Here is a 57,671-nt window from a genome sequence, read left to right as displayed (position 1 = left end):
GCTCGCCACCTCGCTCGCCGCCGGTGTCCCCGCTGCCCACGCCACCAGGGTGCTGCCGCCAGCATGGAGCGCGCTCGAGCAGTCCGCGGCTCTGGCCGAGGGCACGGGTGCGGATCTCGCCCGGGTGCTCCGCTCCGCGGCGCGGGACGCCCGTCGCGGCCACGCCCGCGATGCCGAGGTGCTCGCCGCCCAGCTCGCGGTCCGCCTGGTGATGCCCACCGGTCTGACCCTGCTGCCCGCCTTCGTGGCACTCGGCATCATCCCCACGGTGATGTCCCTGCTCGGCGGCACCTTCTCCCTCACCGTCGGCGGAGCGTGAGGCCATGACCACCGGGACCCTCCCGGTGCACCGACTCCTCCCGGAGCCGGTGACGGGCAGCTGCGGCTGCCACCCCCGGGACGGCGAACGCCGTCCCCGACACGAAGGAGGACCTCATGTCCCTCACCAAGGAGCGGCTGCGCCGCACTCTCGACCGCGTGATGCGCGGCGAGGCGGGCGCCTCGACTGCGGAATACGCGATCACGGTGCTCGCCGCCTGCGGATTCGCCGCCGTCCTGGTCGCCCTGCTGGCGTCCGGGGAGGTGCGCGAACTGCTGATGGGGATCATCACCTCAGCCCTGTCCAAGGGGTCATGATGCCGCGGTCCGCCCGGTCGTCCCGTCTGCGGGACGACCGGGGGTCCGCCACCGCGGAGACCGCGATCGTCCTGCCCGTTGTGGTGGTGATGGTGCTCGTGGTGCTGCTGACCGGGGCTGGGCTCGGCACGCAGGTGCGGCTCGAGAGCGCGGCACGCGGTGCCGCCCGGGAGCTGGCCCGCGGGGAGGACTCGGCCGCCGCCACGGCCGTCGCACAGCGGATAGGCGGTGAGGGCACGACGGTCGAGATCGTCGCTGGCGGTGAGTGGGTGCGGGTGGAGGTCAGCCGCACCCTGCAAGCCCCCGCTGGAGCGCTGTCCGGGGCGAGCTGGGAGCTGAACGCCGATGCCGAGGCCCGGCTCGAACCCCATCTGCTCTCGGGGCGAGCACCATGAGCACCGGTGCCGCGTCGGTGCTGGCCTGGACCGGAGCCGCCACCGCGGTGGTCGGGGGCCTCTCACTGCTGGGCACCGGCGTGATCGCCCAGTCCCGCGCCGAGACGGCAGCCGATCTCGCGGCCCTTGCCGGCGCCGACGCCCTCGCCGCCGCCCACGGTCAGCCCTGTGAGGTGGCCGCCGAAGCCGCGGACCGGAATGGGGCGCTGCTGGTCTCCTGCGAGCAGCGTGAGTGGGACGTGCTGGTCACGGTGCAGGTCGAGGCGTCCCCGCTGCCGGTGGCAACCTCCCGCTCCCGAGCCGGGCCGGGCCCGGCAGACCTGCCGTGACGGTGTGATCGGGCTGCTCGTCGGGGCTGGTCGTCGAGGCTCAACGCTGGCCGCGGGCGTCTCCTGTAGGTGCCGGGACCGGCAGGGGTGGCGCGGCGCGCCGTGCAGCCCAGGCTGTCAGCCGTTCGAGCGGACCGCGGCCGAGGAGGGCCGCCCACGCCAGGCACACCAGGATCAGAGCGAGGCTCATCAGCACCCACACCAGGTTGCTGGAGATCCATCCGCCGGGCCCGACCAAGGCGAAGAGCGCGAACACATGGACCGAATAGGCGGTCAATGGCATCGCGCCCAGTGCCGACAGCGGCAGCAGCACCCATCGCAGCGGCCTCGCGAGCAGCAACAGCACTCCGATCACGCACATCGCGAGCCCTCCGGAGCGGAATATCTCCACGGTGGAGCCCGAATGGGGAGAGAGCGAGACCACCGAATCGAGGAGCATCGGCCCCGGCTCCATGTCGATCAGGCTCTGCGGATAGGACGCCCATCCCTCGCCTCCGGGGTCCTCGGACCACGAGGACTCCTCCTCCAGCCAGGTATCCGCGTAGTCGGGCGGTTCGCAGTAGACGGTCGGATCCCCGGGATAGGGCGGGTAGCAGACCAGGCCGGTCAGGTCGATCTCCTCCCCCGGGACCGTGGCCGCGTCACCCTCCCACGACCCCTCGTCCTCCACAGTCCACGAGGAGCCCTCGCCGGAGCTGCCGGAAGCCGTCCCCTCCTCCCAGGAGGAGCTGCCCGTCAGGGCTCCCGGGGCCAGCACGCCGAGCAGCACCGCGAACAGCAGCCCCACACCGGTGCCGAGCACGGCGAGCGCCGCTCCTACCCCCGCCACGACGGCCGCGACCCGGCGCCGCTCCAGAGGCAGCCGCCCCAGCGCCATGCCCACCAGCATCAGCGGAGCCCAGGCGGTGAACCGATAGATGCCGGTCAGCACCAGCAGTGCCCCGCTCCCGTATCCCCCGAGCGAGAGCACCTCGACGGCGGCGACCAGTAACGGTCCCAAAAGCGCGATCGGGAGCGCGAGCAGCAGCAGCCTGCTGGCGCGCAGCCGCAGCACCGGCAGCGCAGCGATGTACATGACCCCGTAGAAGGTGAGTATCACCGCGACCCCTGTGCCGAGCATCTCCAGCACCAGACCGATCACGAAGATCACCGCGCCGCGGCCGAGGAGTGCGAGGCGCAGCCGCGGGAGCTCCTCCACGTCGGGCAGCTGGGTCCGGCCCGTCATCAGCGCGATCGAGACTCCTGCCAGCACTGCGAACAGCAGCGCGGAGTTCCCATGCACCACAGAGAAGTAGCTCAGCGGATCGCCCGGGGAGAACTCCGGGATGTCCCCCACGTGCGCGCCGATCATCCCGAGGATCGCGAGCGCCCGCGCCACGTCCACAGCAGTGATCCGTGGCGGCGAGACCAGGGCTCGCAGCCGCTGCTGCGGGCTGGGACGCTCCTGCGTCACTCCCACGACCGGTCGATCCGCGATCGCACTGCTCATCCGAGGCTCCTCCACCTCTGGCGACGCACGGCCGCTCCCCTCCCCGGTGTCCGGAGAACATCCTGATTGTGGGGCTCCACCGAGAACTCGCAGCGCAGCGCCGCATCACGGTTCGGTCACGGCGTGGGCAGCACGTCGCCGCAGCGCAATCCCTCTTTCGTCACGGCAACCGTCAGACGGTCGTCACCGCACTGATCCGGCGTTCCCCTCCTGCTCTCGCAACAGCTCCAGCAGGCGTACGGCCTGCGGTTTCGACAGGGGTTCATTGCCATTGCCGCACTTCGGAGAGACCACACAGGCGGGGCAGCCCGCCTCGCAGCCGCACTCACCGATCATGTCCGCGGTGGCGCGCACCCAGGCGGCGGCTCCGTCGGCCCCGCGCTCGGCGAAGCCGGCCCCGCCGGGGGCGCCGTCGTAGACGAAGATCGTGGGTGCTTCGGTGTCCTCGTGGAGCGCCGTGGAGAGCCCGCCGATGTCCCAGCGGTCGCAGGTGGCCAGGAGCGGCAGCATCGAGATCGCGGCATGCTCCGCCGCGTGCAGGGCGCCCGGCAGCTCCTCCTCCGGGATCCCGGCGGCGTCGGTCCGCTCCCGGGGGATCACCCACCACACCGCCTTGGTGGTCAGGGTGCGCGGGGGCAGGTCCAGCGGGCGCTGTGCGAGCACGGCCTGAGTGAACACATCACGCACCTGATAGCCGGTGACCTGGTCTGTGACATCCACGGTGCCGAAGCACAGCCGCACCCCGCCCGCCCATTCGACCTCGCGATCGATCTGCCGGATCCGCAGGCTGGAGGCGGACTGCGGATGGGTGGTGTGCAGCGGGTCCTCGCGGTGCACGAAGGCAGCGGCCTGCTCCACGTCGAGACGGTCCACTACATAGCTGCGTCCCTGGTGGAGGTACACCGCGCCGTCGTGGACCTGGGTGTGGGCGCTCGCGGCATCCACGGTGCCCAGCAGCACGCCGCTGGCCTGCTCGACGATCCGCACCGGCTCCCCACCGCTGCCGCGCAGGTCGGTGAGCTGGTGCGCGGATTCGCTCAGCGTCCAGTACCAGCCGGTGGCCCGCGAGCGCAGCACCCCCCGGGCCGCGAGGGTCATCAGCAGGTCCCGCGCCGTCGGCCCGAAGATCTCCTCCTCGCCGTCACGGATCGCGAGCTCAGAAGCGGCGGCGCACAGATGCGGCGTCATCACATATGGGTTCGCGGGATCGAACACGGATGCCTCGACCTCGGCGCCGAAGATCGTCTCCGGGTGGTGGACCACATAGGTGTCCAGCGGGTCCTCCCGCGCGACGAACAGCGCGAGCGCGCCGCCGTCGGCGTCCTGTCGACGCCCTGCCCGGCCGAACTGCTGCCACAGCGAGGCCCGGGTCCCGGGCCAGCCGGCGACCACCACGGCGTCCAGGCCCGCGATGTCGATCCCCAGCTCGAGCGCGTTGGTCGACGCCAGCGCCTTCAGCTCCCCCGATCGCAGCGCGTCCTCGAGCTGGCGTCGCTCGCGCGCCAGATACCCGCCCCGGTAGGCGGCGATCCGGGAGGCACGGTCCGCAAGCCCAGGGGCGGCGGTGCGCTCGGCCTTCTGCGTGAGCAGGCGCTGCGCACCGCTGGAGACCAGTTCGGCGCCGCGCCGAGAGCGGGCGAAGACGAGGGTCTGCACGTCCCGTTCGACGAGGTCGGCGAGGATCGCGCCGGCCTCGCTGGTGGCCGAGCGGCGCAGCGGGTCCTCTCGCCGCTTCCCCGCGGTGCCCTCGCCGGATTCATCGTCGATTTCATCATCGGCGGAGTCGTCGACGTCCTCGGCGTCCTCGGCGTCCTCGGCGTCCTCGGCGTCCTGCCACCGTGCCGGGTCCCCGCGGCCGTCGACCCTGGTCCGGGTGCCCGGCTCCCACAGCCCGATCGTCAGCCCGGCCCGGGGAGAGCCGTCCTCGGTGACCGCCTCGACATCCCGACCGACCAGCCGCGAGGCGGAGAGCTCGGGATTCGCGGTGGTGGCGGAGGCGAGGATGAACGTGGGATCGGCACGGTAATGCGCGGCGATCCGGCGCAGCCTCCGGATCACCATCGCGACATGGCTGCCGAAGACTCCGCGGTAGCTGTGGCACTCGTCGATCACCACATAGCGCAGCGCCCGGAAGAAGTGCGCCCACTGCTCGTGCCCGGGCAGAATCCCGAAGTGCAGCATGTCGGGATTGGTGAGCACCACGGAGCCGTGGCGACGCACCCAGCGGCGCTGCTCGGAAGGGGTGTCGCCGTCGTAGACCGCGATCCGGGCGTCGCGGATCCCGGCACCGTCGGCCATCGCGGTGATGTTCGTGAGCTGATCCGCGGCCAGCGCCTTGGTGGGCGAGAGGTACAGGGCGGTGGCGCGGGGAGCCTCGTAGTCATGCTCGCGAGCCCCGATCGCGGTGAGCACGGGCAGCAGGTAGGCGAGCGACTTGCCCGAGGCCGTGGCCGTGGCGAGCACCACGTCCTGACCGTCGTGCGCGAGTTGCGCGGCCTGCTCCTGGTGCGTCCAGGGAGCGGTGATGCCGCGCACGGCGAGATGCTGCACGAGCCGCGGATCGGTCCACTCCGGGAAGCTGCCGCGGCGTCCCTCCCGCGCAGGTCGGCGCTCGATATGGGTGAGGCAGCTGCGGCGGATCAGCGGCGCGGTGAGATCGGTGAGGAGGTCCTCGGCTGCACCTGCCCGCATCCGCCTGTCCCTCCCCATCTCTCACTTCGCGACCGCGCACAGAATGTGCGGATCTCCCCCGCCTGGTGTCCGGTCGGACCCCAGGTGGCTGATGCACAATCGTAGCCATGCCCACCGACTCACCGACCCCGCCCCCGCGCGTGCTGACCGCGGAGATCGCGGCCCTGCGCACGGACCTCTCGGCCGGCCTGTACACGAGTGCCAGGATCGAGGAGCTGCTGGGGCCGGTCGCCTCCGCCGCGCTGCGGCGCGAGAACCCCGTCCCGGCTCGCCGGATGCTCGAACCGCTGACGGATCCTGCCGCCGTGCTGCTGCGCCTGTTCACCCTCGGCGCCGTGCTGTCCCGGGCGCAGGTGCAGGCCGCGCTGCCCACCCTCGGCGTCCACGGCGCGCTGCGCCTGGGCCTGCTCGGCCCGGCCGGTGATGACCCCGACTCCGCGCTGCAGGCGCTGGTGGACCTCGCCCCGTATTCGGCACGCGATGACGCCGGAGAGATCGACTGGTGGATCGCCTCGGACCATTCGGAGCTCGCCACCGGCGCCCCGCTGGGCCCGGAGCACGTGCTCGGGGTGGGCGGCGCCTCCCTGACCCTGGCGAGGATCACCCCGCGCGAACCCGCCCGCCGGGTGCTCGACCTCGGCTGCGGCGGCGGGATCCAGGCGCTGCACGCCTCCCGCCACGCCGAGCAGGTGGTCGCCACCGATCTGTCCGAGCGGGCGCTGGGCTTCGCCGCCTTCAACGCCGCGCTGAACAGCATCGAGCTCGACCTTCGCCAGGGCTCCCTGCTCGAGCCCGTGCGCGGCGAGACCTTCGACCTGATCCTGTCCAATCCCCCCTTCGTCATCACCCCGCGCGATGTCGTCGCCGAGGACACGACCTGGACCTACCGTGACGGCGGCCGCGCCGGGGACACACTGCTCGCCGAGCTGCTGCGGGAGCTGCCCACCCATCTCGCTGCGGGCGGCAGCGCCGTGATGCTCGGCAACTGGGAGATCCGCGACGGTGAGGACTGGGACACCCATCCCCGGGCGTGGATGCAGGCGGCCGTCGCCGACGGCGTGGACGCCTGGGTGCTGCAGCGCGAGCAGGAGGATCCCGCTCAGTACGCGGAGACCTGGGTCCGTGACGGCGGCATCACCACCCGCGATGAGCGCTGGCCGGCCCTGACCGGGGCATGGCTGGATGACTTCGCGGCCCGGGATGTGGAGGCGATCGGCTTCGGCTACCTGCTGCTGCGCCGCCCGGAGAGCGCCGCCGCGCGACCCGGAGTGCTGCGCACAGAGCTCGTCCCGGGCACCGGCAGCGGCTCCCTGGCCGCCCACCTCGCCGCCTCTCTGAGCGCCCTCGCCGCGCTCGAGGACCACGACGACGAGGCGCTGGCCGCCTCCCGCCCGGTGCGGGCGGAAGACGTGATCGAGCGCCGCCATCTGACCCCCGGGGACTGGGACCCGATGCTGATCGAGCTGGTCCAGGGCGCGGGCTTCGCGCGGGTGGTGCGGGCCGACCAGCTGCTCGCCGCGACCGTCGGCGCACTGGACGGCACCCTGACCCTCGGGCAGGTGCTCGGTGCCGTCTGCGCGCTCACCGACGTCGATGAGGACGAGGCCCGCGCCCGGGCGCTGCCTGCGGTGCGCGAGCTGCTGATCACCCAGATGGTGGCCCTGTGAGCGCCGCCAGCACCGCTGGCCGCCGGGATGCCGCCCGCTCCGGGAGCACCGCCCGCGTCGGCGGTCTCGCCCGCCCGCTGCTCTCGCTGCTGGCCGCCGCTGTATGCACCGCCACGATCGTGGGCCTCGCCCGCGGCGCGGTGGGCACCGCGAGCGGACAGCGCCTGGATCAGCTGATCCTCTCCGGCGCAAAGGCACATGAGGGCCCGCTGTCGCAGTACGCCGAGCTCGCGGTCCAGTCGGTCAGCGTGCCGGTGATCGCGGTGCTGCTCGCGCTGGCGACGGTGCTGGTGCTGGTGCGTCGACGGCTGAGGCTGTTGATCCCGCTGACCGTCCTGGCCATCGGCGCGAACCTCACCACCCAGCTCATCAAGCACGTCCTGGTCACCCGTCAGGCGCTGGGGCCGGGCATCGACATCACCCCCAACTCCTTCCCGTCGGGGCACACCACCCTCGCGGCCACCGCGATGATCGCGGTGGTGCTGGCCGCCGGGCGGGCGCGGGTGGTGCTCGCGCCCCTCGGCGCGCTGTGGACCCTCGCCGCCGGCCTCGGCACGCTGGTGGTCGGCTGGCACCGCCCCAGCGACGTGATCGGGGCGATCGCGGTCGCGGCCGCCTGGACGTTCCTGGTCCTCGCCGCCGACGGGCTCCACACCCGCCGCCTCCGCGCCCGGGCCGCCGCCCATCCCGGCCGTGGCCGCCGCCGCCGCGGCATCGAGGTCTCGAACTCCTCCCGCACCCCGCGTCATGGCGCGGGGACGGTGGTGATGGCGGCGGTGCTCGGTCTGGGAGGCCTCGCTGGCCTCGGGATGGGAGCAGTCGGTCTGCTGTCCCTCCCCCGCCCGCTCGAGCTCCACGACGTCCCCCAGCAGCTGGCCGCGTTCCGCGCGACCGCCGCGCTGATCGGTGGCGGCACCGGCGCCTGGATGGCCCTGGTGCTGGCGCTGCGCACGCCGATCTCACACCGGGGGCGCATCAGCGAGCGTGTACCGTGAGCAATCGCCGAGCGCAGTGGATGCGTCCGGTTCATCCCGGACCACGGCATTCAGCCACGGCGAACGGGCCGCGACGTGACGCGGCGAGGAAGGACATATCAACGTGACTGGCGGACGGCATCTGGTGATCGTGGAGTCCCCTGCGAAGGCTCGCACCATCGCGCGCTATCTCGGGGACGACTACATCGTCCAGGCTTCGGTGGGGCACATCCGCGACATCCCGGTGCCGCGTGACCTGCCCGCCGAGATGAAGAAGGGTCCCTACGGGAAGTTCGGCGTCGATGTGGAGAACGGCTTCGACCCCTATTACATCGTCAGCCCCGACAAGAAGAAGACCGTCGCGGAGCTGAAGAAGGCCCTCAAGGACGCCGACACGCTCTACCTCGCCACGGATGAGGACCGCGAGGGTGAGGCGATCGCCTGGCATCTGCTGGAGACCCTCAAGCCCAAGAAGTCCCTGCCGGTCAAGCGGATGGTGTTCCACGAGATCACCAAGGACGCGATCCGGGCGGCGCTGGACAACACTCGCGAGCTGGACACCGACCTGGTCGATGCGCAGGAGACCCGTCGCATCCTGGACCGGCTGGTGGGCTTCGAGCTCTCGCCGGTGCTGTGGCGGAAGATCAAGCCGTCGCTGTCCGCCGGCCGTGTGCAGTCCGTCGCCACCCGTCTGGTGGTCGAGCGCGAGCGCGAGCGGATGGCCTTCGTCGCCGCCGACTACTGGGATGTGACCGGCACCTTCGGCACCGACACCACCCAGTTCACGGCCAAGATCCAGACGGTCGACGGGGCCCGCATCGCCACCGGCGCCGATTTCGCCGACGACGGCACCCTGAAGCCGCGGGCGAAGAACGCCGCCGTCCTGACCGAGGAGTCCACGCGGACCCTCGTCGAGGTGCTGGCCGATGCTCCCGCCACCGTGGCGGCGCTCGAGTCGAAGCCGTACACGCGGCGTCCGGCCGCCCCGTTCACCACGTCATCGCTGCAGCAGGAGGCCTCGCGCAAGCTCCGCCTCGGTGCCCGTCAGGCGATGCGGGTCGCGCAGTCGCTGTACGAGAACGGCTACATCACCTATATGCGTACCGACTCGGTCACGCTCTCGGGTGAAGCGATCCGTGCGTCCCGGGCCCAGGCCGCCGAGCTCTACGGCTCCCAGTACGTGCCGGACAAGCCGCGCGTCTACCAGAACAAGTCCCAGGCCGCGCAGGAGGCTCACGAGGCGATCCGTCCCGCGGGTGACCACTTCCGCACCCCTGCCGAGGTGGCCGGGCAGCTCGCGGGCGATGAGTTCCGTCTCTACGAGCTGATCTGGAAGCGCACGATCGCCTCCCAGATGGCCGACGCCAAGGGCACCACCTCCACCGTCGAGCTGCAGCTCGAGCAGGGCGGGCGGACCGCGACCTTCCGCGCCGCCGGCACAGTGATCACCTTCCGCGGCTTCCTCGCCGCCTATGAGGAGGGCCGCGACGCCTCCCGCTACGGCAACGACGAGGCCGAGAACTCCGGGGACAAGCGTCTGCCGCAGATGGAGGAGGGGCAGCAGCTCGACACCCGCGACCTCACCCCCGACGGCCACTCCACGACCCCTCCCCCGCGCTACACCGAGGCGTCGCTGGTGCGTGCGCTCGAGGAGCGCGGCATCGGTCGTCCCTCGACGTACGCCTCGACGGTCGCGACCGTCCAGGACCGCGGCTATGTGCTGCGGCGCGGCACCGCTCTGGTGCCCAGCTGGACCGCCTTCGCCGTGGTGCGCCTGCTCGAGGAGCACTTCGGGCCGTTCATTGACTACGACTTCACCGCGCAGATGGAGCAGCAGCTGGACCGTATGGCCCAGGGCGAGCTCGGACGCTCGGAGTACCTGAAGAACTTCTACCTCTCCGACGGGTCGGCCGGACCGCTCGGGCTGAAGTCCATGGTCGACAACCTCGGCGAGATCGACGCCCGCGCGATCAACAGCATCGAGATCGGTGAGGGCATCACCCTGCGCGTGGGGCGCTACGGCGCCTACGTCGAGCAGGCCGCCCGGGACGAGGCCGGCGAGCTGATCGACGGTGCGGATCCGCGCCGTGCGAACGTCTCCGACGAGGTCGCCCCGGACGAGCTGACCGTCGAGGTCGCCAAGGAGATGCTCGAGCGCGCGAAGGACGACGGTCGCGTGCTCGGCACCGACCCCGCGACCGGGAACGAGATCGTCGCCAAGGACGGCCGCTACGGCCCCTATGTCACCGAGATCCTGCCCGATCCCGAGGAGACCGGCGGCAAGAAGGTCCCGAAGTCGAAGCAGCCCAAGCCCCGCACGGGCTCGCTGCTGAAGTCGATGGATCTCTCCACCGTGTCCCTCGAGGACGCGCTGAAGCTGCTGAGCCTGCCGCGCGTGGTCGGGACCACTGAGGACGGCATCGAGATCACCTCCCAGAACGGCCGCTACGGTCCGTACCTGAAGAAGGGGACCGACTCCCGTTCCCTGGAGACCGAGGAGCAGATCTTCTCGGTCACCATGGAGGAGGCGGAGAAGATCTACGCCCAGCCCAAGACTCGGGGCCGGGCCGCTGCGAAGCCCCCGATGAAGGAGCTCGGGGTCGATCCCACCAGCGAGAAGCCGATCGTGATCAAGGACGGGCGCTTCGGTCCGTACATCACCGACGGCACCACGAACGTCTCCCTCCGTGCGACCGAGAAGGTCGAGGAGATCACAGAGACGATCGCGATCGAGAAGCTCGCGGAGAAGCGTGCCAAGGGGCCGGCCAAGAAGCCGGCCGCCAAGCGCGCCCCCGCGAAGAAGAGCACGACCACCAAGAAGGCCACCACCGCGAAGAAGAGCACCACCGCGAAGAAGTGACCGCGCTCGGCCCCTGAGGGCCGCGCGAGCAGAGGGCACGGACCATGACGGTCCGTGCCCTCTGTTCTGTGCGAGCAGGGCTGGTTCCCCCTGTGCGCGCAGGACGGGACCGGGAAGCGCTTATCTCATCACGAGACGGCATCACCACCGCAGCGAACCGTCTCCGATGCTGGTCGCGAGCTCGATCACGCCTACAGTGTGACCATAAGCACCTTGTCGACTCACAAAGGAGTGATCATGGCTCGACGTCCCAGTCGGCGTGCGGTCATGTCCGGAGCCGCGGCCACCGCCGCCCTCGGGATGACCGGATGCCTCCAGAATCCCGACCCTGCCGGTGGCGGTGGCAGCGGTCCGGTCGAGCGGTACACCCCGGGAGACACCCCCGGCTCGGGCACGGTGAGCATCCTCGGCGCCTTCGGCGGCCAGGAGGAGGAGGCGTTCCTCGCCTCGCTCGAGAAGTTCCAGTCCGACTCCGGCATCACCATCGCCTACACCCCGGACACCGACTTCACCAACACCATCCAGCAGCGCGCGGGAGCGGGCGACGCCCCCGATATCGCCCTGTTCCCCCAGCCCGGCGGCATGTTCGATCTGGCCGCGAAGGGGATGATCACCCCGATCGACGTGTTCCTGGACTACGACCAGCTGAACTCGACCCTGATCCCGGGCTTCCTCGACTCTGCCCGGCTGCAGGGCCGCGTCTACGGCGCCCCGATGCGCATGGCGTGCAAGTCGCTGCTGTGGTTCCCGAAGAAGGCCTACGAGGAGGGCGGCTACGGCGACAAGCCCGCCACCATGCAGGAGCTCTACGAGATCACCGAGCAGATCAAGGCCGACGGCATCGCGCCGTGGTCCGACGGCTGGGGCGCCGACCAGGCGACGGGCTGGGTGGGCACGGACTGGATCGAGGAGTTCATGCTCCGCGTCCACGGCCCGGTGGTCTACGACGACTGGGTCAAGCACCGCCTCCCCTTCAACTCCGAGGAGGTCGTGCAGGTCTTCGATCTGGTCGGCGATCTGCTGAAGACCGAGGGCAATGTGCTCGGCGGCACCGACGCCATCATCAACACCCCCTTCTCCGAGGCGCCGCTGCCCCTGTTCGAGGATCCGCCGAAGGCGATGCTCGTGCGCCAGGGCAACTTCGTCACCGGCTTCTTCCCCGAGGACGTCATGGCGAACATGGACGAGGAGGTCGGCGTCTACGCGATGCCCACCTGGGAGGACGGCTTCGACGGCCAGCCGATCCTGGGCGGCGGCGATCTGGCCGCCCTGTTCACCCTTAACGACGACACCGTGAAGGTCATGGAGTTCATGGCCTCGGACGCCTTCGGGGCCGAGTGGGCACAGGCCGGCGGCTGGCTGAGCCCTCACCGCACCTTCGACCTCTCGCAGTACTCCGACGAGATCACCCGGCAGGTCGCCGAGATCGCCTCCGGAGCGGCGGTCTTCCGCTACGACGCCTCGGACCTGATGCCGACGGCCGTCGGCTCGGGCTCCTTCTGGAAGGGCATGGTCGAGTGGCTGCAGGGCGCGAAGACCTCCCAGGAGGTCTGCGACGAGATCGAGAACGGGTGGCCGGAATGACCACCGCGACCGCGACCCGCACGGGGTCGGAGGGACCGACGGAGGCCGAGGACCGGGGACGCGGCGGCGCACGCCCGGTGCGCGTGCTCGTGGGCATCATCGGGATGGCGGTGACCGCCTGGGTCGTCTGCAACGCCTTCCTCGCCTTCGCCTACTACCCGGACTGGTTCGCGAACTCCGGGATCCTCATCGGGCTGCTGGGGCTGATCGTCGGCATCGGCGGTTCGGTGGTGTTCTTCTACTTCCTGAACATCTGCATCGAGGGCTTCCCCACCCGGTTCGCGGCCGGGCTCATCCCCTACGCGTTCCTGCTCCCGGGGTTCAGCCTGATCGCCCTGTTCCTGCTGTACCCGACCGTGCAGACGATCGTGTACTCCTTCGCCAACGACGACTCGACGGCGTGGGTGGGGCTGGCCAACTACGAGGCGATCTTCTCCAGCGGGCACTTCTGGTCCACGCTGCTGAACAACTTCCTGTGGATCCTCATCGTCCCGGTGGTCACGGTCGCCTTCGGCCTGGCCGTCGCGGTGCTCGCGGACAAGCTCTCCCCGGCCGGGGAGAACGCCGCGAAGTCGATGATCTTCCTGCCGATGGCGATCAGCTTCGTGGGAGCGGCGACGATCTGGATCCTGGTCTACGCCTACAACTCGCCCGGCGACGCCCAGACCGGGCTCCTGAACGCCATCGTCACCACCCTCGGCGGGGATCCGCAGCCGTGGTACCAGATCGAGACAGGTCGGCTGAACTCGATCGCGCTGATGGTGATCCTGATCTGGATGCAGACGGGCTTCGCGATGGTGCTGATCAGCTCCGCGATCAAGGGCGTCCCCGAGGACACCGTCGAGGCGGGGCGGATGGACGGCGCCGGTGAGATGCGCATCTTCTGGCAGATCATCTTCCCGCAGGTGCGGCCCACCCTCCTCGCCGTGCTGATCACGGTGCTGATCCTGGTGCTGAAGGTGTTCGATCTGATCTACGTCACCACCAACGGTCTGTACGACTCCGACGTGATCGCGAACCTCTTCTTCCGCAAGCTGTTCACCGATCAGCAGGCCGGGCAGGCCTCGGCCATCGTGGTCGTGCTCCTGATCCTGGTGATCCCGATCCTGATCTACCAGGTCAAGAGCTTCAGGCAGCAGGAGGCGAACCGATGAACGGCACCATGAAGGACGGACGCAAGCGCTCCCCCCTGGCCATGATCGCGATGCCGCTGCTGGCGCTGCTGTGGACGATCCCCACGATCGGTCTGCTGGTGACGAGCCTGCGCACGCGCGAGGCCGCGGCCTCCACCGGCTGGTGGACCTCGCTGTGGGAGGGCGGGTGGACGCTGGACAACTACACGGCCGTGCTCTCGAACTCCTCGACGACCAGCTCGCTGGTCAACTCGGTCGTGGTGGCGGTGCCGGCGACGGTGCTGCCGATCATGTTCGCGGCCTTCGCCGCGTATGCGTTCACGTTCATCCAGTTCCCCGGCAAGGACGTGCTGTTCATCGTCATCGTCGCGCTGATGGTGGTCCCGATCCAGGTCGCCTTCCAGCCGATGCTGGACATGCTCGGCCCGCGAGGGCTCGGGATCAACGGACAGTTCGTGGCGGTGTGGATGCTGCACACCGGCTTCGGCATGCCGCTGGCGGTGTACATCCTGCGCAACTACATGGCCACCCTGCCGGGCTCGGTCGTGGAGAGCGCGAAGATCGACGGAGCCTCGCACTTCCAGACGTTCTGGCGCCTGGTCGCTCCGATGTCCTCCCCCGCGATCGCCGCCTTCGCCACCCTGCAGTTCCTGTGGGTGTGGAACGACCTGCTCATCGCCAAGCTGTTCCTGGGCGGCGGCGAGAACAAGACCATCATCGTGAACCTGCAGCAGATGCTGGGCACCCAGGGTCAGGGCGCCGAGCTCCTGACCGCCGGCGCCTTCGTCTCGATGGTGATCCCGATGCTGGTCTTCTTCGGCCTCCAGCGCTTCCTGGTGCGCGGCATGACAGCAGGCTCCGTGAAGGGGTAGCCCGCAGAACCACGGACGGGGCGGGGCGACCGATGTCGCCCCGCCCCGTCTGTCGTCGTCCGCTGCTCAGCGGATCACCACGGATCCCCGTGCCTCTCTGCGCCTCCCGGTCACTTGACCGATCCGGCGGCGAGACCGCCGATGATGCGGCGCTGGAAGATCAGCACCATGATGATCAGCGGCACCGTCACGATCACGCCGGCGGCCATCTTCGTGCCGTACGGGGTGTCGAATTGCGAGATGCCGGTGAACTTCGAGATCGCGACGTTCGCGGTCTGCATCAGCGGCGCGTTCACCATCGTCAGCGCGATGAGGAACTCGTTCCACGCCGCGATGAAGGTGATGATCGCCGTGGTGAACACCCCGGGCGCGGCCAGCGGCAGGATGACCCTGCGGAACGCCCCGAAGCGGGTGGTCCCATCGATCATCGCCGCCTGCTCGAGCTCGACCGGCAGCTGCCGGAAGAACGCGTTGAGGTTCCACACCGCCAGTGGCAGCGCGAACGAGATCGTCGGCAGGATCATCGCCTGGTAGGTGTTGATCCAGTTGAAAGGGAACCACACGAAACCGCCGCTGAACAGCTTCAACAGCGGGACCACGAGCGTGACGACCGGGAACATCGAGGTCGCCACGATGAGGAACATGACCAGCACCTTGCCGCGGAAATCGAGCCGGGCCAGCGCGTAGGCGCCGAACACGCCCAGCACGAGGACCAGCAGTGTGGTGCTGCCGGCGACGATCAGCGAGTTCAGCAGAGCGCGGGCGAAGTGGTTCGACGGGTCGAAGACCGCGATGAAGTTCTCGACGCTGATCGGGCTCGGGATCAGCTCCGTCGAGCGGCCCTCGCTGGGCCGGCGCAGCGCGGAGACGATCATCCAGTAGAACGGCGCGAGGCAGTACACCAGGATGAACGCGATGCCCAGCGCGATGACGACGGAGCCGAGGATCCGGCCCTTGTGTTTCTTGGGCTTCAGCACCTCGCCCGTGCGGGAGACGACCTCGGTGGTGGTGGCGGTGCTCATGGCATGCTCCCTTCGGAGGTCGTGCGCAGGCGGCGCGGGACTCGCCTCTTCTTCGGCGGACGGTTCTGATCACCGATGACGTCGGCCCCGAGCAGTTTGATGAACAGGAACGCCACCAGGCAGATGTACGCGAACAGCACCATCGAGTACGCGGAGGCGGCACCGAAGTTCGTCTTGGCGGCGGCGTCGGTGGCGAGCATGGAGAGGGTCTGGCCAGAGTCCAGGGTCCCCAGCAGCACGTACGGCAGGTCGAACATGCGCATCGCGTCGAGGAGCCGGAACAGCACCGCTACCACGAGCACCGGGCGCACCAGCGGGAGGGTGATCCTCCAGAAGGTCTGCCAGCGATTCGCGCCGTCGACGGTCGCCGCCTCGTAGACCTGCTTGTCGATGGTCTGCAGCCCGGCAAGGGTGAGCAGACCGATGTACGGGGCCGTCTTCCAGATGTCGGCGATGAGCACCGCGGCCTTGGCCTGCCAGCCCTCGGTGGTCCACAGCACCTGGTAGTCGAGCAGCCGGTTCGCGATGCCGTTCGCATCGAAGATCAGCTGCCACATCAGGGCCGAGACCACCGTGGGGATCGCCCACGGGATCAGGATCGAGGCGCGCACCAGCCCGGTCGCGCGCATCGCCTTGGCCATGATCAGCGCCATCGCGACGCCGAGCACGGTCTCGATGCTCACACCGACGACGGTGAACAGGGTGGTGTTCCAGAACGCGTTCCAGAACCCTGCCCCGGCGCCCGTGCCGGTGACCGCGTCGATGTAGTTGTCCAGTCCGACGAACGTGTCGCCCTTGATGATCAGTCCGGTGGCCGGGTCGATCCCCTGGCCCGACTGCATCAGGGACTGCCAGGCAGACAGCACCAGCGGGAAGCCGACGACGAGCGCGAGCAGGACCAGCGTGGGGAGCAGGAGGAGGTACGCCATCCTGCCGTGGTCGCCGCCGATTCTCTTCCCACGCCTGCCGCCGATCGTCGCGGAGCGAGCGGCGGTGGAAGTCATTGCGCCGTGAGCTCGGTCAGCTTGGTCTGCAGATCCTTCATCGCTGGCTCGGCATCCGTCTCACCGGAGAAGCAGGCGTAGGCCGCCTCCTGGATCGCCTGGGTCACCTCGCCGTACTGGACGACGGCGGGACGGCTGGCCCCGTTGTCGATCGCCTCCTTCAGCTGCGGCAGGAACGGGAACGCCTCGAGCATGTCCGCATCCTCGTAGACGCCGACGTTCGCCGGAGCCTGCGCGGTCGCGAGACCCCATTCCTTCTGCTGGACGGCATCGACCATGAAGGAGATGAAGTCGACGGCGGTGCCCTTGTTCTTCGCGAAGGCGCTCACCCCGAGGTTCAGCCCGCCGAGCGTCGAGCTGCCGGGCCCGTCGAACCCGGGCACCAGGCTGGCGACCATCTTCCCGTTGACCGACGAGGAGCCGTCCTCTGCCTGGCCCAGCGCCCAGACGTACGGCCAGTTCTGCAAGAAGGCGAGGCGGCCGTCCTGGTAGGCCGCGCGGGACTCCTCCTCCTTGTAGGTCAGCGCCTCCTGGGGGATGAAGCCCTTATCGAAACCGTCACGGACGGTCTGGATCCCGGTGAGCGCCTCCGCCGAATCGGCGTGGGGCTTGCCCTCGGCGTCGAAGAGCTCGCCACCCGCCGACGCCACGAGTCCGGCCGCCTGGACGGTCAGCCCCTCGTACTTGGAGTACTGGGAGCCGAAGCCGAGCAGTTCCGGATCCTCCTTCTGGAGCGTCTCGATCGCGGCGTACATCTCTTCGAAGGTCTCGGGAGGGCCGTCGAGCCCTGCCTGCTCGAGCAGGTCGGTGCGGGAGAACAGCAGCTCCGCGTTCGTGATGAAGGGGACCCCGTAGAGCTTGTCGAAGTAGGTGGCGGTCGTCACCGTGGCGGGGATCAGGTCATCGAGCGGGAACTTGTCCTGCGGCAGCTCGACAACCCACTGGTTCGCCGCGAACTCGGCGGTCCAGACCACGTCCAGCCCGAGCACGGTGTACGCATCGGATTTCGCCTGCGCGTTGTTGATCATCTGACGGCGCTGCTCGTCGGAGGACTCGGGCAGCTCGATGAGCGTCACCTCCTCATCCGGGTGCTCCGAGTTCCAGGTCTCCAGGAACTCGGCGAGCTTGCCCGTGGTGTCCTTGCCCTTGGCCAGGGTGATCGGGCCCCGCTCCTCGAAGTCCGCGGCGGGCGCATCGCCACCGCCGCCACCACCATCGGAGGACCCACCGGAACACGCGGCCAGCGCCGCGGCCGCCGTCGTCACGCCGCCGGCGGCGAGGACCGTGCGCCGCGAGGCGAGAGGACGAGAAGTGCTGTTGAGCATGCCGAAACTCCTTTGTTCTGACGCGAGCACCACGTGTGCTCGATGTCACCAGTGTAGGAGCATCCGGGAGGGGTTCAGGTACCGATCGAGCACCGACTGCGCTCCCTCCACAGACCCCATCACCTGTGGATTCGCCGAGAGCGGACCGGGTGCCAGCCCAACCGATAGATTGGACCCATGACCGAGACCGACGCATCCGAAGCGCCTGCGGCAGCACCCTCGCTGACGCTGCCGCCCACCACCGTCCTCGACCCGGCCGCCGCGCCGGGTCTGCGCTGGGGCGTGATCTCTCCGGGCCATATCGCTGACCAGTTCACGGCCACCGCGTACCGTGCCACCGCCTCCCGGGTGGTCTCCGTCGTCTCCCGCTCTTCGCAGCGCGCCGAGGAGTTCGCGCAGAAGCACGGCATCGAGCGAGCCTTCGACTCCGTCGAGGAGATGCTCGCCGCGGGCGGGCTGGATGCCGTCTACGTCGCCTCCCCCCATGCCCAGCACCATGCCCTGACCCGGCCGGTGCTCGAGGCGGGCATCCCCGTGCTCGTGGAGAAGGCCTTCACCCTCAACGTGGGCGAGGCCCGCGATCTGCTGGACCTCGCCCGTGAGCGCGGAGTGTTCGCGATGGAGGCGATGTGGGCTCGCTTCCTGCCGCAGTACGACGTGCTCCGTCAGGTGATCGCTTCCGGTCTGCTCGGCGAGATCATCGAGGTCACCGCGGACCACGGACAGACCTTCCCCGCGGATCCCACGCATCGCATGTTCGCTCCCGAGCTCGGCGGCGGTGCTCTGCTCGATCTCGGTGTCTACCCGGTCTCCTTCGCGCAGATGGTGCTCGGTGATCTCTCCGACCTCGCCGTGCGCGGCCACCTCACCGACACCGCAGTCGACGCCTACATCGCGGTCCTCGCCCAGGGCCAGCAGAGCGGCCGCGCGCGCCTGTCCGCGACGTTGCTGGCCCGCACCCCCACCGAGGCCTTCGTCAGCGGCACCGCGGGAACGGCCCGGCTGTCCGGTCCGTTCTTCGCTCCCGGCACCCTGACAGTGTCCCTCCATGACGGGCGCTCGGCCCAATTCGAACATCCCGGTGCGCGCGGAGACGGCATGGCCTACGAGATCGCCGAGGCGGCCCGTCGGATCACCGCCGGCGAGCTCGAATCCCCGCTGATGAGCTGGGCGGACACCCTCAGCGTGATGTCCACGATGGACGCGATGCGAACGGAGCTGGGAGTGGTCTATCCCGGCGAGGTGACCGCATGAGCCTCCTGGAACCGGTGCGTGGCCTGCGCATCCCTTCACCGCATCCGCCACGGCGCGGAGTGTTCATCTCCTTCGAGGGAGGTGACGGCGCCGGGAAGTCCACCCAGATGCAGATGCTGCGGGACCACCTGGTCACCGAGCGCTCCGTCGCTGAGGACCTCATCCTCACCACCCGGGAGCCGGGCGGCACTCCGCTCGGCGAGAGCATCCGTGAGCTGCTGCTGCACGGCGAGCATGTGGAGCCCCGTGCGGAGGCGCTGCTGTACGCCGCGGACCGTGCACACCACATCTCCACCGTGGTGCGTCCGCATCTGGCGCGCGGTGGGCTGGTGCTCAGCGATCGCTATCTCGACTCCTCGGTCGCGTACCAGGGTGCCGGGCGTGACCTGGATGCCGACGAGATCACCTCGCTGTCGCTCTGGGCGGTCGAGGGTCTGCTCCCCCACCGCACGATCCTGCTGGATGTGTCGACCCAGACCCTCGATGAGCGTCGTGACCCGGCCACCCTGGACCGGCTCGAGGAGGCTGGCCTGGCCTTCCACGAGTCGGTGCGCCAGGAGTTCCTCGACCTCGCCGCCGCGGATCCGACACGCTACGCGGTGATCGATGGGACGCTCCCGCGCGACGAGGTCCATGCACGTGTGCTCACGGCCGTCGCCGAGGTGCTGGGCCTGTTCGATCCCACCTTCGAACCGGCTCCGCCCACCCGGCACCGGGACGAGCAGTGACCGCGACCGGTTTCGGCACTCGCGGTGGGGTGTGGGCCGACGTCGTGGGGCAGGAAGCTGCCGTCGCCCAGTTCCGTCGTGCCGCCTCTCCCGAGGGTTCCCTCGCGCAGGCCTGGCTGGTGACCGGGCCCCCTGGCTCGGGCCGTTCGACCGCCGCCCGCGCCTTCGCAGCCACCCTGCAGTGCGAGCAGGGCAGCGGCTGCGGGCAGTGCCGCGCCTGCCGCACCACCCTCGCCGGTACCCACCCGGACGTCACTGTGGTCGCCACCGACAAGCTCTCGATCGCGAAGGAGGAGGTGCGCGCGCTGGTGATGACCGCCCAGCGATCTCCCGCCACCGGTCGCCATCGGGTGCTGATCGTGGAGGACGCCGACCGGATGACCGCCGGCACCTTCAACGTGCTGCTCAAATCCATCGAGGAGCCGCCGCCGTCGACCGTGTGGATGCTGTGCGCCCCCTCCGCCGAGGACCTCGCGCCCACCATCCGTTCCCGCTGCCGCCTGGTGTCGCTCTCGGTGCCGTCCTCGGCTGTGGTCGCCGAGCTCCTGCGACGCCGTGACGGTGTCGACGAGGCCCTTGCGGTGCGCGCTGCGCGCGCCGCCCAGGGGCACATCGGGCTGGCGCTGCGCTACGCCACCCAGCAGGGCGCGCTGGCGGCCCGCGAGGAGTCCGCGCGCACCCTGCTCTCCCTGCGCGGTGCCGGTCAGGCGGTGCTCGCTGCCCAGACGCTGGTGGACCGCGCCACCGCCGAGGCGAAGGAGCATGCGGACCTGGTCGCCGCGGAGGAGAAGGAGCGCTTCCTGCACTCGGCCGGGATCGAGGATGGCAAGGTGCCACCGTCCCTGCGCTCACAGATGCGTCAGCTCGAAGAAGATGCCAAGCGGCGGCAGACCCGTCTGGTCCGCGATGTGCTGGACCGCTACCTGCTGGATGCACACTCCGTGCTCCGCGATGTGCTGAGCCGTCAGCTGGGCACCGGCTCGGAGCTGGTCAATATCGACGTAACCTCCGAGATCGAGCAGGCTGCCGCGCGGGGCTCCGGGCGGATCACGCTGGGTCTGCTCGAGGCGGTGCAGGAAGCACGGGAGCGCATCAGCGGGAACGTGCCTCCGCTGCTCGCGATCGAGGCCCTCCTGGCCCGCGTCGCCGTCTCCCTGCACTGACGGCGACAGGCTCTAAGACGCCGCCCACACCGGCGCCAGCTCCGTGCTGCCGATCAGGCCCGGCCACCGCACAGGTTCAGACCACCCACAGGCCCGGCCACCACGCAGTCATGTGCGCTTCCGTTCCAGGACGTGGAACAGAAGCGCACATGACTGCAAGTACGGACCGCGAGTGCGGTTCAGTCCTCGGGCGAGTCCGCCTCGGGAGTCGCGGGCGCTTCGGGGGAATCCACCTCAGCGGCCTCGGTGGCCTCGGTGGCCTCGGCGACTTCAGCAGTCGCGGGTGCCGCGGCGTCGGCCGGTGCGTCCTGGCCGGCCGGTGCGTCGTGCTGGAATTCGACGTCGAGCTCGTCGACGATCACACCGCTGCTGCGGGGGATCTCCCGGTCCTCTTCCTGCTGACCGGTCTCGGAATGTGCACCGCATCCGAAGTTGAGGTGCACGACGCGACCGTCCGCCGGGGACCACTCGTTCGTGCAGACGCCGAACTCGCCGCGCAGCGAACCGGAGAGCTTGGAGAGGAAGCCGCAGCTGGTGCAGTTGGCCGCAACGGTCCCACGACGGCCACGACCGGAGGTCTCCCGCGGCCCGAAGTCGCCCTCGATCCACCGCTCAGCGGCCTCGCTGCGACCCTCTGAGGAGAGCACCCGGGGGCGACCCAGGCCCAGCTCCCACAGGGCGACGCGATCGGCGTCCTCGTCTCCGGTGGCCTCGTAGCCCTGTTCGAGCCGCTCGTCGTCATCGCGGTACGGAAGCAGGTCGTCCGCGCCGACATCCGAGGGCTTCAGCCGCTCGGACCAGGGCTCCCAGTCCGGAGCGAGGATCGCCTCCTCGCCGGGCAGCAGTGCGGTCTCGGCGACGGTCGCGGCCTTGGCGCGGGAGGCGCGGGTCAGCACCACCACCCAGGACCAGCCGCGATAGCCGGGCATGGTGCACTCGAAGACGTGTGTGACCAGCCGTTCCCCGCTCGCCTCGACCCGCAGGTGCTCGCCGACCTGGCCGGGCTCGGTGACCTCGAGCAGCGCCTCGCGCGCGAGCTCGATGGCAGCGGACGCGATCGCGTCCAGCTTCGGCCGAGCGGTGCGGGCGCGGCGGGGGGCGGTGGTCGGTGACGTCATATCTCAGGCCTCGAAGTTGTCGGCAACGGCACGGAGGACGGTGGCGATCTTCTGGGAATGCCCGCGATCGGGGTAACGACCCTGACGCAGCCCGTTGGAGGCGTCGTCGAGCAGGCGGATCAGGTCCTCCACCATCCCCGCCATCTCCTCGGGCTTCTGGCGCCGTGCGCGGCTGACGGACGGGGCCGGCTCGAGCAGCTGCATCGAGAGCACCTGCGGGCCACGGCGGCCATCGACCATGTCGAAGTCGACCCGGGCGCCGGGCCGGAGGGCGCTGACCCCTTCGGGCAGATTCGAGGCGTGCACGTAGACACTCTGACCATCCTCGTCGTCGAGGATGAAGCCGAACCCCTTCTCGGCGTCGTAGAACTTCACCTTGCCGCGTGGCACGTGGATCCCATTCCTTGTCTGCTGCTCATCGGTCTGCTGGTACTGGTGTCCGGGGCCCGCGGAGCGTCCGTGCCGGCCGCTCCTGCTGCACCCCGAGGTGCTGCCGGAGACCGTCCGGCAACACTCGAGTCTATCGTGCCCTGACCCGCGGTTGGCGAGCGGATTCTCGCGAGGTGACGACAGCCACCGCCGTCGGGGTCAGCGGCGCCGTTCGGGCGGGATCTCGCGGGTCGGGGCGGTGTCGGAGACCGGGTCCAGCCCGAGCCCGGTGAGCACCTTCTCCAGGATCATCGCGGTGAAGCCCCAGACGAACGCATCGCCGGGGAGATCGAAGGCCGGCCCCACCCGCTGGCCGCCCAGCAGTCCGCGGAGCCGGTGCGCCGGATCGGTCAGAGAGCCCGGGCCGGTCAGCGGCGCCCAGACCAGCCGTTCGACCTCGAGCGGGTCCTGCACGCCCAGCTGCGGCACCGACCGCGACCAGCTCAGCACCGGGGTGACGCGCTGGATGCGCCAGGGCATCGGGATCGGGGCGAAGGCGCCGAGCACGTGCGCGTCGGCCGGATCCAGTCCGGTCTCCTCCTGCGCCTCCCGCAGTGCGGTGTGGACGTCGTCACGGTCCCCGGGGTCACGGCCCCCGCCGGGCAGTGAGAACTGCCCGGGCTGCGAGCGCAGCGCATGCCCGCGCTCCTCGAGCACCACTCGGGCATCGTCGAGCCCCGTGCCGGCGATGTGTATCAGCACGGCGCTGCGGCGCACCGCTCGCCCGCGGGGGTCCGGGCCCCGCGGGTCCGGGTCGCGGCTGACCAGCACTTCGCCCGCCGAGGCGCGCGCCGCGAGAGGGGCGAGGAACTGCGCATCTCCCGGGAGATGGAGAGCAGAACGGGGTGCGCCGCTCATGCGACCCCCACCTGGGGGCAGAGCTCGAGCAGGGTGCAGTCCCCGCAGCGGGGCGCCCGTGCGATGCAGACCCGGCGGCCGTGGAGGATCAGGCGCAGTCCGAGGACGGTCAGGTCCTCGGCCTCGGCGCCGGTGCCGTCTGCCTCGAGGTGAGCCACCAGATCCTCCTCGACCTTGCGCGGATTGTCGGCCGTGGACCATCCCAGGCGCCGGGCGAGCCGACCCACATGCGTGTCGACGGCCAGCAGCGAGTGGCCGAACCACGCACCGCGCACCACGTGGGCGGTCTTGCGGCCCACACCGGGCAGCTCCTCGAGCGCGGTCTGGTCGTCAGGGACCTCGCCGTCATGCCGCTCGACCAGTCCCCGGCCCAGCCCGATCAGGCGACGCGCCCGTGTCGCACCCATTCCGAGCGGGCGCACCACCTCGGTGAGCGCCGCCTCGTCCGCTTCGGCGAGTGCCGTCGCATCGGGCCAGCGCGAGAACAGCTCCGGGGTGATCTGATTGACGCGGACGTCGGTGGTCTGTGCCGAAAGCACCGTCGCGACCAGCAGTTCCAGTGCGTCTCGGTGGTCGAGCTCAGTGCGGGCCCCCGGGTAGAGATCCTGCAGAGCGGCCGCGACGAGCGCCCCGTCAGCCCGGGCAGCAGCGGCCACGGCGTCGCCTCCGTCGTCCGCATGAAGAACCGACCTCGACATCTGAACAGCACCTCCTCAGGCCGGTGGCGGGCCTCTGCGCCGCGAGCACGATAGTGTTTGACCATCATGTGACAGTCGCCACCGGTCTTCGTGGCGTCCGTTACAGGCGTCTCACAGCACGGCCCCGGCAGTCGGGGCCCCACACTCAGGAGGTTCCGTGGACGAGAACATCGTACGGTCATCACCGTTGTTCGCTGCGCTCGACGAGGACGGCAAGCAGGCCGTGCTGGCGTCGATGAAGCAGGAGGACTACCACCGCAGCGCCATCATCTTCCGTGAGGGGGATCCGGGCGACCGTCTGTTCATCATCGGTTCGGGCAAGGTGAAGGTGGGCCACGCCTCGGGCGATGGCCGCGAGAACCTGCTCGCGGTGCTCGGCCCGGGCGAGACGCTCGGCGAGCTGTCCCTCTTCGACCCGGCGCCGCGCAACGCGACCGCCACCGTGGTCGCCGAGTCGACCCTCTTCTCGCTCTCGCAGCAGGACCTCTACCGGGTCCTCGCCCAGCGTCCGGAGGTCGCCCGCCATCTGCTCGCCTCACTGGCCCGCCGCCTGCGCAAGACCAACGAGTCGCTCGCCGACCTGGTCTTCGCGGACGTCCCCGGCCGCGTCGCCAAGAACGTCCTCGACCTCGCCCAGCGCTTCGGTCGCCAGACGGACGACGGCGTGATGGTCGCCCACGGCCTCACCCAGGAGGAGCTCGCCCAGCTGGTCGGCGCCTCCCGTGAGACGGTCAACAAGGCGCTCGCGGACTTCGCCTCTCGCGGCTGGATCCGCCTCGAGGCCCGCGCGGTCCTGATCTCAGACGTCGAGCGTCTGCGCCGCCGCGCCCGCTGAGTCGTCCCCGCTTGGTCGGGCCTGCGCTAGGTCGGGCCCGCGCCCGTTCGGGCCTGCGCTAGGTCGGCCGGCGCCCGCCGTGGCGAAACACGCGCATCGAGACCACTGATCCCTTCCGAATATGGAAGGGATCAGTGGTCTCGGCGTTGCAGGCCCGCGTGTCGGGTCAGGCCAGGCCCACGTGTCGGGTCGGGTCAGGCCGGGTCAGGCCCACGTGTCGGGTCGGGTCAGGCCGGGTCAAGCTCGCGTGTCGGGGCGTGCAGTCCTCGCTTGGGGGCAGCACGGACTCCCCGCAGCGCGGCCGAACACCCCGGCTCAATGCCCTTCGGCGAGGTGGTCGAGCGCGGCGCGGAGGTTCCAGCGGGCTGCATTCTGCAGCTGCGCGGGAAGCTCTGCACCGTAGATCACCCGCAGCAGCCGGTCCATGGTCAGCACTCCCGCTGTCCGTGCCCGGCGCACCTGCTCGATGCGTTCGCGGCGGTGGGCGATCGCCTCTTCGAGCGCCTCGAGCACGTCGAGCGGCGAGTCGTAGGCGGGCCCGTGGCCGGGATGGATCGAGCCGATCCGCCCGTCCACCGTCATCGCGCGCAGGATCGCGAGCGACTGGAGGTAGTCGGTGAGCGAGCCTCCGTCGTCCGGGATGATCACGGTCGAGGAGCCGCCCAGCAGGGTGTCGCCGCTGAGCAGCCGACCGCCGTCGATCAGCACCCCGACGGAGTCGGAGGTGTGCCCGGGCAGGTGGATCACGTGCCCCACGGTCCCCTGGTCGCTCTCGAGGGTGGAGGGCAGCGGACGTGAGCCGGGTACCCCGGACTGGTCCGCGGCCCACAACGGCACCTCGTGCCCGCTGCGGGCGGCCAGCTGTCTCGCCAGGGTGGCGGCACCGGCGGTGTGATCCTGATGCCGGTGAGTCACCAGCACCCCCCGGGGGCGCGCACCGTCGCCGCAGCTCAGCAGGAGCTCGGCGAGATGCTCGGGATCCTTCGGCCCGGGATCGACGATCCAGACCTCGTCCCCGTCGCGCACCAGATAGCTGTTGGTGCCGGCGAGGGTCATCGGCCCCGGGTTGTCGGCGCGGACCGTGATCAGCTCGACGGCAGGGGCCGACGGGTCCCGCTGCGGGACGTGCTCGCTCACGGCGTGCCGCTCAGGCGTTCGGGAGCTCGGCGTCGTCGAGCTCCACCAGCAGGTCGAGCTCGACCGGTGCATCCATCGGGAGCACCGCGACGCCGACGGCGGCACGAGCGTGCTGGCCAGCCTCGCCGAAGATCTCGCCGAGCAGGGTGCTCGCCCCGTTGATCACGGCGGGCTGGGCGGTGAAGGACGGGTCCGAGGCGACATAACCGGTCAGCTTGACCACGCGCACCACCCGATCCAGGTCCCCCACGAGCGCCTCGATGGCCGCCAGCGCGTTGAGGCAGCAGGTGGCGGCGAGCTCGGAGGCCTGCTCCGCGGTGACCTCTGCGCCGACCTTGCCGGTCAGCGGCAGCGTCCCGTCGACGAAGGGCAGCTGTCCGGAGGTGTGCACATGGCGACCGCTCGCGACGGCCGGCACATAGGCCGCGACCGGCGCGGCAACGGCCGGCAGAGACAGCCCGAGCTCATCGAGCCGGGCACGGATGCGAGCGCTGCGGCCCGAGGCGACCGTCATCGGCTCAGCCCTCGCCCAACGGACGCTTGAGGTACGCGACCAGGTTCTCCGGGTTCGGGCCGGGCACGACCTGGACCAGCTCCCACCCCTCCTCGCCGTAGTTGTCGAGGATCTGCTTGGTCGCGTGGATCAGCAGCGGGACGGTCAGGTACTCCCAGCGGGTGTAAGTGCTCATGGCGCGAGCCTACCGGTGGCAGCGCGGCCGTGAGATGCCCCCTCGTCCCGAGGGGTCGGCGACGGCGGAGCAGTCCGGCCGCGCCGATAGCGCCGGTCTGCCCCTCTCAGCTGCCCACGGCCTGGTCAGCTGCCCACGGCCTGGCGCTGGGCCCGGCGCAGCGCCTCCGACCAGTCGCGCACATCGGGATGGCGGCGCAGCATGCGTCGCCGCTCCCGTTCCGTCATGCCGCCCCACACCCCGAAGTCGACTCGATTGTCCAGAGCGTCGGCCAGGCACTCGGTGCGCACCGGGCACGCACCGCAGGCGAGCTTGACCGCATGCTGCTCGGCGCCCTGCACGAAGAACCCATCGGGATCCATGCTCACGCAGGCACCTCGTGTCGCCCAACTTGAGTCTTCGGTGATCGGCGTTGCCGCAATAGTCATCCTCGTCCCCTTCCCAGGTCCCGAATCGACGTTGATTCGTACATGTGCCCAACTGTATGGAGACCGTCGCCACATGGCAAAACCGGAGAAGTTCCGAGCCTTGCGAGCCAGACTGTGATACGGCGTTCGGGATCCGCCAGGCCCACCGCAGCTGCTCCGCCGGGTCGCGCAGGTCTCGAGGACGCATCGGGTTGGTGAAGATCCCGCATGCGTGGCATGCCTCATGGCCCCCGCGCCGGACCGCCCCGTACTGTGTGACCATGCCCCGCACCACGCCTGCGTCCGCGTCCGGACGCTCACTCCCCGTTGCACTGCTGCAGACCGTCTACCTGCTGCTGGGGATGCTCGCCGTCTCAGCCCTCGCCGGTGTGCTGCTGGCCGCCTTCTTCCTGCCGATGGTCTCTGCAGGTTCGGCCGTCGCCAAGGACGGGGTGGATCTGTTCGAGTCGTACCCGACCGAGCTCGAGGTCGAGCCGCTGAATGAGGCCAGTCGCATCGAAGCGGCCGACGGGTCGCTGCTGGCCACGTTCTACACCGAGAACCGCATCATGGTGCCGCTCGAGGAGATCTCGCCGCACATCCAGCATGCCGTGGTCGCGGTCGAGGACCGCCGCTTCTTCGAGCACGGAGGCGTGGATCCCAAGGGCATGTTCCGTGCCTTCGCCTCGAACGCGGCCGGCGGGGCCACCCAGGGCGGATCGACCCTCACCCAGCAGTACGTGAAGAACGCGCTGCTGATGGACGCGGTCCAGCGGGGCGACCAGGAGGACATCAGCACCGCCACGGAGCAGACCTACGGCCGCAAGCTGCGCGAGGCGAAGCTCGCACTGTCGCTCGAGAAACAGTGGTCCAAGGAGCAGATCCTCAACGCCTACCTGAACGTGGCGCAGTTCGGGCCCTCCCAGTACGGGGTCGAGACCGGCGCCCGGCATTACTTCTCGAAGAGCGCAGTAGACCTCAACCCGGGTGAGGCCGCGCTGCTGGCCGGCATCACCAACGGCCCCAACCAGTACGACCCCGTCGCCCACCCCGAAGCCGGCCAGAAGCGTCGCAACGAGGTGCTCGGCGATATGCGTCGCGAGGGGTACATCTCCGATGAGGAGTACGAGCAGTACACCGCCCAGCCTGTCGCTGAGATGCTGAAGATCCAGAACGTCCGGGCAGGGTGCGCCGATGCGGGCACCAGCGGCTTCTTCTGCGACTACGTGACCCGTTCGCTGCTGAACGATCCGACCTTCGCCCCCTCCTACGAGGAGCGGCGCAAGCTGCTCTACGGCGGCGGCCTCACGATCCGCACCACCCTGGATCCCAGCACTCAGGCAGCGGCCTCCGAGATCCTGCAGCGCAAGGTTCCCGCCGACGCCCAGCACGGCTTCGGCCACTCGATCGTGACCGTCGAACCGGGCACCGGGAACATCCTCACGATGGCGGAGAACCGCTCCTTCAACCCCTACCAGGAGGTGGGGCCGGGCGAGACCGCGATCAACTACAACGTCCCTCACACCCTCGGGGGCGGCAACGGGTTCCCCGTCGGCTCGACCTTCAAGCCCTTCGTGCTCCAGCAGTGGCTCGAGAGCGACCGCTCCATCTATGACCGGGTCAGCACCAAGCGCGAGCCGATCACCTACGCCCCGGCGAAGTGCCTCGGGGGCGGGGCCTGGCGCGAAAGCAAGGGCTGGAACCCGGACAACGCGGTCTCCGTGCGGATCGCCCCCATGGAGACGGTCCTGAACTCGACCAAGTTCTCGATCAACACCAGCTACACGGACATGGCCAGCCAGCTGGACCTGTGCGAGATCGCCAATACGGCGCGCAACATCGGCGTGGTCCCGGCGCGGTTCGACCCGTACGACGCCTCCACCTGGGAGATGCCGATCGAGGACATGTACGGCACCACCCTGGCACCCGCAGCGCTGGTTCTCGGCGAGCTGAACATCTCCGCCCTCGACATGGCCGGCGCCTATGCGACCTACGCCTCGGGCGGCACCTACTGCAAGCCGCAGGCGATCACCGAGGTCAAGGACCGCAACGGCGATCCGATGGAGATCTCCGGCGCCGAGTGCCACCAGGCGGTCGAGAAAGATGTCGCCGACGCGATGGCGTGGACCCTCCAGCAGGACCTCGAGGATCCGAAGGCCACCGGCAAGGGCAAGATCATCGACGGCCATCCCGCCGGCGGCAAGACGGGAACCTCGGGCGAGCAGTTCCACACCTGGTACGTCGGCTTCACCCGCCAGATGTCCACGGCGGTCTGGTTCGGTCACCCGCAGGCGAACATCCGCCCAGGCGGCTTCGACGTCGACGGTCAGATGCTCCGCAGCGGCAGCGTCTGGGGCAACACGGTCTCCCTGCCCACCTGGCAGGAGTACATGAACCGCGTTCACCAGGGGCTGCCCAGCGAGCCGTTCCCGGCCGCACCGAAGCCCCCGTCGAAGCCCACCTCGGACATCGTCCAGAAGGGCGTCGTGCCCGACGTCTCGGGCATGGTGCTCAGCCAGGCGCAGGCCACGGTGGAGTCAGCCGGCTACAAAGTCGAGGTGCGCAACCAGTCGAGCTCGGACGTCGGCAAGTGGTACGTGATCGGCACCGACCCCGCCCCCGGCACCAAGCTGCCGGAGAACGAGACCGTGGTCATCCGCCAGTCCTCCGGTGAGGGCTGAGATGCGGCTGGAATCCGCTGCCGGTTGGACCATCGGAGCCCTGGGGGCCCTGGGCCTCGGGGCCGGAGCGGCGGCGCACATCTGGGCCCGCCACGTCGAGATCCACCGGTACACGCTGCGCGAGCTGGAGCTGCGGATCCTGCCGCCCGGCAGCCGCACCATCAGGGTGCTGCACATCAGCGACATCCATCTGCTGCCTGACCAGAAGCGCAAGCTGGATTTCCTCGAGCACCTGGGGATGCTCCGGCCGCACCTCGTCATCGACACCGGGGACAACATCGCCTCCGCAGCAGCGGTGCCGGTGCTGGCCGAGGCGCTCGAGCCGCTGCTACGGCGTCCCGGCGCCTTCGTGATGGGCTCCAACGACATGTTCGAGCCCGGCCCGAAGAACCCCGCGCGGTACCTGCTGCCGGACCCGCGCCCCGAGGGCATGACCGCCCCCAAGGAGCTCACGCTGCCCACCGCGGAGCTCGCGCAGAGGCTCTCCGCCCACGGGTGGAAGGACCTCACCAACAGCCGCGCGAGCATCGAGCTCGGCGGGCTCGAGATCCGCTTGGTGGGTGTCGATGACCCGCATCTCGAGCGCGATGAGATCCCGGCTCCGGCCGCCGTGCCCCCGGCTCTGCCCGAGCACGGCAATGTGCTGCGCCTGGGGGTCGCGCACGCCCCGTACCGGAGGGTGCTGGACTCCTTCGTGGCCGACGGTGCCGACCTGATCCTGGCCGGGCACACCCACGGCGGGCAGCTGCGACTGCCGGGGATCGGCGCCCTGGTGACCAACTGCGATCTTCCGCGTCAGCAGGCGCGCGGCCTGTCCGCGTGGCAGGGCGTCCCGTTGCATGTGAGCGCCGGCATGGGCGCGAGCCCCTATTCGGACTACCGGTTCCTGACCCCTCCGGAGGCGACCTTGCTCACGTTGCGCGCACCGAAGCCCGCTCCGAGGAAGTGAGCACGCTCGAGGCCTGCTAAAGTTTCTCCTCGGTGCTCCACTTCGGTGCGGCACCTCCGGGGTGTGGCGCAGCTTGGTAGCGCGCCTCGTTCGGGACGAGGAGGTCGCAGGTTCAAATCCTGTCACCCCGACCGGAGAGAAGGGCCGTGAGATCGCGAGATCTCACGGCCCTTCTCGTCGTCGAGATCCGGAGGTGTTCCGCGCATTCCCGCGACGATTGTTCCGCCCGACATATTCGTCGAGAAATGGACAATGCAGACATACTGATCGGGCCCTGACCAGCCATCCGGCACCCCGAGTGCCGCCGGAAGCGCGGGACATGAAGGCACCCCGCCGAATAACAGTCGTGTAACTACCACAGTGGAATCTTCATTCCCGGCGGGAACACGGGGCAATTTCATGGTTTTTAGCAAAATCTTGGCAAAAGCCTTGAAGCTGGCAGGCAAACTCCCCTGTGGGCCCGGCATGACCTGCACATACAGTGGCGGACGGTACCGCCCTGGTCGGGTGGTGCTCACCGGGCTGCCGCCTTCCCGTCACCGGCCCGGTCGCTTCCTCCACTTCCCTGGGTGACGGGTGCAGGCCTCGCGCGCGCGCCGTCCACGCCGCCGCTCGGGATCTCTGCGTGGCGACGGAGAAAGTGATTGCCCCACGATGTTCCGCACAGTTCCACGAGGCACGCACCGGGCCGCCGGCCGTGCCGTGATCGACTACCGAGGCCTCGCCGCCCCGGTGGGCCGGGGTGTCGGAGGTGCCGCCGTGATCGGCGCCGTCTCCGCGACCGCCGCACTCGCCGGTGGAGCCTCGGCCACTGCCCAGGCACCCGCCGCTCCCGTCTTCGGGACCGTGCGCGCCACCGCCCCGAGCGTCGCCCCGGCGTCCCAGTCCCAGTACACCTCCGTCAAGCTGCGCCTCGGCGCTCGCGGCGCGGCCGTGAGCTACCTCCAGCAGCAGCTGAACTCCCACGGCGCCTCGATCGGGGTCGACGGCGTCTTCGGATCCGCGACCCTGCGGGCCGTGAAGAGCCAGCAGTCCGGCGCCGGGATCGGAGTGGACGGCGTGGTCGGGCCGAAGACCTGGAGCTCCCTGACGGGTGCCGCTGCTGCGCCGGCGAAGCCGTCCACAGGCAGCTCGCAGCCCAAGCTCCGCTCCGGTGATCGCGGCTCGTCCGTGACCACCCTGCAGAACCAGCTCCGCTCCGCCGGCGCATCAGTCAAGGCCGACGGGGTCTTCGGATCTGCCACCTACTCGGCAGTGCGCTCGCTGCAGTCCGCCGCCGGGATCGGCGTGGACGGCGTGGTCGGGCCCAAGACCTGGAGCGCGCTGGGCAGCAACGTCCGCATCTCCGACAACGCGGGCAGCCGTGACGAGGACCGCGGCTCCAGCAGCGGCACCTCGATCAACGGCCAGGCCGTGATCAGCGCGGCTCGGGCCCAGATCGGGACCCGGTACAAGTGGGGCGGCTCCTCGCCGGCCAGCGGCTTCGACTGCTCAGGGCTGGTGTACCACGCCTACAACCAGGCCGGGGTGAACCTGCCGCGCAAGACGGCGAAGGGCTACACCTTCGGCGGCCGGATCATCTCCCAGTCGGAGGCGAAGCCCGGCGACCTCGTCGCCTTCACCGGCAACAACTACGGCCACATAGGCGTCTATGTGGGCAACGGGAAGATCATCGACGCCTCCGGCTCACGCCAGCAGGTCGTCGAGCGCTCCCTCTGGAACGCACCGCACGTGTTCGTCACCTACCGCTGAGCATCCGCACAGTCGGCAGCAGACGGATATAAGGCCACGACGGCCTGCTCGACGCGAAAGCGTCCTCGGGAAGGAGCAGGGCGACGTGAAGGGGCCCGGTCGGCATCGCCGACCGGGCCCCTGTGCATCCATGGGATGGCGCCGTGAGCCAGGTCTCCGTGGCAAACTGGTGCAGACCACGATCGCCGTCGTCGTTCCAGGAGAGTCCATGTCCGACCCCATCGCCCTCGTCCCCCTGCCCCAGTCCGTCGTGTGGTCGGAAGGCGTGTGGACGACGAACGATCCCTGGGAGGGGCTGTCCGTCGGTCTGAACGACTCCCTGGCACCGACGGAGTATGCGCTGTCGATCTCCCCGGCCGGCGCGGCGCTCAGCGCCGGCAGCGAGGCAGCGCTGGCCGACGGCCGCAACACCTTCGCCCAGATCGTGACCGGCGCGGGCGGAGAGATTCCCTGCGTGACCATCTCGGATCATCCGAAGTACGCCTGGCGCGGTCTCCACCTCGACGTGGCCCGTCATTTCCTCCCGGTGGAGGAGATCGAGACCTTCATCGATGCGATGGCCCTGCACCGGCTGAACGTGCTGCACCTCCATCTCACCGATGACCAGGGATGGCGCGTCGAGATCAAGGGCTACCCGCGTCTCACCGAGGTCGGTGGCTGGCGGGAGCAGACCCTGGTCGGCTCGATGCAGAGCCCGGAGGAGACCTGGACGTTCGATGGGACCCGCCACGGCGGCCACTACACTCAGGACGAGCTGAAGGGACTGGTCGACTACGCGCGACGGCGCGGCATCATGATCGTTCCCGAGGTGGACCTGCCCGGACACATGCAGGCCGCGATCGCCGCGTACCCCGAGCTCGGGAACTTCCCCGAGAAGCAGGTCGGGGTGCGTGAGGTGTGGGGCATTTCCGATCACGTCCTGGGAGTCTCCGACACCGTCTTCGACTTCCTGCGGGATGTGCTGAGCCAGGTCGCTGCGATCTTCCCCGCCCCCTATGTGCACATCGGCGGCGACGAGTGCCCGCGGGTGGAGTGGGAGCGTTCCTCGGCCGCCCGCGTCCGGCTCAACGAATGGGGGCTGACCCGGGTCTCCGAGATCCAGGGCCACTTCACCCAGTTCGCCTCGGACGTGCTGCGCGAGCAGGGCAAGCGGGTGATCGCCTGGGACGAGGTGCTCGAGACCCACCTGCCCGACGACACCATCATCATGAACTGGCGCGATTCCGCCGGGGTGAAGACGTCGGTGGACCGTGGGTTCCAGACCATCATCTCCACCCACGATCAGACCTACCTGAACTACTACCAGGCTGATCCGAAGGACGAGCCGGTGGCGCTGGGCCGCCCGAACACGCTCAAGAACGTCTACACCGCTCGGCTCGAGCCCGCCAGGCTCACGGAGGAGAAGCGCGCGCTGCTGCTCGGCATCCAGGCCCAGCTCTGGTCCGAATACCTGCCCGATGCCGCGAGCTTCCAGTACATGGCCTTCCCCCGCCTGTGCGCCCTCGCCGAGCGCGCCTGGGGCTCCCCGGAGCAGAGCTGGGAGGAGTTCGAGGAGCGGCTGCGTGCCCATCTCCCCCGCCTGGACGCCTTCGGCATCCGCTACCGCCCTTTGGACTGAGATGAGCTCCTCCCACCGCGATGCCCACCCCTACGGGCGTTCCGCCGATGACGTCCGCCGCCGCGACCAGCGCCTCCGCCGCACCCGGAGGATGCGCGCGACCCAGCTGACGATCTTCTCGATCCTCGCAGTGGTGCTGATCGGGATCGGAGTCTATGCCGTCGGCGAGCTGCGGGAACCTGCTGCCGAGCCGGGCCAGATCGCCCCGAAGTCCTTCGGACCGGATCCCGTCGCCCTCGTCTGCCCTGAGCCCGGTGCGGTCCCCCTGCCGCCTGGCGAGGTCACCGTGACGGTGCTGAACGGGACCACCCGGGGCGGACTGGCCGGGGAGGTCTCAGATGACCTCGCCGCACGCGGCTTCACGCTCGAGAGCGCGGGCAACACCCGCAAGGCCAACGGTCCCGCCACGATCGTCCACGGCCCCGCCGGGTACCTCGCCGCGCAGTCGGTCCGGATCCAGGTCCAGGGATCCCAGCTGCTTCTGGACGAGGCCCGTGAAGGCACCTCCGTGGCTCTGCTGATCGGTGACGGCTTCACCGGTCTCGAGGACGAGTCGGCGGCCGCAGCAGCTCGTGAGCAGCCGGTGGAAACGCCCGAAGGCTGCTGAGCGGATCGCCGCTCGGGCTCAGCCCAGGCGGTTGCTCTCCCGGTCCCGACGCTCGGTCGGCCCGGGAATTCAGTCCTCCCAGGCGCGGCGGTCGGCCTCCATGCGCATGCCGATCCACAGGCTGACCCCTCCGCCGAAGATCAGCAGCATCACCACGGTGCCGAACACTGCCGCGGTGCTCGGAGAGGACGGCATCAGACCGATCAGCAGGCTGTTGATGCCGCTGACCTCCGACCCCGCCTCCGCTGCCGCAGTGAGATCCGGATCCACGTCGATCACCAGATTCGCCTGCACCGGGATCCCCTCGCTGTCGACCACGTGGTAGGTGATCACAGTGGTGCGGCCGGTGAACCCCTCCTCGGGAACGAAGGTCACCGCGCCGTTGCCCGCGACGGTGTACTCGCCCTCCCCGGGGATCAGCAGCCGCGTGCCGCGACTTTCCTCGAGCTGGGAGAGATTCGTGGCCGCCAGCGAGCTGATCTGGACCGACTCCGGCACCAGGGGCTGGGAGCTGCTGCCGGCGGTGTCGTTGCCCAGCACATCCACGGTGACCGGAGACTGCGGGGCGGTGCGCGACTCGTCATCTCGCAGGGTCGCGATGACCGGGGAGAAGACTGCCTCGAGGGTGGCGTCGACCGGGTTGTCGGCGTAGACACCTCGAGCGGTGACGTCCACCGGGATCGCCGCCCCGGCGAATCCTTCCTCGGGAGTCATCACCACGATGCCGGAGGCCACGTCGATCTGCCAGATCCCCTGACCGGGGATCGTGAGCGTGGTGCCGTCGGCCGAGACCCGGGCCTGCTCGGGAATCAGCCCCGGATCGAACTGCAGGGAGTCGGAGCGGACGTCCCGGATCCCGCTGCCGAGGTCGAAGCTGATCGGCTCCCCCGGCAGGCCGGCCTGGGCTCGCGACAGCAGGATCGGATAGGCGGTGCTGAGCAGTGCGGTCGCGGCCGTCGCGCCTTCGCCGTCACCGCCGGTGATCCCCATCGGCGCGGTCTTGCGCACCTCCGCACTCTCCGGCGAGAAGCGCACCGTGGCCGCGGCCCGGTCCAGCACCCAGGTGCCCTCTCCCGGCACCAGCACCCGCGCGCCATCCGCAGAGGTCTCATAGGATGCCGGGTCTCCCAGCGGCTGCAGGCGCAGGGTCGACGGGTCCACGAACTGCTGTCCCTCGCCCACCACGAACAGGATGTCCTCGCCATAGGGCGCGGACCAGCTGAGGTCGGAGATGATCGGCACGGTGAGCATCACCTGTCCCGCCCGTACCGCTGCCCCCTCCCCGTCCTCGACGACGAAGCGGATCGGATCGAGCTGACGGCCGAGCCCGACCCCGGACGGAGTGTGCGTCAGCGCGTCGCCGTCGGCCGAGAGCTGCCAGACGCCCTGATCGGGAACGGTGGCCCGGCTGCCGTCGGACAGCACCGTGGAACCGGCCGGGAGCCCGGCCAGCTCGAGCCGCACGGACCCGTCGGCCGGGACGGATCCCTCGACGTCGATCCGGATCGGCACCCCCGCCGAGCCGTGCGCCCCGACCTCCTCGAGCTCGAGAGCCTCCGGGGTGAGGACCACCGGGAGCGAGCGGCTGTCGTGGAAGCCGCCGATGGTCAGCGCGATCGGGGTGCTCGGCGCGTCGACCCCGATCTGGGGCTGGAACACCAGGTCATCGCCGAGCAGGGTCCAGGTGCCCTCCCCCGCGATCACGATGCTCCGGGAGTCCTCCCCCAGCGCCATCTGGGCGCGCAGCCCCTCATCGGCGTCCTGGGGCACGGCCAGGCGCGCCGATCCGAGAGAGACCTGGGGTTCGAGATCGTCCTCGATCAGCGCGATCAGCGGGATCCGGGTGACCGCGCCAGGGACCATGTCCAGCGTGCGGGTCTCGGCCGGGAAGGCGAACGGACCGTCCTCGCCCAGGGCGGCGGCGGGCAGCGCCGTCGAGAGCGCGAGCATCCCGGCGGCGCACAGCGCGGAGACGCGCGCGACCAGGATCCCCGGATGCGCGCGCGAGGGGCGACGCGACCACAGCTCAGGCATCGGGCCAGGGTAGCAACGCCTGCCGGGAACCCGGTGATCCCGCGCGGTCTCGGGCTCGCGACCGTAGAGTGAGCGCATGGATGAGACGCACACCACCTCCTCTCCTGCTCCGGATGCCGAGGCGGTACCTGACGGCTCAGGAGCCGCCGCGCAGGACGTCGGCTCTGCCCTGCTCGACGGCTCTCCCCCGCTCGACGTCTCCCCGTTGCTGGACGTCTCTGCGCTGCCGCCGCTGGGCGAGGTGCTCGAGCAGCTCACCGAGCAGCTGGCGGCCTGGATGCTGGCCCAGCGCTGGTACGCGCACAAGGGTGCCGGGGCCCCCCGGGTCTCGATCCGCGGGTGGGCGCCGCTGCGGGTGGCTCCGGATCACGTGGTGGCGCTGGTCGCGGTCGCAGTCTCCCTCCCCCGTGACGCCGAAGCCCTCTATCAGGTCCCGTTGGTGCTGCGACGGCCCGGAGCGCCCTCCGGGGCGCGGGACGAGGGATCCGAGGTGGGGGTGCTCGCGGTGCCCGGCGGGCCGCTGCGGGTGGATGACGCCGCCCGAGATGCCGATGGCCGCGCGGCGATCATCGCGACCCTGGTCTCCGGGGAGGGCGCGCTCGGGCCTTCGCTGAGCCTCGCCTCCCACCGCACCGCCCCCGATGCCCCGCTCCCGCTGGGCCGCGCGATGCGCAGCCGCCTGCTCTCCGGGGAGCAGTCCAACACCTCGCTGATCGTCGAGACGGAGGGTGCCTCGCCGCTGATCCTCAAGCTGTTCAGGGTGCTCCAGGACGGTCAGAACCCCGACGTGGTGCTGCAGGGTGCGCTGACCGCCGCTGGCAGCCGACGGGTGCCGGCGATGGTGGGATCCGCGACGGTGGCGGTGGCGGGGCTCCGCACCCACTCCCTGTTCGCCCAGGAGTTCCTGCCCGGGGTCGAGGACGCCTGGCGGGTGGCGCTGCGCCTGGCAGCCGCCGGAGAGGACTTCCGGGAGGCCGCCCGCCAGCTGGGCGCCGCCGTGGCGGAGGTCCACCGAGATCTCGCCGATTCGCTCGGCACCACTCCCGCAGATGACTCCCTGGTGCGGGAGACCATCGAGCAGATGCGGAGGCGGCTCTCCGAGATCTCCGCCGAGGTCCCCCAGGTGGCCGTCCATCATGAGCGGATCGCGAGTCTGCTGGCGGCCGCCGCCGAGGTGCCGTGGCCCGCGCTGCAGCGCATCCACGGTGACCTGCACCTGGGCCAGGTGCTGCTGGTGCCCGACCGGGGCTGGGTGCTGGTGGACTTCGAGGGCGAGCCGCTGCGCCCGCTGGCCCAGCGCAGCCTTCCCGACTCGCCGCTGCGGGACGTGGCGGGGATGCTGCGCAGCCTCGACTACGTGGTGGGAGCGGTGCACGCCGAGCACGGGACAGATGCCACCGCCTGGGCAGCAGACGCCCGCGCCGCCTTCCTCGAGGGCTATGCGCAGGCCGCGGGAGAGGATGGCGAGGACTCCGCAGCACCGGTGCTGCTGGCCGCATTCGAGGCGGACAAAGCCGTCTACGAGGCGCTGTACGAGGCGCGGAACCGCCCCGACTGGCTGCCGATCCCGCTGGCGGCGCTCGAGCGGATCAGCGCACCAGGCGCGGAGGCGGGGTCAGCGGGCTGAGCGCCGAGGTCGGACTGGTGGTGGCCCTCGGGGACAGGGAGCCTGGCAGGAACGGCGCGCTGATCGCGCGCACGGCCACCCGCACCCCGACGATCACCTCGAGCAGATCCCCGGTCGCATCGATCCAGGTGCGCCCGATGATCCCGCATCCCTGCTGCTCGGAGCGGCGACGCATGCCGCGGGACCGGGCGATGGTGTCGGCGGCGTCCAGCAGCTCCGTGGCGGCGGCTGCGGAGTCCTCCGGCAGGCCCGAGCTGGTCAGCAGAGCACTGACGTGGCAGAGAGTCTGGAGGCCATGCCAGGAGCTCCCGGAGGAGCGGTCGCGCTGGGGACGGTGATCCCCGAAGGTGATCAGCCCCGGCTGCTGCTCGAGCACTGCGGTGGTGACCGCGCTGAGCAGCTCGTGGATCCGTCCGTGGGTCTCGTCCTGGCCCGGGATCGAGTCCGAAGAGTGCACCGGTAGCGCTGACATCATCGCCCACCCTCCCCTGTCGTGCCGCCTCGGCGACGACGTGCCACTGCACCGCCGGACTGGAACGGTTGGCGATCAGGGTACCGATCCCGGGCGCCGCTGCCGATGGGGAGAACTCCCCATGCACTCAGACGCTACTGAATGGTAACGAGGGTTGATCCGCCCCGTCGTCTGGTCAGCACCCCGGTCGACGCGAGCAGCCCAGATCGACCCCGCCCCGTCCCTCACTCCGCGACGGGCACGAAATCCACCGGAGCCACGGAGGAGTAGCGGTCCTGCCGGATCGACACCACGCCCACACCGCCGATGAACGGGGCCAAAGCCTGCGGGTTCTTGCCCGGGTTCGCGAGGATCACCTGGAAGCCGAAGTGACGGAAGGACTCCATCGCCGCGGTGATGAACTTGCCGGCGCCCTTGGAGAAGGCCTCGTCGATGATGATCGGGGCGTAGCGCGGCGCCTCCTGTCCGGTCCCTGCCAGCTGGTAGCGCAGAGCCGCGGCCAGGCAGAAGGTGGCCAGCCGCTCGTTCTGGCCACCCGAGAGCGGGCCGCCGGATTCGTGGGCGTGGACCACCGTGCCCTCGGCGTCGACCTCCTCGGCGTGGAAGTGCACGTGGCGGCGCACATCGAGGATCACCCGGGAGACCTGATCGTCGCGAGTGCGGGCCGAGCCGATCATGTCCATCAGGTGCCGCAGCGAGAGGAAGCGCTCCTCGGCCAGCTCGCGATCACGGGAGATGTCGTGCAGCGCGGAGCCGGCCACCGCCTCCTCGAGCGCACGCTTGAACTCGTCCAGCGCCGCCAGGTGCACGGGGCGCATCGACAGCTGCAGGTAGCGGCCGGAGTGGAACTCGACCTGCGCGAGCAGGGCGTTGATCCGCTGCAGGCGTTTGCGGATCTCCGCCGGTTCCCTGGCGATCGCCGTGGCCAGGGCCTGCACGTCACCGAGCGTGTTGCCGGTGAAGAACTCGAAGAAGCGGTCCTCGACCTCGGGCAGCTTCTCCTCCTCGATCCGCTGCAGGATCTCGAGGTAGTCGTCGGCCCCCTCGAGCGTGGGCGCCGTGTCGCCGGCCCGGGCGGGCCAGCGGCGGGAGAACTCGCGCATGGCGGTGCGTATGTCCTCCTCGGCCCGGGAGGTGCGACGGGTGAGGTCCATCAGCTCCGCATCCAGGGTCGCGGAGGCGTCCTTGGTGACCTGGTCGATCGTGGACAGCACCAGGGTGGGGGCGATCGCGGCGAAGCGCTCGGCCAGCTCCTGCTCGACCTCGGGGTCGAGCGCGGACCCGGCGACCCGCTCGCGCGCCTCGGCAAGGCGCTCATCGGCCCGTTCCGCCTGCTCGGCGAGCTTGCCGGCGCTGCGCACGACCTCCAGCAGCTCCTCATCGCTGTCCGCGATGGACCGCTCGACCTCGTCGATCTGCTGGGCCAGCTCAGTGAGCGCGGAGGAGCCGTCCTCCGCGGCACGCACCATGTCACGCAGGTTCGCCACCCGGCGGGCCACCGACGCCGCATCGATGTCGTCCCAGGTGACGGCGCTGATCAGCTGGAGCGCGTAGAGGCGCTCCTGGCGCCGCTCCCGCTCACCCTCGACATCCTTGCGCCGGGCCTGGGCCTCGAAGAGCGCCTGCTCGGCCCGGGTGCGCTCGGACTCGAACACCGCCCGCTTGGCCCGGTTGTCGAAGCCGAGCACCCACTGGGAGCGGTCGTTGATCTGCCGGTCGGCGTTCTTCTCGTGCCGGGTGGAGGAATGCTTGATCTGTCCCGAGCGCAGCACCGCCCGGTTCAGGCGGGTGAACTCCTCGAGGGTCTCCGCGCAGGTGTAGTCCATGCGGGAGGCGATCTCATGGGAGAGCCACACATGGAACTCGCCGTCCTTGACGTCGAGCTTCGCGGCGAGGGAGCGCTCGTCGATGTTCTTCGCCGGGCGGCGCAGGTCGGTGTTGACCCGGTTGTAGGAGATCCGACGGCGCAGCTTCGTGCGGTCGATGACCGCAGCGACCTCTCGGTACACCCGATCCGGGACCAGGATGGAGCGGGCCAGGCCCCGCAGCGCCTGCTCGGCGGCGGCGGTCCACTCCTCCTCGCCGGTGCGCACCTGCAGCAGCTCGGCGGCGAAGGGCAGCTCGGCGGGCGAGATTCCCACCTCAGCCGCGATGTGGTCGCGCAGGGCGACGTCCTCGGAATGGAGGTTCGAAGCCCGGGAGGTGAGGGAGGCGAGCTCCTCGCGGGTGCGGGCGAGGGTCTGCGCCAGCTCGCGGACGGCCGCTTCAGCTTCCCAGCGGGCTGCGTCGGCACCCTTCTCCTCGGTCTCGAGGGACTCCCGCAGCGCCATCACCTCACGCTGCAGGGCCAGGAACATGTCCTCCCCCGCCGGGGTGCGCAGCTCGACGGTCGCCAGCTGGGCGGCGAACTCGGTGCCCCGCTCGCGGCGCCGCTCGCGCTCGACCTCGAGGCCCGCGATCTGCTGCTTCCAGTCGTCGATCTCGCCGCCGCCGGCGCGCTTGCGCTGCTCCTTGAGCTGGGCGAGGTCGGAGCGGGCTTCGGTGACGTCCTGGCTGAGACGGCGCTGCTGCGCTGCGAGCCGGTCGCGTTCGAGCTGGAGCCGGTCGGTCTCGTCTCCCAGCAGCCGCACCAGATGCTGGGCGGCGAAGACGTCGATATCGGCCCGGCGGTCCACCAGCTCTCCGCCCCGCGAGCGCATCGCCGTCCAGTTCTCGTGGTTGCCGCGCAGGCCGCGCAGCAGGTCCCGCTGCTCACGCGCGGTCACCAGTGCCTCGTACACCTCGGAGAGGTTGTGGAAGTTCGCGAGCGCCTGATCGGCCAGCTCGAAGGTGCGCGGCGCATCGAGCATGTAATCGCGCAGCAGCCCGTTGACGTCGCCGAGCTCCTTGGCGGACTGGATCTTGTGCAGCAGGCCCAACGCCTTCTCGTCCGGGATCCCCAGCAGCTGGCTGAACGCGGCGCGGTACTCGCGGAACTGGCGGAAGGTCTGGGTGCCCGGATGGGCGGCTTCGAGCGCCTTGCCCTCGATCTGCGTGGAGACGAACTGGCGCAGATCGGTGACATCCAGCGGAGTCCGCGCGATGACATAGAGGCTCTTGACATCGGAGTCCGCAGAATGACCGGCATGCAGCAGGAGCAGGCGGGAGAGCTGGACGGTGCCGCCCTTGCCATCGCTGTAGCGCAGGGTCAGCACCGACAGGGTGGTCTTCTCCCGCAGCACCTCCTGGCTGAACTCCCCGGTGGCCTGGTCGTAGTGCATCGCCCAGGCGCCTCGCACGTAGCTGGCGACGGTGCGGCGGTACTTCGAGCGCTGCGGCCCGGCGTCCGAGGCCGCGGCGTTGAACTGCAGGGTGCGGGGCGGGGTCAGCAGTGCGCTGATCGCATCCAGCAGGGTCGACTTCCCGGTGCCGGGGCCGCCGGTGAGGAAGTAGCCCTTGGGGGAGATCTTCAGATCGTGCGTGCCGTGGAAGGTCCCCCAGTTGGAGACCTGCACGGCGACCAGCCGCCACTGTCCCGGATGGGGGTGGTCGGGGTCGGTGACCGTCCCCGCGGGCGCGGGCTCGGTCGGGACCCCGGGCAGATCCAGTCCATCCTGCTGCTGCTGCGGGGTCACGGTCTCAGTCGTCGAAGGCACCCGGTCAGGGTACCGAGTCCGGCGCCTTCCAGGCACCCGCTGGTCGCCGTCGGATCAGGCCGGCTCCGCCGGAGCTGTCTCCCACGGGGCAGGATCTGGAAAATACGTCTCGAGGAAGCGTCGCAGTCCGGCGCGGCGGGACGGGTCCAGCGCCCTCTCCTCGGTGTTCAGGCAGAAGGTGTCGTATCGGCGCAACGATCCCAGTGCATCGAGCGCTTGCGGCGCATGCGGTGCTGCAAGGTCGAGGTACAGATAGTTCGGGGTGGACGGCACGGAGCGTCCCAGCGCATGCGCGTACCAGTGGTGGAGCGAGGACGCCACGGAGATGTCCTGCGGAGAGCGGAACGGCGCCGCCCGGGTGCGGGCGATCTCCTCGGAATTCTCCTCCTCGATCTGCGCCGCGACGCTGCGCAGCTGGGGATGGACGGTGTGCCGGATCCTCGTGCGCACGTCGATCCCGAAGCGGCCCGCCAGAAGCTCCCGACCATTCTTGGCTGCGGCCATGAGAGGTGGATCGAAAGACGTTGCGGGTCCAGGGTCGATCGGCAGATCCGAGGGGAAGAAGCGGGCGACCCCTTCTGCCGCGAAGTAGTCTCCCGGATGCGCGATCCGGCCGAAGAACACGTCATCGTTGAGGTAGAGGTAGTGCTCGGCAAGTCCGGGGATGCGATGCAGTGCCGATTCGATCGCATGAGAGTTGAATCGGCTGCCCCCGAGCAGCTCTCGGTGGTCCACCAGCTGGATGCGCGGATCCCCGTTCAACCAGGTGGGAAGCTGGCCGTCCGTGACCAGATAGATGCGACGCACCCAATTCGCATAGCGATGCAGGGAACGCAGGGAGTAGCGCAGCTCCTCGGAGTCCGCGAACCGCGCCTCCGCGGTCGCTGAGGGATGCCGGGCGACCGGGCCGCCCACGGCCGACGTCCTCTCGAGCGCCGCGTCGCGTCGAGCTCTCCACGCCTGGTCCCGGTCGTCGACCCAGGTGTACACCACGTCGATCGGCATCGACGGCGCGGGTGGGCCCGGCCGACGGTGGGAGCCGATGAGACTCTGCCGAGCCGTCTCTTCCCAGGCCGTGGCCTCGATCCGCCTGAAGGCGCCCAGAGCTGCACCGCGATGTGCCTCCCCTGTCCAATGCATCAGGTCAACCCTCAGCTCCAGATCGCCGGTGCGTTCGAGCTCGCGGCCGGCGACGGCGAATCGAGGTCGTAGATCGATCCATCGGCCGTCGCGCGCCGGGCGGACCTCCCAGTGCGGAGGAAGTGCACGCAGGGCATCCAGCACGGCGCCCGCGTCCTGCTGGCGGACCATGAGCCGCCAGGGAAGACGGGGCTCAGGTGGTGCGAGGACAGGGACAATCGGGGAGATCGCCGCCAGCACGGCCTCCAGCAGCTCGCTGCGCAGCCGATGCAGGTCAGGGGCGAAGACCGAGTGCGCCTGATGGGGATGCAACGACAGCCCGGTCCAGACGTTCCCGGGGGCTGGCGGCGGCAGCAGCCGTGCTCCCTCGCGGCGTGCGCGACGGAGCGCGTCACCGCGCCATACGCTCGCGACTCGCCGCCGGATCCCGTTCACATCGCCGGAGTTTACGGGAGGCTCGCCGACAGCAGACATCTTTCGTTCACCCGCCATTCACGTTGCTATAGTCCGGCAGATCGGACCGCTGGGGTGGCAGTCGGCACACCCATCCCGTAAGACAGCGCATCTCACGGCCTCGAGCAGCTGCCTCAGACGAGCACGTGCCATGCGAAGGAGCCTATCGACCGATGCCGATGCGTAGAACTTGGCGCCGACTCCACCGCGTGCAGAACGTGGCGACGGAGACCGTCCGTCGTGCCCGCCGGGTTCGTCGTCTTCGGGCACAGGACGTCACCGCCACCACTGCCCAGCGGCTCACGGCCCTGGCAGACATGCACCTCCTCGTCCCGGCCGCTTTCGAGATTCCGGAGAGGGCGTGAGCACCGTCCGCGGGTCACATCCGAGAGCCCTTACTCCGAGCCCCCGTGGTCCGCAGGGCGAGGCCTCGAGCATGCCGAGCGACCCGCCGCCAGCACGCGAAGCCGGCGGGGCGAGCCACCATGCGCGATCCGCGGCACGTCCCTCCCTGGTCCTGGGCACCTGGAATGCCTCCGCCTCCACTCCCGAGACCGCTCTGTGGGATCAGGCGCTGCCGGCCTCGACCTGGCGGTCCGTGCTGGGCGATGCGGTGGTGACCCTCGAGTTCAAGGGCGGGCCGGCAACCCTGTGGGCGGCCCGCTCCGGACGGCGCTGGCCGCTCGCCGTCGACATCCTCGGCAGCCACCAGCTGCGGCTCTCCGCCCAGGGGCCGCAATGGCTCTGGGTCGAGGGGCCGGTCAGCACCGTCACCTGGAGCACGGAACGTGCGGTCGATCTGCCGCCCGTCACGGTGGTGATGCCCACCCGGGGCCGTGAGCAGGATGCGATCACCCAGGCGGAGCGCTTCGCCCGGATGGGCTGCGTGCACGAGGTGCTCGTCGTCGATCAGGGCCGCACCCTCGCGCAGCTGCCCGCCATCACCCGGCTGCTCGCCGAGCGGCCGGAGATCCGGCTGATCACCCAGCGGAACCTCGGCGGTTCCGGCGGCTATGCCCGCGGGATGCTCGAGGCCGCCGCCTCCCCCGGGCATGCGGTGCTGTTCTCCGATGATGATGCGGTGCTGTCCGAGGAGTCCCTGCGTCGCATGGTCACCTTCCAGGCGCTGTGCGCCACCCCCACCATCCTGGGCACACCGCTGTTCTCCTCCGAGCATCCGGATCGTCTGATCGCCGTGTCCGAGGCAGTGCGGGGCGGGGACTTCCAGTGGCACGCCACGGACGGCGTCCGCAAGCCGGTCGAGCTGTCCGGCACCACCCCCGAGCAGTGGAGCTTCCTGCGCGCCCATGGCGAGGCCAATTACACCGGCTGGTGGGCGACCCTGTTCCCGCCCGGCACCGCAGCGGAGCTGGGCCTGCCCGCCCCCTACTTCCTGAAGTGGGACGACGCCGAATACGGGCTGCGGGCCACCGAGCGCGGGTATCGGCACGTGGTGCTGCCCGGGACCAGCGTCCACCACCCGCCATGGACCATGTATCGCACCCAGATGACCTGGACCGCGCGGGTGCTGCACCGCAACCGGCTGGCGACCGCCGCCGCTCATGGCTCCGGCCGGGGCGTGATCTCCTCCTCGCTGCTGCATCAGGGCAAGCACATCCTCTCCGGGCTCCACCTGACCACGGCGCTCTGGGACCACGGCATCGAGTCCTTCCTCGCCGGACCCGACTCCTGGCTCGGTCGGGACCTCGCACGTGCGCGAGCCGACGGCGGGAAGGTCATCGCCGACTGGACGGTGCAGGCGGGTGCGGACCGTGCCGCCGCGCCGCTGGCGATCACCCGTCACCGCCCGCTGCCGCTGCCGCAGGCCCTCACCCGCGCGGCACTGCGCCTGCTGCGTCCGGACCGGCCTCCGCGCCTGGTGATGGGGGTGCGGGAGGACCGCCTGACCTGGCGCACCGCCCTCGGCGCCGACGCGATCGTGATCACCGACGCCACCGGCCGGGCCCTGATGACCTACCCGGTGCGCGGCTCGACAGGTCGCCGCCTCCTGCTCGGCACCGCGTGGCGCCACCTGCGGATGGCCCTGCGCTGGGCCTCCCTGCGCGGCAGCTATCGCCGCGCCCTGCCCCTGACCACCACCACCCAGGCCTGGTCGCAGCTGTTCGACCGGACCGACCCGATCACCGCGCCCCGTGAAGGGAGCAGGCCTTGCAGCCTCGAGAGAACACCCTGAACCGCCGACTGCGCAGCGTGGGCGGGCGCCTCCTGCGCCGCTACCATCTGCTGCCCGGCGGGATGCCCGACGGACTCGGTGACGACGAGGACCTCCAGGACCAGTCCCTGTACGGCGACGTCATCGTCTACTTCGCCGACACCATGGAGAGCATGTACCAGATGCGCGGCTGGTACGGCCCGCTCAGAGCGCTCCATGCGGAGCTGGGCGTGACCGTGGTGTGCATGGATTCCCGGGTCGCAGAGGTGCTGCGGGATGAGATGGACATGCCGGTGGTGACGGTCGCCCTGGACGCGACCCTCGACGGGCTGATCGCCCGCAGCGGCACCAAGCTGGTCCTGTACGTGAACTACAACCCGATGAACACGGCGCCGCTGCGCTCCCGCTCGGTCATCCACGTCTCCCTGCTGCACGGGGACTCGGACAAGGGCGTCTCGGTCTCCAACCAGGTCAAGGCCTACGACTACTCCTTCGTGGCCGGGCAGGCGGCGATCGACCGCTATGCGCGGTACACCTCCCTGTTCGATGCCGCCACCCGCTGCCTCCCCGTCGGCCGCCCCTCCCTGGACACCGACCGGGAGGGGATCACCGTCCCGGAGCGCCGTGATGACCGTCCGGTGGTGCTCTATGCACCCACCTGGGAGGGTGGCCAGGCCTCCGTCGCCTACAGCTCGCTGCGCACCCACGCCGAGGCGCTGCTGCGCTCCGTGCAGAAGGCGGGGGCCCGGATCATCTATCGCCCCCATCCGCTGACCGGGGTGCGGGTGCCCGAATTCGGCGAGGCGGACCGGGCGGCGCGGGAGCTGCTCGCCGAGGGCGGGCACACCATCTCCGACGACCGCCCGCTCTCGCTCGACGTCGCCGAGGCGGATCTGCTGATCTGCGACATCTCCGCCGTCGCGAACGACTGGCTCGCCACCGGCAAGCCGCTGATCATCACCACCCCCGCCGAAGGAACTGCTCAGGAGGCCGGTACCCGGATGCTCGATGTGCTCCCCCGTCTCTCCGTCCAGGAGGCCCCCGCCGCCGGACGGCTCGCCCTGGAGGCGATCACGCACGATCCTGGCCGTGAGGAGCGGCTACGGCTGAGCGAGTACTACCTCGGTGACACCACCCCGGGGGCGTCCCTCGCCCGCTTCCTCACCACCTGCCGTGAGCTCGCGGCGCAGCGTGATGAGCAGTGGGCGCGGATCAGCGGGCCCGACCCGAGCCGGCCCGACCCGCCCACCTCTGTCGCACGGACGGGCGAGGCGTCGTCCGCTCCCAGCAGCCGGGCTACGACCCCGTGAGCCGGCCCATCCCCTACACCGCCGGGACCCGCACCTCGACCGTGCAGACCCTCCGGGAGCTGGTGCGCACCCGGAAGATCCTCGCGGTGCTGATCCGTCGGGATCTGAAGCTGCGCTACGCCGATTCGATGCTCGGCTATGTCTGGACCGTGCTCGAACCGCTGATGATGGGCTCGATCTACTGGTTCGTGTTCACGGTGATCTTCCATCGCACCGTGGGCTCGGAGCCGTACATCATCTTCCTGCTCTCCGGGCTGCTGCCGTTCATGTGGTTCACCAACGGGATCAACGAGGGCATCCAGTCGCTGGCCTCCCAGCGGCGGCTGATCGCCTCGACCTCCCTGCCGCGCCAGATCTGGGTGCTGCGCAGCACCGGCGCGAAGGGCGTGGAGTTCCTGCTGTCGATCCCGGTGCTCGCCGTCTTCGCCGTGTTCTACCGGCCGCAGTTCGACCTGCAGCTGGTGCTCTTCCCCGTCGGCATCCTGATCCAGCTGATGCTGCTGCTGGGACTCGCCCTGCTGTTCTCCCCGATCACCATGCTGGTGCGGGATGTGGAGCCGCTCATCCGGGTGGCCACGCGCGCGCTGTTCTACGCCTCCCCGATCATCTACAGCCTGAACGACGTCGTGGTCACGTCCCTGCCGCCGGTCGTCGTCGGGCTCTACAAGTTCAATCCGCTCACCGGGATCCTGGAGTGCTATCGCGCCGGCTTCTTCCCCGGTCCGGTGTACTGGGACGCGATCCTCGCCGCCGCCGCCATCTCTGCCGTCACCCTGGTGATCGGCTGGACGGTGTTCGGCCGCATGGAGCGTCAGGTGCTGAAGGAGGTCTGATGAACGACACGAACATTCTGCCCGCCGCCGACTCCACCGCTGGGGACCCTGCCGTCCCGGTGATCTCCCTGGAAGGCGTGGGAGTCGAGTTCTCCCGCAAGCGTCGCGACCTGAGCCTGCGCTCGATGCTGTTCCGCCGCGACAAGGGCCCCGACGGCGACTCCTTCTGGGGGCTCAAAGACATCTCCTTCGAGGTGCGCCAGGGCGAGGCGGTCGGCGTGGTGGGACGCAACGGACAGGGCAAATCCACCCTGCTGAAGGTCGTGGCAGGGGTGCTGCTGCCCGACGCGGGCCGGGTCTCGGTGACCGGCGGAGTCGCGCCGCTGATCGAGATCACCGGCGGTTTCGCCCCGGACCTCACCGGTCGGGAGAACATCCACCTCGCCGCCGGTCTGCACGGCATGCCGAAGGAGACCATCGCTGCGAAGTTCGACGAGATCGTCGACTTCGCCGAGATGGAGAAGTTCCTGGACACCCCGTTCCGGCACTTCTCCTCCGGGATGAAGGTCCGGCTCGCCTTCTCCGTGATCTCGCAGCTCGATGAACCGATCATCCTGGTCGACGAGGTGCTCGCCGTGGGCGACAAGGCCTTCCGCACCAAGTGCTACACGCGGATCGAGGAGCTGCTGGCCGCGCGCCGCACCCTCTTCCTGGTCTCCCACAAGGACAACGACCTGCGCCGCTTCTGCACCCGCGGGCTCTACCTGCGCCAGGGACAGCTGGTCGAGGACGCACCGATCCGCGAGGTGCTCGCCGCCTACGAGAAGGAATCCTGAGCCCGCGATGAGGCGAGCAGAGATGAGACACCCATGACGACCGCTGCTGCGACGTTCTCGCTGATCCTGCTCAACGGCGGGGTGGGAGCCCGGGTCGGGGCGGGCCAGCCCAAGCAGCTGCTCAAGCTGCGCGGCATCCCGATCCTCGTCTACACCCTGGTCACCGCGGATCGACTGCCGCAGGTGGGGCAGATCGTGGTGAACTTCCCCGAGGGCTGGCGGAGGGAGATCGAGGAGGTGCTCGACGCCTACGCGATCTCCACCCCGATCACGCTGGTGCCCGGGGCTCCGACGCGCCACTCCTCGGTGCGCGAGATGCTCCCCCACTGCGAGTACGACCAGGTCCTCCTGCACGAATCAGCCCGCCCGCTGGCGACCTCCGCGGACTTCACCCGCCTGATCGATTCGCCCTGGCAGAACGTCGCACTGATGTCGCCGATCCCCTTCACCGTCGCGCCCGTCGATCCCGAGACCCACATGGTCACCGGCTCGCTGGACCGGGCCCGGCTGCGCAATGTGCAGCTGCCGCAGAAGTTCCGGCGGTCCGATCTGGTCGCCGCGCATGAGAAAGCACTGTCTGAGGGCATCGAGTACACGGAGGACGCGACCCTGGTCGCCGATGCCGGCTTCCCGGTGCACTTCCTCGACGGCAGCGACACCAACCTCAAGGTGACCTCCCCGACCGACGTCCGCATGGCCACCGTGCTGCTGCAGGGAGAGAGGGATCGAGATGTCTGAGCAGACCACCGCCCGGGCCGCTCGGCCGGAGCATCCCGGTCGCACCGCGCTGATCACCGGTGCCTCCCGCGGGATCGGGCTGGCGACTGTGCGCCGGCTCGCGCAGGAGCCGGGCATCTCCACGATCATCCTGGTCTCCCGCAGCGCCGAGGACCTCGAGCGGGCCGCCGGGCAGCTGCGTGACGAGGGTGACGGCAGCACCCGCTTCCTGCCCTGCGTGCTGGACGTCGGCGACCGCTCCGCCCTCAAGCGCACCGCGAAGCGGCTCTACGACGAGGTGGGCGACATCCATCTGCTGGTGAACAACGCCGGTTACACGAATCCGGTGCCGCTGCAGCAGGTGAAGATGCCGGACTTCGAACGCACCATGGAGGTGAACCTCTACGCACCGTTCCTGCTGGTGAAGACCCTGCTCAACCGCGGCAACGTGTTCGATCTGATCGTGAACGTGGCCTCCACCGCAGGGGTCACCGGGCGGTCAGGCTGGTTGACCTATTCGGCATCCAAGTCCGCGCTGATCACCATGAGCGAGGTGATGCGGGAGGAGCTCTCGATCTACGGCACCCGGGTCGCGTGCATCTCCCCCGGACGCACCGCGACCGAGCTGCGACGGGTGCTCGCCCCGGACGAGGACCCGAGCACGATCATGCAGCCCGAGCATGTCGCCGAGGTGATCGGCGCGCTGACCTCCCCGGTGGGCGCCTACATCGATTCGGAGAACATCATCGTGCGGCAGTGAGGCGAGGTACCGGCGATATGCGGGGCCCGGCACCCGGACACGGCCGGTCCCCGCCACGTCTCCGCAGTGTCCGCTCCGGGTTCTCGCGGCTCAGTGCTCGGGCCGGCCCAGGCGCCAGTACCCCATGAAGGAGACCTGCTTCCGGTCCAGCCCCAGCTCGCTGACCAGGTGTCGGCGCAGGGTCTTGATCACCCCGGCCTCCCCCGCCAGCCAGGCGTAGAAGGCGCCGTGCCCGGTGGTCGTCTCCCACAGCATGGTCTCGTCGACGTCGACGTCCTCGAGCTCCGGTGACGCGGCTGCAGCGGACCCGTCGGCCCCTGCGAAGCCATCGGCCCCCGCGGAGCCCTCAGGCGCTGCGGGATCATCCCCCGCCGTGCCCCGGAATGCCTGGGCGTTCGCGCTCATCAGCTCCCGCACCGCGGCGTCGAGCAGCTCGCCGTGCGGGCGGCCCTCGCGGGGCAGCCAGGTCACCTGCACCCCGGAGCGGGTCAGCAGCTGCTGCTGGTCACCGGCCTCGGGCACCTCGAGCAGAGCGTGACCGCTGATCGAGGCGGGCAGCGCCTCGAGGATCGAGCCGACGGCCGGCAGCGCGGTCTCGTCGCCCACCAGCAGCACGGTGCGGGCGGTGCCGGGCCGGAACTCGATGCCGCCGTACTCGGGGCCCACCAGATGCCGGTTGGGACCGAGCATCGTGAGCGTGTCACCGACCCTCGCATCCCGGGCCCAGCGGGCGGCGACGCCCTGGCCGGGGACCTCGACGGGGTCGAGGTGCAGGACCACGTCGATGTCGATCTCGGGGTTCGCGGTGTGGTTCCCGGGATGGCCGGCGGCGCGATGCTCACGCACCGTGTAGGTGCGCATCCAGCCGCGGTCGGTGGGATCGATCTGCAGCCAGCTGCGGTACCAGTCGGAGTGGATGACGGGGTCGAGCAGCGCACCGGGACGCACCGGGGCGAAGTGGTCTGCGCTCGCGGCAGGCCCGGGGATGATCAGCTTGATCCGCAGGTCCAGCACATGGGAGTTGGTGCCGAAGTGCTCGAGCTCAGGGCCGGTCAGGGTGAAGCGCACCAGCGAGGGGCCGAGGCTGCGGCGTGCGGCGACCTCCAGCTCGAAGGCGAGCATCGAGCTGTGGTCCAGGGCGGAGACGCGCGTGTCGGTCGCAGCGGGAGTCTCGGTCGGGGCAGCCTCGGTCGGGGCAGTCGCGGTAGGGGCAGTCGCGCTCAAGGCGGTCTCGGTCGGGGCGGTCTCGGCGGTGGTCGAGATGGGGTCCTCCTCGTGGTGGTGGTGTGCACCGGGGGCGGTGCGGTCACGGCCCAGCGGCAGCACCATCGGGGTGCCGGTGACCGGATCGGGGGCGATGTGGGCATCCAGGGCGAAGACCTCATGCGCCATCTGGCGGGTGATGACCTCGGCCGGCGTGCCCTGGGAATGGATCTCGCCGGAGCGCATGGCGACCAGGTGATCGGCGTAGCGCGCGGCGAGGTTCAGGTCATGCAGCACGATCCCCACGGTGGTGCCGCGCTCCCGCTGCAGGTCCCTGACCACGTCGAGCACCTCGAGCTGGTGGGTGACATCGAGGTAGGTGGTGGGTTCGTCCAGCAGCAGCACCTCCGTCTGCTGGGCGAGCGCCATCGCGATCCAGACCCGCTGGCGCTGCCCGCCGGAGAGCTCCTCGAGCAGCCGGTCCTGCAGCGCGTCGGTGCGAGTGGCGGCGAGCGCCTCGGCCACCGCCAGCTCGTCCTGGTCGGACCATTGCGGGAACAGGCCCTGGTGGGGGAAGCGGCCGCGGGTGACCAGCTCCCTCACGGTGACGCCGTCGGGGGCGATCGGAGTCTGCGGGAGCAGGCCGAGGCGGCGGGCGAGCTCCTTGCCGCGCAGGGAATGGAGATCACGGCCGTCCAGCAGCACGGTGCCGCTGCGCGGAGTGAGCAGGCGTGACATCCCGCGCAGCAGGGTCGACTTCCCGCTGCCGTTGGCGCCCACGATGATCGTGATCTGCCCTTCGGGCAGGCTCAGGCTGAGGTCGCGGACGATGTCCCGACGGTCATAGGCCAGGTGCAGGTTGCGGGTCTCGATCAGTGCCATCGTGGCGAGGTCACCTTCCGGGTCCGGAGAACGTGGTGCGGGTGAGCATCCACAGCAGGAACGGGGCACCGAGCGCGCCGGTGATGACTCCGGCGGGCAGCTCGGTGGAGCCGAAGAGGTTCTGGCCGGCGATGTCGGCGAGCAGCACGATCACGGCGCCGACGGCGGCGGACAGCACGAAGCTGGGCCGGCCGGCGAGCATCCGGGCGATCGGCCCGGCGAGGAAGGCCACGAAGGAGAGCGGGCCGGTGACCGCGACCGTCAACGCGCAGAGGATCACCGCGACCATGATCAGCCAGATCCGGGTGCGGGGCACCGCGAGGCCGAGCCCGGTGGCGGTCTCATCGCCCAGCTGCAGGATCCGCAGCCGGGGCACCAGCAGTGCGAGGACCGGAAGCAGCACCGCCAGAGCGATCGCGAGCACCACCACTCGGTCCCAGGTGGAGGTGGACAGCGAGCCGACCAGCCAGTGCATCGCGTCCCCGGCGGATTGCAGGGTGAGCCGGGTGAGCAGGTAGGAGACCAGGGCGCTGAGCGCCGCGGCGACCCCGATGCCCACCAGCACGAAGCGGTTGTCCACCGCGCCGGTCGCGCCCGGGCGGCCCGCTCCGGCCACCGCGAGGATCAGCAGCGCCGTCAGCACGCCGCCCAGCAGCGTGAACCAGAACAGCGCGCGGCCGTCGGTCTCGAAGAAGCTCATCGCGATCACCGCCCCGGCCGAGGCGCCGAGGGTCACCCCGATCACGTCAGGGCTGGCCAGCGGGTTCCGCAGCAGGGTCTGGAAGATGGTGCCGGAGAGCCCGAAGGCGATGCCGGCCAGCAGCGCGACCACCGCGGTGGGCAGGCGGTTCTCCATCACGATGAAGGAGATGCCGGGGATCGCCTCGCCGCCGATCACCCGCAGCGCCTGGTCCAGCGGCACCATCGGGGTGCCCAGCAGCACGCGGGCCGCGACCAGGGCCAGCACGATCACCCCGGCGACCAGGGCGGTCAGCGCAGTGCGGCGGGAACGGCCGGGAGAGCGCGGGCGGGAGCCGGGGCCCGGGCGGGAGGCGCGCGGCGCGGGCTCGGGAGCGGGAGCGGCGTTCACAGCCCCACCTGCCGCCGGGTGCGCAGCAGCACCACGAAGACGGGCACTCCGATCAGGGCGGTCATCACGCCGACCTGCACCTCGGCGGGCGGGGCGACCACCCTGCCCACGGTGTCGGCCAGCAGGATCAGCACCGGGCCGCCCAGCAGGCACAGCGGGACGATGCGCCGGTAGTCGCCGCCTACCAGCAGCCGTGCGGCATGCGGGACCACCAGGCCGAGGAAGCCGACGGGCCCAGCGAGCGCGACCGCCGCCCCGCACAGCAGGATGATCGCGATCCCCAGCACGATCCGTGCCCGTGCCACCCTCACGCCGAGGCCCACCGCGGCGTCGTCGCCGAGGGCGAGGGCGTTGAGCACACCGGTGGTCCCCGTGATCAGCACCGCCCCGATCGCCATCAGCGCCGCGACGACCGCGATATCGGAGAGGCTGCGGGCGCCGAGGGTGCCCACCTGCCAGAACCGCAGCCGGTCCAGGGACGCGTCGTCGAGAAGCACCAGTGCGTTGATCACCGAGCCGAGACCGGCGGTGACCGCCGCCCCGGCGAGCGCGAGCTTCACCGGGGTGGCGCCGTCGCGTCCGAGCGAGGCGACGGCGTAGACGACGACGGTGCCGACGGCGGCGCCGATCAGGGCGAGCACCATGAACTCGGCGACGGCGGATGCATCCAGGAGGAACACCCCGATCACCACGCTGGTGGTGGCGCCTGCGTTGATCCCCAGGATGCCGGGGTCCGCGAGCGGGTTGCGGGTCACTCCCTGCATCGCGGCGCCGGCCACGGCGAGCGCCGCACCGACGGCGACCCCGGCGGCGGTGCGCAGCAGCCGGGCATGGATCACGGCGTGGTCCGCGAGGCTCGCGTCGTAGGCGGTCAGCGCATCCCACACGGTGCTCGGGGCGACGGTGCGGGCGCCGATCATGAGGGAGAGCAGGCTGGCGATCGCCAGGGCCAGCAGGCCTCCGGCGATCGCCAGCGGGGTGGAGCGTCGCACCGTGGCTGCTCAGCCCCGGACGTGCTGGGCGGTCTCGACGATGGATGGCACCAGGTGCTCGAGCGCCCAGGGCAGGCTCAGCGCATTGGCTGCGGAGATCGACAGCGTGAGGTGGTCGTCGTCGGTGAGCACCACCCCGCCGGAGGCCACCGCGGGGATCTGCGCGAACAGCGGATTCGCTTGGAAGTCCTCGACCGTGGTGCCGGGCGCGGCCCAGGTGTAGAAGAGGTCCGAGACCAGCTCGTCGGCGCGCTCGGCGGACCATTCGAGGTAGAAGCTGTCCGCCCCGGGGGTGTTCTCGTCGATGACCTCCGCCTGGGTCATCCCCAGCGCGGTGAAGAAGCGCGGGCGGGTGTCCTCGCCGACGTAGAGGTTGATCGAGTTGTCCGCGAGGCCCAGGGTGCCGGCGATGAAGGTGGCGCCGGCGACGGCCGGGTTCTCCTCGCCGACGGCGGCGAGATCCGCGGTGATCTGCTCGACGAGGCTCGTGGCCTGCTCGGAGCGACCGGTGGCGGTGCCGACGGCGGTCAGGACGTCCTCCCAGCCGGCGGTGTAGTTCGCCGCCAGCGGGCCGATGGTCGGCGCGATCTTGCTCAGCTGCGTGTACTCCTCCTCGGTGAGGCCGGAATAGGCGGCGATGATGAGGTCCGGGAGCAGCGCCGCGATCTCGTCGTAGTTGATGCCGTCGGACTCGTCGTACTGGGTGGGGGCGTTCTCGGTGCCCCAGTCGGCGCCGAGCTCGGTGAGCTTCGCATCGATCCAGTCGGTGGAGCCGTTGTCGTTGCCGCCCCAGGTGACGGTCGGAATCCCGGCCGGCACCACATCGAGCGCGAGCAGGGTGTCGGCGTTGACCCAGGAGACGGTCGCGATGGTGGCGGGCTCCGCCTCGATCACGGTCTCGCCGTAGAGGTGGGTGAGGGTGACGGGGAAGGACCCGTCGGCCGCGCCGCCGCCCGCGGTGGGAGCCGTGCTGGTCCCTGCCTCCCCGGAGCAGGCGGCGAGCGCGGGGACGGCGAGCGCCGCTAGGACGAGTGCACGGCGGGAAAGCTTCACAGCGGTTCCTCCAGGTTCGAGACCACCGGGAACCGGTGGTTAGGCGAGCCTGACCTTATTCCGTAATGCCGATGGTGCGCAATTGCCGTCCGGGGCGAGAGCTCTCCGCTGGGGACCGCTCAGGCACGGGGCGACGCCGGGAAAGCGAGCCAGATCACGCTGGCCGCGCACCCCGGGGCCGTTCCGTCCGCGCACCCCGGGCCGCCCTGTGCAGGGAGGCCCGGGGGCCGGGTCACTGCCTGCGGTCGTACGCCGTCTGCTGGATCTCCAAGAACTCGCTCAGCCCGATGCTCTCGAGGGTCTCCACGAAGGTGCCCCACTCGGACAGCGGCAGCTGGCCGGTGATGAAGCCTGCTCGCGCCTCGCCGAGGTACTTGCCGATCTCGGTGCCGACGGTGCCGAGCACGTCGGACTCCTCCGGGGTGAAGGTGAAGGCGGACCACACCTCGGGGATCGCGTACGGCTCCATGGCCTTCGAGCTCTCCATGGCCTGCGGCATGCTCTCCACGCCCCCGAACCAGCGCTCGGTCACCCAGCCCGGGTAGCTGCCGCCCATGAAGATCGAGTGCGGCTTGAGGCCGTCATCGACGGACTGTCCCTCGGTGATCTCGGGCAGCAGCTTGTACTCGCCGTCCACCTCTTCCCAGCTGTCCCCCTGGTTGCCGAGGAAGAACTGACGAGCACCCTCCTCGCTGTACCAGTAGTCCATCCAGCGGGCGAGCGCCACGGGATGCTCGCAGCGGTCGGTCATCACGAAGTGGCCGATCGAGGCGAGCTCGGAGCGCACCGCGTGCCACACCGGGGTCTCCCCCGCGCTGCGGGTCAGCGGGGGGACGACGACGTACTTCTCGCCCTCCTCGCCGAAGTATCCGGCAGGGGCGGGCGTCCCGCAGGCGGCCACGATCCCCTCGCTGCCCTGCGCGGTGAAGGTCGCCCGGTCCGAGGAGAAGATGTCTGCCGGGATCAGTCCCTTGCTGTAGAGCCCGTTGAGGTACTCCATCATCTCGCGGTAGCCGTCGGTGATCGGGAAGTAGCGCACCTTCCCCGTGTCCGGATCCAGATCGATCTGGCCCCCGGCGGTGCCCTGGTTCGCCACCCCGAAGGCGCCGTAGAGCGTCGGGTAGGTCTCCCCCAGGTTCACGGGGTCGGTGAGGCCGATCGCGCCGTCGATCGTGTTGACGGACTCCTCGAGATAGGCCTCGAACTCCTCGGTCGTCTCCGGCACGGCCATGCCGAACTGGTCCAGCCAGTCCTGCCGGGCCCAGAGCTTGAACATGTATCGCAGGCCCAGGAAGCTCGGGTCGTAGATCTGGGGCGTGGAGTAGATGTTCCCGTCCGGGAGGTCAGCCCCTCGCGGATCTGGGGGCTCTTCTCCATCAGCGCGGTCAGGTTCGGCATGTGCTTCTCGAGCAGATCGTTCAGCGCGATGAAGGTGCCTCGCTCCCCGTAGGTGGCGATGTCCCCGGTTCCGACCCCCGTGCGGTAGAACGCGCTGGGGTAGTCGCCGCTGCTCAGCACGAGGTTGCGGCGCTCGGTCGCTCCATCCTGGGGGACCAGGCCGAAGTCGATGTGGACGTTGGTGAGCTCCTCGGTCGCCTGGATGACGGAGACCTCGTT

The 57,671-nt window shown here is 70.1% G+C and carries 48 protein-coding genes and 1 tRNA gene (1 of these 49 only partly in view); 27 read left to right on the top strand and 22 right to left on the bottom strand.

Features of this window, described 5'->3' with window-relative positions:
• The 4 genes from ACT3T9_RS02950 to ACT3T9_RS02935 form a co-directional block, all read left to right on the top strand.
• Positions 1–319: the 3' end of a type II secretion system F family protein gene (locus ACT3T9_RS02950; protein ID WP_441443192.1), read on the top strand. The gene continues 767 nt to the left of window position 1, outside the view; the window shows 319 of its 1,086 coding nt (coding positions 768–1,086); its start codon lies beyond the left edge, outside the window; the stop codon is at positions 317–319.
• Between the two features lie 116 nt (positions 320–435).
• Complete coding sequence (locus tag ACT3T9_RS02945) at positions 436–636, top strand: DUF4244 domain-containing protein (RefSeq protein ID WP_441443193.1); 201 nt, start codon at positions 436–438, stop codon at positions 634–636.
• On the top strand, positions 633–1,031 hold the full coding sequence (locus ACT3T9_RS02940) for a TadE family type IV pilus minor pilin (protein WP_441443194.1): 399 nt from the start codon (positions 633–635) through the stop codon (positions 1,029–1,031). Before ACT3T9_RS02945 ends, ACT3T9_RS02940 begins: the two co-directional genes overlap by 4 nt.
• Complete coding sequence (locus ACT3T9_RS02935) at positions 1,028–1,360, top strand: Rv3654c family TadE-like protein (protein ID WP_441443195.1); 333 nt, start codon at positions 1,028–1,030, stop codon at positions 1,358–1,360. Before ACT3T9_RS02940 ends, ACT3T9_RS02935 begins: the two co-directional genes overlap by 4 nt.
• 40 nt (positions 1,361–1,400) lie before the next feature.
• Here ACT3T9_RS02935 and ACT3T9_RS02930 read toward each other — a convergent pair whose 3' ends face one another.
• Together ACT3T9_RS02930 and ACT3T9_RS02925 are read right to left on the bottom strand one after the other, a co-directional pair.
• The gene (locus ACT3T9_RS02930; RefSeq protein ID WP_441443196.1) at positions 1,401–2,849 is read right to left on the bottom strand and encodes a heparan-alpha-glucosaminide N-acetyltransferase domain-containing protein; all 1,449 of its coding nucleotides are present in this window, start codon (positions 2,847–2,849) and stop codon (positions 1,401–1,403) included.
• A 183-nt stretch (positions 2,850–3,032) separates the two neighbouring features.
• Positions 3,033–5,540, bottom strand: coding sequence for a DEAD/DEAH box helicase (locus tag ACT3T9_RS02925; RefSeq protein ID WP_444605937.1), 2,508 nt, complete (start codon positions 5,538–5,540; stop codon positions 3,033–3,035).
• A gap of 107 nt (positions 5,541–5,647) precedes the next feature.
• Here ACT3T9_RS02925 and ACT3T9_RS02920 point away from each other — a divergent pair, with 107 nt between their 5' ends.
• From ACT3T9_RS02920 to ACT3T9_RS02895, 6 genes are all read left to right on the top strand, one after another.
• Entirely contained in the window at positions 5,648–7,207 is a 1,560-nt protein-coding gene (locus ACT3T9_RS02920) for a DUF7059 domain-containing protein (protein WP_444605936.1), read from the top strand.
• On the top strand, positions 7,204–8,202 hold the full coding sequence (locus tag ACT3T9_RS02915) for a phosphatase PAP2 family protein (RefSeq protein ID WP_444600933.1): 999 nt from the start codon (positions 7,204–7,206) through the stop codon (positions 8,200–8,202). The genes ACT3T9_RS02920 and ACT3T9_RS02915 overlap by 4 nt, the downstream gene beginning before the upstream one ends.
• Before the next feature lie 103 nt (positions 8,203–8,305).
• Entirely contained in the window at positions 8,306–11,041 is a 2,736-nt protein-coding gene (topA, locus tag ACT3T9_RS02910) for a type I DNA topoisomerase (protein WP_441443200.1), read from the top strand.
• A gap of 237 nt (positions 11,042–11,278) precedes the next feature.
• A complete protein-coding gene (locus ACT3T9_RS02905) occupies positions 11,279–12,625 on the top strand; it encodes an ABC transporter substrate-binding protein (RefSeq protein WP_442331785.1) in 1,347 nt (448 codons plus the stop codon).
• On the top strand, positions 12,622–13,779 hold the full coding sequence (locus ACT3T9_RS02900) for a carbohydrate ABC transporter permease (protein WP_330885706.1): 1,158 nt from the start codon (positions 12,622–12,624) through the stop codon (positions 13,777–13,779). Before ACT3T9_RS02905 ends, ACT3T9_RS02900 begins: the two co-directional genes overlap by 4 nt.
• Positions 13,776–14,630 (top strand): carbohydrate ABC transporter permease, encoded by an 855-nt coding sequence (locus ACT3T9_RS02895; protein ID WP_441443711.1) that lies wholly within the window; start codon positions 13,776–13,778, stop codon positions 14,628–14,630. Before ACT3T9_RS02900 ends, ACT3T9_RS02895 begins: the two co-directional genes overlap by 4 nt.
• 110 nt (positions 14,631–14,740) lie before the next feature.
• Here ACT3T9_RS02895 and ACT3T9_RS02890 read toward each other — a convergent pair whose 3' ends face one another.
• The 3 genes from ACT3T9_RS02890 to ACT3T9_RS02880 form a co-directional block, all read right to left on the bottom strand.
• Positions 14,741–15,652, bottom strand: a complete 912-nt coding sequence (locus ACT3T9_RS02890; protein ID WP_299299298.1) for a carbohydrate ABC transporter permease — start codon at positions 15,650–15,652, stop codon at positions 14,741–14,743.
• Positions 15,649–16,581, bottom strand: a complete 933-nt coding sequence (locus ACT3T9_RS02885; protein ID WP_441443710.1) for a carbohydrate ABC transporter permease — start codon at positions 16,579–16,581, stop codon at positions 15,649–15,651. The genes ACT3T9_RS02890 and ACT3T9_RS02885 overlap by 4 nt, the downstream gene beginning before the upstream one ends.
• Positions 16,582–16,652: 71 nt before the next feature.
• A complete protein-coding gene (locus tag ACT3T9_RS02880; protein WP_441443709.1) occupies positions 16,653–17,981 on the bottom strand; it encodes an ABC transporter substrate-binding protein in 1,329 nt (442 codons plus the stop codon).
• A gap of 177 nt (positions 17,982–18,158) precedes the next feature.
• On the opposite strand from ACT3T9_RS02880, the gene ACT3T9_RS02875 reads away from it, so the two are divergent.
• The 3 genes from ACT3T9_RS02875 to ACT3T9_RS02865 are packed head-to-tail and all read left to right on the top strand — an operon-like array spanning position 18,159 to position 21,126.
• Complete coding sequence (locus tag ACT3T9_RS02875) at positions 18,159–19,235, top strand: Gfo/Idh/MocA family protein (RefSeq protein WP_441443708.1); 1,077 nt, start codon at positions 18,159–18,161, stop codon at positions 19,233–19,235.
• Entirely contained in the window at positions 19,232–19,963 is a 732-nt protein-coding gene (tmk, locus tag ACT3T9_RS02870) for a dTMP kinase (protein WP_444605935.1), read from the top strand. Before ACT3T9_RS02875 ends, tmk begins: the two co-directional genes overlap by 4 nt.
• On the top strand, positions 19,960–21,126 hold the full coding sequence (locus tag ACT3T9_RS02865) for a DNA polymerase III subunit delta' (protein WP_444605934.1): 1,167 nt from the start codon (positions 19,960–19,962) through the stop codon (positions 21,124–21,126). Before tmk ends, ACT3T9_RS02865 begins: the two co-directional genes overlap by 4 nt.
• Before the next feature lie 179 nt (positions 21,127–21,305).
• Here the strand turns inward: ACT3T9_RS02865 and ACT3T9_RS02860 are convergent, their stop codons facing one another.
• The 4 genes from ACT3T9_RS02860 to ACT3T9_RS02845 form a co-directional block, all read right to left on the bottom strand.
• Complete coding sequence (locus tag ACT3T9_RS02860; protein ID WP_444605933.1) at positions 21,306–22,244, bottom strand: DUF3027 domain-containing protein; 939 nt, start codon at positions 22,242–22,244, stop codon at positions 21,306–21,308.
• A 3-nt stretch (positions 22,245–22,247) separates the two neighbouring features.
• Complete coding sequence (locus ACT3T9_RS02855) at positions 22,248–22,634, bottom strand: cold-shock protein (protein WP_441443704.1); 387 nt, start codon at positions 22,632–22,634, stop codon at positions 22,248–22,250.
• 198 nt (positions 22,635–22,832) lie between these two features.
• Positions 22,833–23,531 (bottom strand): NUDIX hydrolase, encoded by a 699-nt coding sequence (locus tag ACT3T9_RS02850; protein WP_444605932.1) that lies wholly within the window; start codon positions 23,529–23,531, stop codon positions 22,833–22,835.
• Positions 23,528–24,187 (bottom strand): endonuclease III domain-containing protein, encoded by a 660-nt coding sequence (locus tag ACT3T9_RS02845; RefSeq protein WP_441443702.1) that lies wholly within the window; start codon positions 24,185–24,187, stop codon positions 23,528–23,530. Before ACT3T9_RS02845 ends, ACT3T9_RS02850 begins: the two co-directional genes overlap by 4 nt.
• A 199-nt stretch (positions 24,188–24,386) precedes the next feature.
• On the opposite strand from ACT3T9_RS02845, the gene ACT3T9_RS02840 reads away from it, so the two are divergent.
• The gene (locus ACT3T9_RS02840) at positions 24,387–25,064 is read left to right on the top strand and encodes a Crp/Fnr family transcriptional regulator (RefSeq protein ID WP_345076476.1); all 678 of its coding nucleotides are present in this window, start codon (positions 24,387–24,389) and stop codon (positions 25,062–25,064) included.
• A 315-nt stretch (positions 25,065–25,379) separates the two neighbouring features.
• Here the strand turns inward: ACT3T9_RS02840 and ACT3T9_RS02835 are convergent, their stop codons facing one another.
• The 4 genes from ACT3T9_RS02835 to ACT3T9_RS02820 all read right to left on the bottom strand — a co-directional run bounded on the left by ACT3T9_RS02835 (position 25,380) and on the right by ACT3T9_RS02820 (position 27,318).
• A complete protein-coding gene (locus ACT3T9_RS02835; protein WP_444605931.1) occupies positions 25,380–26,201 on the bottom strand; it encodes an MBL fold metallo-hydrolase in 822 nt (273 codons plus the stop codon).
• 10 nt (positions 26,202–26,211) lie between these two features.
• The gene (locus ACT3T9_RS02830) at positions 26,212–26,715 is read right to left on the bottom strand and encodes a RidA family protein (RefSeq protein ID WP_442331784.1); all 504 of its coding nucleotides are present in this window, start codon (positions 26,713–26,715) and stop codon (positions 26,212–26,214) included.
• A 4-nt stretch (positions 26,716–26,719) separates the two neighbouring features.
• Complete coding sequence (locus ACT3T9_RS02825; RefSeq protein ID WP_262424549.1) at positions 26,720–26,890, bottom strand: DUF4177 domain-containing protein; 171 nt, start codon at positions 26,888–26,890, stop codon at positions 26,720–26,722.
• Between the two features lie 125 nt (positions 26,891–27,015).
• On the bottom strand, positions 27,016–27,318 hold the full coding sequence (locus tag ACT3T9_RS02820) for a WhiB family transcriptional regulator (protein ID WP_441443699.1): 303 nt from the start codon (positions 27,316–27,318) through the stop codon (positions 27,016–27,018).
• Positions 27,319–27,578: 260 nt separating this feature from the next.
• Between ACT3T9_RS02820 and ACT3T9_RS02815 the strand changes: the two genes are divergently transcribed.
• The 6 genes from ACT3T9_RS02815 (at position 27,579) to ACT3T9_RS02790 (ending at position 34,904) form a co-directional block, all read left to right on the top strand.
• On the top strand, positions 27,579–29,978 hold the full coding sequence (locus tag ACT3T9_RS02815) for a penicillin-binding protein (RefSeq protein WP_444605930.1): 2,400 nt from the start codon (positions 27,579–27,581) through the stop codon (positions 29,976–29,978).
• A gap of 1 nt (position 29,979) precedes the next feature.
• Positions 29,980–30,927: a metallophosphoesterase gene (locus ACT3T9_RS02810; RefSeq protein WP_444605929.1), complete on the top strand. Its 948-nt coding sequence runs from the start codon at positions 29,980–29,982 to the stop codon at positions 30,925–30,927.
• A gap of 57 nt (positions 30,928–30,984) precedes the next feature.
• Positions 30,985–31,058, top strand: a tRNA-Pro gene (locus ACT3T9_RS02805).
• A 523-nt stretch (positions 31,059–31,581) separates the two neighbouring features.
• Positions 31,582–32,679 carry a C40 family peptidase gene (locus ACT3T9_RS02800; protein ID WP_441443696.1) on the top strand — a complete coding sequence of 366 codons (1,098 nt, stop codon included), beginning with the start codon at positions 31,582–31,584 and terminating at the stop codon, positions 32,677–32,679.
• Positions 32,680–32,887: 208 nt separating this feature from the next.
• The gene (locus tag ACT3T9_RS02795; protein WP_441443695.1) at positions 32,888–34,297 is read left to right on the top strand and encodes a beta-N-acetylhexosaminidase; all 1,410 of its coding nucleotides are present in this window, start codon (positions 32,888–32,890) and stop codon (positions 34,295–34,297) included.
• Between the two features lies 1 nt (position 34,298).
• Positions 34,299–34,904, top strand: a complete 606-nt coding sequence (locus ACT3T9_RS02790; RefSeq protein WP_441443694.1) for a LytR C-terminal domain-containing protein — start codon at positions 34,299–34,301, stop codon at positions 34,902–34,904.
• A 69-nt stretch (positions 34,905–34,973) separates the two neighbouring features.
• Here the strand turns inward: ACT3T9_RS02790 and ACT3T9_RS02785 are convergent, their stop codons facing one another.
• Positions 34,974–36,938: an Ig-like domain-containing protein gene (locus ACT3T9_RS02785; RefSeq protein ID WP_442331782.1), complete on the bottom strand. Its 1,965-nt coding sequence runs from the start codon at positions 36,936–36,938 to the stop codon at positions 34,974–34,976.
• 76 nt (positions 36,939–37,014) lie between these two features.
• On the opposite strand from ACT3T9_RS02785, the gene ACT3T9_RS02780 reads away from it, so the two are divergent.
• Entirely contained in the window at positions 37,015–38,565 is a 1,551-nt protein-coding gene (locus ACT3T9_RS02780) for a maltokinase N-terminal cap-like domain-containing protein (protein ID WP_444605928.1), read from the top strand.
• Here ACT3T9_RS02780 and ACT3T9_RS02775 read toward each other — a convergent pair.
• The 3 genes from ACT3T9_RS02775 to ACT3T9_RS02765 all read right to left on the bottom strand — a co-directional run bounded on the left by ACT3T9_RS02775 (position 38,528) and on the right by ACT3T9_RS02765 (position 44,247).
• On the bottom strand, positions 38,528–39,040 hold the full coding sequence (locus tag ACT3T9_RS02775; RefSeq protein WP_444605927.1) for a hypothetical protein: 513 nt from the start codon (positions 39,038–39,040) through the stop codon (positions 38,528–38,530). The two genes, ACT3T9_RS02780 and ACT3T9_RS02775, sit on opposite strands and share 38 nt — an antisense overlap.
• A gap of 221 nt (positions 39,041–39,261) precedes the next feature.
• Entirely contained in the window at positions 39,262–42,672 is a 3,411-nt protein-coding gene (locus ACT3T9_RS02770; RefSeq protein WP_444605926.1) for an ATP-binding protein, read from the bottom strand.
• A gap of 54 nt (positions 42,673–42,726) precedes the next feature.
• Positions 42,727–44,247, bottom strand: a complete 1,521-nt coding sequence (locus tag ACT3T9_RS02765; protein WP_444605925.1) for a stealth family protein — start codon at positions 44,245–44,247, stop codon at positions 42,727–42,729.
• Between the two features lie 454 nt (positions 44,248–44,701).
• Here ACT3T9_RS02765 and ACT3T9_RS02760 point away from each other — a divergent pair, with 454 nt between their 5' ends.
• Genes ACT3T9_RS02760 through ACT3T9_RS02735 form a run of 6 tightly spaced genes read left to right on the top strand, consistent with a single transcriptional unit; the run spans position 44,702 to position 50,834 of the window.
• Positions 44,702–46,459: a glycosyltransferase gene (locus ACT3T9_RS02760; protein ID WP_444605924.1), complete on the top strand. Its 1,758-nt coding sequence runs from the start codon at positions 44,702–44,704 to the stop codon at positions 46,457–46,459.
• Entirely contained in the window at positions 46,435–47,748 is a 1,314-nt protein-coding gene (locus ACT3T9_RS02755) for a CDP-glycerol glycerophosphotransferase family protein (RefSeq protein ID WP_444605923.1), read from the top strand. Before ACT3T9_RS02760 ends, ACT3T9_RS02755 begins: the two co-directional genes overlap by 25 nt.
• Positions 47,745–48,581 (top strand): ABC transporter permease, encoded by an 837-nt coding sequence (locus tag ACT3T9_RS02750; protein ID WP_444605922.1) that lies wholly within the window; start codon positions 47,745–47,747, stop codon positions 48,579–48,581. The genes ACT3T9_RS02755 and ACT3T9_RS02750 overlap by 4 nt, the downstream gene beginning before the upstream one ends.
• On the top strand, positions 48,581–49,357 hold the full coding sequence (locus ACT3T9_RS02745; protein WP_444605921.1) for an ABC transporter ATP-binding protein: 777 nt from the start codon (positions 48,581–48,583) through the stop codon (positions 49,355–49,357). The genes ACT3T9_RS02750 and ACT3T9_RS02745 overlap by 1 nt, the downstream gene beginning before the upstream one ends.
• A gap of 33 nt (positions 49,358–49,390) precedes the next feature.
• Entirely contained in the window at positions 49,391–50,095 is a 705-nt protein-coding gene (locus tag ACT3T9_RS02740; RefSeq protein ID WP_444605920.1) for an IspD/TarI family cytidylyltransferase, read from the top strand.
• Positions 50,088–50,834, top strand: coding sequence for an SDR family NAD(P)-dependent oxidoreductase (locus ACT3T9_RS02735; protein WP_444605919.1), 747 nt, complete (start codon positions 50,088–50,090; stop codon positions 50,832–50,834). Before ACT3T9_RS02740 ends, ACT3T9_RS02735 begins: the two co-directional genes overlap by 8 nt.
• A gap of 90 nt (positions 50,835–50,924) precedes the next feature.
• Here ACT3T9_RS02735 and ACT3T9_RS02730 read toward each other — a convergent pair whose 3' ends face one another.
• The 5 genes from ACT3T9_RS02730 to ACT3T9_RS02710 form a co-directional block, all read right to left on the bottom strand.
• A complete protein-coding gene (locus tag ACT3T9_RS02730) occupies positions 50,925–52,919 on the bottom strand; it encodes an SIP domain-containing protein (protein ID WP_441443680.1) in 1,995 nt (664 codons plus the stop codon).
• Positions 52,920–52,929: 10 nt separating this feature from the next.
• Positions 52,930–54,009, bottom strand: a complete 1,080-nt coding sequence (locus tag ACT3T9_RS02725; RefSeq protein WP_444605918.1) for a FecCD family ABC transporter permease — start codon at positions 54,007–54,009, stop codon at positions 52,930–52,932.
• A complete protein-coding gene (locus ACT3T9_RS02720; protein WP_444605917.1) occupies positions 54,006–55,001 on the bottom strand; it encodes a FecCD family ABC transporter permease in 996 nt (331 codons plus the stop codon). Before ACT3T9_RS02720 ends, ACT3T9_RS02725 begins: the two co-directional genes overlap by 4 nt.
• Positions 55,002–55,010: 9 nt before the next feature.
• Positions 55,011–56,054 carry an ABC transporter substrate-binding protein gene (locus tag ACT3T9_RS02715; protein WP_441443677.1) on the bottom strand — a complete coding sequence of 348 codons (1,044 nt, stop codon included), beginning with the start codon at positions 56,052–56,054 and terminating at the stop codon, positions 55,011–55,013.
• 232 nt (positions 56,055–56,286) lie between these two features.
• Positions 56,287–57,330, bottom strand: a complete 1,044-nt coding sequence (locus ACT3T9_RS02710; protein WP_444605916.1) for a hypothetical protein — start codon at positions 57,328–57,330, stop codon at positions 56,287–56,289.
• Positions 57,331–57,671: the final 341 nt, after the last annotated feature.

The organism is Brachybacterium sp. AOP29-B2-41, from assembly GCF_052378395.1.
In the GTDB taxonomy this organism is placed as follows: Bacteria; Actinomycetota; Actinomycetes; order Actinomycetales; family Dermabacteraceae; genus Brachybacterium.
This window is presented reverse-complemented; position numbering and strand designations above follow the sequence as displayed.

Coding starts and splice junctions, on each gene's coding strand:
- ACT3T9_RS02945 (WP_441443193.1), top strand. CDS start 436: ATGTCCCTCACCAAGGAGCGGCTGCGCCGCACTCTCGACCGCGTGATG.
- ACT3T9_RS02940 (WP_441443194.1), top strand. CDS start 633: ATGATGCCGCGGTCCGCCCGGTCGTCCCGTCTGCGGGACGACCGGGGG.
- ACT3T9_RS02935 (WP_441443195.1), top strand. CDS start 1,028: ATGAGCACCGGTGCCGCGTCGGTGCTGGCCTGGACCGGAGCCGCCACC.
- ACT3T9_RS02930 (WP_441443196.1), bottom strand. CDS start 2,849: ATGAGCAGTGCGATCGCGGATCGACCGGTCGTGGGAGTGACGCAGGAG.
- ACT3T9_RS02925 (WP_444605937.1), bottom strand. CDS start 5,540: ATGCGGGCAGGTGCAGCCGAGGACCTCCTCACCGATCTCACCGCGCCG.
- ACT3T9_RS02920 (WP_444605936.1), top strand. CDS start 5,648: ATGCCCACCGACTCACCGACCCCGCCCCCGCGCGTGCTGACCGCGGAG.
- ACT3T9_RS02905 (WP_442331785.1), top strand. CDS start 11,279: ATGGCTCGACGTCCCAGTCGGCGTGCGGTCATGTCCGGAGCCGCGGCC.
- ACT3T9_RS02900 (WP_330885706.1), top strand. CDS start 12,622: ATGACCACCGCGACCGCGACCCGCACGGGGTCGGAGGGACCGACGGAG.
- ACT3T9_RS02895 (WP_441443711.1), top strand. CDS start 13,776: ATGAACGGCACCATGAAGGACGGACGCAAGCGCTCCCCCCTGGCCATG.
- ACT3T9_RS02890 (WP_299299298.1), bottom strand. CDS start 15,652: ATGAGCACCGCCACCACCACCGAGGTCGTCTCCCGCACGGGCGAGGTG.
- ACT3T9_RS02885 (WP_441443710.1), bottom strand. CDS start 16,581: ATGGCGTACCTCCTCCTGCTCCCCACGCTGGTCCTGCTCGCGCTCGTC.
- ACT3T9_RS02880 (WP_441443709.1), bottom strand. CDS start 17,981: ATGCTCAACAGCACTTCTCGTCCTCTCGCCTCGCGGCGCACGGTCCTC.
- ACT3T9_RS02875 (WP_441443708.1), top strand. CDS start 18,159: ATGACCGAGACCGACGCATCCGAAGCGCCTGCGGCAGCACCCTCGCTG.
- tmk (WP_444605935.1), top strand. CDS start 19,232: ATGAGCCTCCTGGAACCGGTGCGTGGCCTGCGCATCCCTTCACCGCAT.
- ACT3T9_RS02860 (WP_444605933.1), bottom strand. CDS start 22,244: ATGACGTCACCGACCACCGCCCCCCGCCGCGCCCGCACCGCTCGGCCG.
- ACT3T9_RS02850 (WP_444605932.1), bottom strand. CDS start 23,531: ATGAGCGGCGCACCCCGTTCTGCTCTCCATCTCCCGGGAGATGCGCAG.
- ACT3T9_RS02830 (WP_442331784.1), bottom strand. CDS start 26,715: ATGACGGTCGCCTCGGGCCGCAGCGCTCGCATCCGTGCCCGGCTCGAT.
- ACT3T9_RS02825 (WP_262424549.1), bottom strand. CDS start 26,890: ATGAGCACTTACACCCGCTGGGAGTACCTGACCGTCCCGCTGCTGATC.
- ACT3T9_RS02820 (WP_441443699.1), bottom strand. CDS start 27,318: ATGACTATTGCGGCAACGCCGATCACCGAAGACTCAAGTTGGGCGACA.
- ACT3T9_RS02815 (WP_444605930.1), top strand. CDS start 27,579: ATGCCCCGCACCACGCCTGCGTCCGCGTCCGGACGCTCACTCCCCGTT.
- ACT3T9_RS02810 (WP_444605929.1), top strand. CDS start 29,980: ATGCGGCTGGAATCCGCTGCCGGTTGGACCATCGGAGCCCTGGGGGCC.
- ACT3T9_RS02800 (WP_441443696.1), top strand. CDS start 31,582: ATGTTCCGCACAGTTCCACGAGGCACGCACCGGGCCGCCGGCCGTGCC.
- ACT3T9_RS02795 (WP_441443695.1), top strand. CDS start 32,888: ATGTCCGACCCCATCGCCCTCGTCCCCCTGCCCCAGTCCGTCGTGTGG.
- ACT3T9_RS02790 (WP_441443694.1), top strand. CDS start 34,299: ATGAGCTCCTCCCACCGCGATGCCCACCCCTACGGGCGTTCCGCCGAT.
- ACT3T9_RS02785 (WP_442331782.1), bottom strand. CDS start 36,938: ATGCCTGAGCTGTGGTCGCGTCGCCCCTCGCGCGCGCATCCGGGGATC.
- ACT3T9_RS02780 (WP_444605928.1), top strand. CDS start 37,015: ATGGATGAGACGCACACCACCTCCTCTCCTGCTCCGGATGCCGAGGCG.
- ACT3T9_RS02775 (WP_444605927.1), bottom strand. CDS start 39,040: ATGATGTCAGCGCTACCGGTGCACTCTTCGGACTCGATCCCGGGCCAG.
- ACT3T9_RS02760 (WP_444605924.1), top strand. CDS start 44,702: ATGCCGAGCGACCCGCCGCCAGCACGCGAAGCCGGCGGGGCGAGCCAC.
- ACT3T9_RS02745 (WP_444605921.1), top strand. CDS start 48,581: ATGAACGACACGAACATTCTGCCCGCCGCCGACTCCACCGCTGGGGAC.
- ACT3T9_RS02740 (WP_444605920.1), top strand. CDS start 49,391: ATGACGACCGCTGCTGCGACGTTCTCGCTGATCCTGCTCAACGGCGGG.
- ACT3T9_RS02735 (WP_444605919.1), top strand. CDS start 50,088: ATGTCTGAGCAGACCACCGCCCGGGCCGCTCGGCCGGAGCATCCCGGT.
- ACT3T9_RS02730 (WP_441443680.1), bottom strand. CDS start 52,919: ATGGCACTGATCGAGACCCGCAACCTGCACCTGGCCTATGACCGTCGG.
- ACT3T9_RS02710 (WP_444605916.1), bottom strand. CDS start 57,330: ATGTTCAAGCTCTGGGCCCGGCAGGACTGGCTGGACCAGTTCGGCATG.